48 protein-coding genes, 3 tRNA genes and 1 rRNA gene (1 of these 52 only partly in view) are annotated in these 49581 nt (G+C 69.2%); 19 read left to right on the top strand and 33 right to left on the bottom strand.

Features of this window, described 5'->3' with window-relative positions; translation table 11 throughout:
- Both ACFVDI_RS09110 and ACFVDI_RS09115 read right to left on the bottom strand, forming a co-directional pair.
- Positions 1-950, bottom strand: partial view of a YhgE/Pip family protein gene (locus tag ACFVDI_RS09110; protein WP_378903220.1) — the start only. 1144 nt of this gene lie to the left of the window's left edge; only the first 950 of its 2094 coding nucleotides appear in the window; its start codon is at positions 948-950; its stop codon lies off the left edge, out of view.
- The gene (locus tag ACFVDI_RS09115; protein ID WP_378903222.1) at positions 947-3646 is read right to left on the bottom strand and encodes an MMPL family transporter; all 2700 of its coding nucleotides are present in this window, start codon (positions 3644-3646) and stop codon (positions 947-949) included. The genes ACFVDI_RS09110 and ACFVDI_RS09115 overlap by 4 nt, the downstream gene beginning before the upstream one ends.
- A 50-nt stretch (positions 3647-3696) precedes the next feature.
- Between ACFVDI_RS09115 and ACFVDI_RS09120 the strand changes: the two genes are divergently transcribed.
- Positions 3697-4317: a TetR/AcrR family transcriptional regulator gene (locus ACFVDI_RS09120; protein ID WP_378903225.1), complete on the top strand. Its 621-nt coding sequence runs from the start codon at positions 3697-3699 to the stop codon at positions 4315-4317.
- Between the two features lie 47 nt (positions 4318-4364).
- The gene (locus ACFVDI_RS09125; RefSeq protein ID WP_378903228.1) at positions 4365-5591 is read left to right on the top strand and encodes a TerC family protein; all 1227 of its coding nucleotides are present in this window, start codon (positions 4365-4367) and stop codon (positions 5589-5591) included.
- A 21-nt stretch (positions 5592-5612) separates the two neighbouring features.
- Here ACFVDI_RS09125 and ACFVDI_RS09130 read toward each other — a convergent pair whose 3' ends face one another.
- On the bottom strand, positions 5613-6524 hold the full coding sequence (locus ACFVDI_RS09130) for a cupin domain-containing protein (protein WP_378903231.1): 912 nt from the start codon (positions 6522-6524) through the stop codon (positions 5613-5615).
- Positions 6525-6597: 73 nt separating this feature from the next.
- Here ACFVDI_RS09130 and ACFVDI_RS09135 point away from each other — a divergent pair, with 73 nt between their 5' ends.
- Both ACFVDI_RS09135 and ACFVDI_RS09140 read left to right on the top strand, forming a co-directional pair.
- Positions 6598-7386: an NAD(P)H-binding protein gene (locus ACFVDI_RS09135; protein ID WP_378903234.1), complete on the top strand. Its 789-nt coding sequence runs from the start codon at positions 6598-6600 to the stop codon at positions 7384-7386.
- Positions 7383-7814, top strand: a complete 432-nt coding sequence (locus ACFVDI_RS09140) for an anthrone oxygenase family protein (protein WP_378903237.1) — start codon at positions 7383-7385, stop codon at positions 7812-7814. Before ACFVDI_RS09135 ends, ACFVDI_RS09140 begins: the two co-directional genes overlap by 4 nt.
- On the opposite strand, the gene ACFVDI_RS09145 is transcribed toward ACFVDI_RS09140, so the two are convergent.
- Positions 7811-9163, bottom strand: coding sequence for a serine/threonine-protein kinase (locus ACFVDI_RS09145; RefSeq protein WP_378903240.1), 1353 nt, complete (start codon positions 9161-9163; stop codon positions 7811-7813). The genes ACFVDI_RS09140 and ACFVDI_RS09145 overlap by 4 nt on opposite strands.
- Positions 9164-9180: 17 nt before the next feature.
- On the opposite strand from ACFVDI_RS09145, the gene ACFVDI_RS09150 reads away from it, so the two are divergent.
- Positions 9181-9999 (top strand): APH(3'') family aminoglycoside O-phosphotransferase, encoded by an 819-nt coding sequence (locus ACFVDI_RS09150; RefSeq protein WP_378903243.1) that lies wholly within the window; start codon positions 9181-9183, stop codon positions 9997-9999.
- A gap of 834 nt (positions 10000-10833) precedes the next feature.
- Here the strand turns inward: ACFVDI_RS09150 and ACFVDI_RS09155 are convergent.
- Both ACFVDI_RS09155 and ACFVDI_RS09160 read right to left on the bottom strand, forming a co-directional pair.
- Positions 10834-11604 (bottom strand): hypothetical protein, encoded by a 771-nt coding sequence (locus ACFVDI_RS09155; protein ID WP_378903246.1) that lies wholly within the window; start codon positions 11602-11604, stop codon positions 10834-10836.
- An 11-nt stretch (positions 11605-11615) separates the two neighbouring features.
- Entirely contained in the window at positions 11616-12287 is a 672-nt protein-coding gene (locus ACFVDI_RS09160) for a serine/threonine-protein kinase (protein ID WP_378903249.1), read from the bottom strand.
- A gap of 79 nt (positions 12288-12366) precedes the next feature.
- On the opposite strand from ACFVDI_RS09160, the gene ACFVDI_RS09165 reads away from it, so the two are divergent.
- The gene (locus ACFVDI_RS09165; protein ID WP_378903351.1) at positions 12367-13278 is read left to right on the top strand and encodes a tyrosine-type recombinase/integrase; all 912 of its coding nucleotides are present in this window, start codon (positions 12367-12369) and stop codon (positions 13276-13278) included.
- 114 nt (positions 13279-13392) lie between these two features.
- Here ACFVDI_RS09165 and ACFVDI_RS09170 read toward each other — a convergent pair.
- A tRNA-Arg gene (locus ACFVDI_RS09170) sits at positions 13393-13465 on the bottom strand.
- Between the two features lie 107 nt (positions 13466-13572).
- Here ACFVDI_RS09170 and ACFVDI_RS09175 point away from each other — a divergent pair.
- On the top strand, positions 13573-14646 hold the full coding sequence (locus tag ACFVDI_RS09175; RefSeq protein ID WP_378903252.1) for a LuxR family transcriptional regulator: 1074 nt from the start codon (positions 13573-13575) through the stop codon (positions 14644-14646).
- A 47-nt stretch (positions 14647-14693) separates the two neighbouring features.
- On the opposite strand, the gene ACFVDI_RS09180 is transcribed toward ACFVDI_RS09175, so the two are convergent.
- The 3 genes from ACFVDI_RS09180 to ACFVDI_RS09190 form a co-directional block, all read right to left on the bottom strand.
- Positions 14694-14849: a hypothetical protein gene (locus tag ACFVDI_RS09180; RefSeq protein WP_378903254.1), complete on the bottom strand. Its 156-nt coding sequence runs from the start codon at positions 14847-14849 to the stop codon at positions 14694-14696.
- A 180-nt stretch (positions 14850-15029) separates the two neighbouring features.
- Positions 15030-15123, bottom strand: a tRNA-Ser gene (locus tag ACFVDI_RS09185).
- 43 nt (positions 15124-15166) lie between these two features.
- Entirely contained in the window at positions 15167-15661 is a 495-nt protein-coding gene (locus ACFVDI_RS09190) for a hypothetical protein (RefSeq protein ID WP_378903257.1), read from the bottom strand.
- 90 nt (positions 15662-15751) lie between these two features.
- On the opposite strand from ACFVDI_RS09190, the gene ACFVDI_RS09195 reads away from it, so the two are divergent.
- A complete protein-coding gene (locus ACFVDI_RS09195) occupies positions 15752-16057 on the top strand; it encodes a hypothetical protein (protein WP_378903260.1) in 306 nt (101 codons plus the stop codon).
- 3 nt (positions 16058-16060) lie between these two features.
- Here the strand turns inward: ACFVDI_RS09195 and ACFVDI_RS09200 are convergent.
- The 4 genes from ACFVDI_RS09200 to ACFVDI_RS09215 form a co-directional block, all read right to left on the bottom strand.
- Positions 16061-16148: transfer RNA gene (locus ACFVDI_RS09200), tRNA-Ser, on the bottom strand.
- A gap of 42 nt (positions 16149-16190) precedes the next feature.
- The gene (locus ACFVDI_RS09205) at positions 16191-16421 is read right to left on the bottom strand and encodes a biotin/lipoyl-binding carrier protein (protein WP_355021828.1); all 231 of its coding nucleotides are present in this window, start codon (positions 16419-16421) and stop codon (positions 16191-16193) included.
- Between the two features lie 51 nt (positions 16422-16472).
- Positions 16473-18266 (bottom strand): hypothetical protein, encoded by a 1794-nt coding sequence (locus ACFVDI_RS09210; RefSeq protein ID WP_378903263.1) that lies wholly within the window; start codon positions 18264-18266, stop codon positions 16473-16475.
- Positions 18267-18351: 85 nt separating this feature from the next.
- The gene (locus ACFVDI_RS09215; RefSeq protein WP_378903266.1) at positions 18352-19128 is read right to left on the bottom strand and encodes a carbon-nitrogen hydrolase family protein; all 777 of its coding nucleotides are present in this window, start codon (positions 19126-19128) and stop codon (positions 18352-18354) included.
- Between the two features lie 23 nt (positions 19129-19151).
- On the opposite strand from ACFVDI_RS09215, the gene ACFVDI_RS09220 reads away from it, so the two are divergent.
- The 3 genes from ACFVDI_RS09220 to ACFVDI_RS09230 are packed head-to-tail and all read left to right on the top strand — an operon-like array spanning position 19152 to position 21353.
- Positions 19152-19721 carry a molybdenum cofactor guanylyltransferase gene (locus ACFVDI_RS09220; RefSeq protein ID WP_378903269.1) on the top strand — a complete coding sequence of 190 codons (570 nt, stop codon included), beginning with the start codon at positions 19152-19154 and terminating at the stop codon, positions 19719-19721.
- 52 nt (positions 19722-19773) lie between these two features.
- Positions 19774-20748 (top strand): NAD(P)H-quinone oxidoreductase, encoded by a 975-nt coding sequence (locus ACFVDI_RS09225; protein WP_378903271.1) that lies wholly within the window; start codon positions 19774-19776, stop codon positions 20746-20748.
- A gap of 14 nt (positions 20749-20762) precedes the next feature.
- Entirely contained in the window at positions 20763-21353 is a 591-nt protein-coding gene (locus ACFVDI_RS09230) for a bacterial proteasome activator family protein (RefSeq protein ID WP_378903273.1), read from the top strand.
- Here the strand turns inward: ACFVDI_RS09230 and chrA are convergent.
- Positions 21350-22483 carry a chromate efflux transporter gene (gene chrA, locus ACFVDI_RS09235; RefSeq protein WP_378903276.1) on the bottom strand — a complete coding sequence of 378 codons (1134 nt, stop codon included), beginning with the start codon at positions 22481-22483 and terminating at the stop codon, positions 21350-21352. The two genes, ACFVDI_RS09230 and chrA, sit on opposite strands and share 4 nt — an antisense overlap.
- A 165-nt stretch (positions 22484-22648) precedes the next feature.
- Here chrA and ACFVDI_RS09240 point away from each other — a divergent pair, with 165 nt between their 5' ends.
- Positions 22649-22864, top strand: coding sequence for a hypothetical protein (locus ACFVDI_RS09240; protein WP_378903279.1), 216 nt, complete (start codon positions 22649-22651; stop codon positions 22862-22864).
- A gap of 266 nt (positions 22865-23130) precedes the next feature.
- Here ACFVDI_RS09240 and ACFVDI_RS09245 read toward each other — a convergent pair whose 3' ends face one another.
- The 3 genes from ACFVDI_RS09245 to ACFVDI_RS09255 are packed head-to-tail and all read right to left on the bottom strand — an operon-like array spanning position 23131 to position 24681.
- Positions 23131-23709 (bottom strand): NUDIX hydrolase, encoded by a 579-nt coding sequence (locus ACFVDI_RS09245; RefSeq protein ID WP_378903282.1) that lies wholly within the window; start codon positions 23707-23709, stop codon positions 23131-23133.
- Between the two features lie 10 nt (positions 23710-23719).
- A complete protein-coding gene (locus ACFVDI_RS09250) occupies positions 23720-24049 on the bottom strand; it encodes a YnfA family protein (protein ID WP_008355251.1) in 330 nt (109 codons plus the stop codon).
- Positions 24046-24681 carry a histidine phosphatase family protein gene (locus ACFVDI_RS09255; protein ID WP_378903285.1) on the bottom strand — a complete coding sequence of 212 codons (636 nt, stop codon included), beginning with the start codon at positions 24679-24681 and terminating at the stop codon, positions 24046-24048. The genes ACFVDI_RS09250 and ACFVDI_RS09255 overlap by 4 nt, the downstream gene beginning before the upstream one ends.
- Before the next feature lie 127 nt (positions 24682-24808).
- On the opposite strand from ACFVDI_RS09255, the gene ACFVDI_RS09260 reads away from it, so the two are divergent.
- On the top strand, positions 24809-25762 hold the full coding sequence (locus ACFVDI_RS09260; RefSeq protein WP_378903288.1) for a helix-turn-helix transcriptional regulator: 954 nt from the start codon (positions 24809-24811) through the stop codon (positions 25760-25762).
- Between the two features lie 21 nt (positions 25763-25783).
- On the opposite strand, the gene ACFVDI_RS09265 is transcribed toward ACFVDI_RS09260, so the two are convergent.
- The 11 genes from ACFVDI_RS09265 to ACFVDI_RS09315 form a co-directional block, all read right to left on the bottom strand.
- Positions 25784-27154, bottom strand: coding sequence for a cytochrome P450 (locus ACFVDI_RS09265; protein ID WP_378903291.1), 1371 nt, complete (start codon positions 27152-27154; stop codon positions 25784-25786).
- Positions 27155-27271: 117 nt separating this feature from the next.
- On the bottom strand, positions 27272-28501 hold the full coding sequence (locus ACFVDI_RS09270) for a hypothetical protein (RefSeq protein ID WP_378903293.1): 1230 nt from the start codon (positions 28499-28501) through the stop codon (positions 27272-27274).
- Between the two features lie 152 nt (positions 28502-28653).
- The gene (locus ACFVDI_RS09275; protein ID WP_378903296.1) at positions 28654-29388 is read right to left on the bottom strand and encodes a TetR/AcrR family transcriptional regulator; all 735 of its coding nucleotides are present in this window, start codon (positions 29386-29388) and stop codon (positions 28654-28656) included.
- A gap of 263 nt (positions 29389-29651) precedes the next feature.
- A complete protein-coding gene (atzF, locus tag ACFVDI_RS09280) occupies positions 29652-31349 on the bottom strand; it encodes an allophanate hydrolase (RefSeq protein ID WP_378903298.1) in 1698 nt (565 codons plus the stop codon).
- Positions 31346-35038, bottom strand: coding sequence for an urea carboxylase (gene uca / locus ACFVDI_RS09285; RefSeq protein ID WP_378903301.1), 3693 nt, complete (start codon positions 35036-35038; stop codon positions 31346-31348). Before uca ends, atzF begins: the two co-directional genes overlap by 4 nt.
- Entirely contained in the window at positions 35035-35769 is a 735-nt protein-coding gene (locus ACFVDI_RS09290) for an urea amidolyase associated protein UAAP2 (RefSeq protein ID WP_378903304.1), read from the bottom strand. Before ACFVDI_RS09290 ends, uca begins: the two co-directional genes overlap by 4 nt.
- Before the next feature lie 53 nt (positions 35770-35822).
- Positions 35823-36677, bottom strand: a complete 855-nt coding sequence (locus ACFVDI_RS09295; protein ID WP_378903307.1) for an urea amidolyase associated protein UAAP1 — start codon at positions 36675-36677, stop codon at positions 35823-35825.
- Positions 36678-37146: 469 nt separating this feature from the next.
- Positions 37147-37950 (bottom strand): HAD family hydrolase, encoded by an 804-nt coding sequence (locus ACFVDI_RS09300; protein ID WP_378903310.1) that lies wholly within the window; start codon positions 37948-37950, stop codon positions 37147-37149.
- An 81-nt stretch (positions 37951-38031) separates the two neighbouring features.
- Entirely contained in the window at positions 38032-38730 is a 699-nt protein-coding gene (locus ACFVDI_RS09305; protein WP_378903313.1) for a cation transporter, read from the bottom strand.
- Positions 38727-39641, bottom strand: coding sequence for a cation diffusion facilitator family transporter (locus tag ACFVDI_RS09310; RefSeq protein WP_378903316.1), 915 nt, complete (start codon positions 39639-39641; stop codon positions 38727-38729). Before ACFVDI_RS09310 ends, ACFVDI_RS09305 begins: the two co-directional genes overlap by 4 nt.
- Positions 39641-39976: a metalloregulator ArsR/SmtB family transcription factor gene (locus tag ACFVDI_RS09315; RefSeq protein ID WP_328528210.1), complete on the bottom strand. Its 336-nt coding sequence runs from the start codon at positions 39974-39976 to the stop codon at positions 39641-39643. The genes ACFVDI_RS09310 and ACFVDI_RS09315 overlap by 1 nt, the downstream gene beginning before the upstream one ends.
- A gap of 297 nt (positions 39977-40273) precedes the next feature.
- On the opposite strand from ACFVDI_RS09315, the gene ACFVDI_RS09320 reads away from it, so the two are divergent.
- Positions 40274-40852, top strand: coding sequence for a TMEM165/GDT1 family protein (locus tag ACFVDI_RS09320; RefSeq protein ID WP_378903321.1), 579 nt, complete (start codon positions 40274-40276; stop codon positions 40850-40852).
- A gap of 45 nt (positions 40853-40897) precedes the next feature.
- Here ACFVDI_RS09320 and ACFVDI_RS09325 read toward each other — a convergent pair whose 3' ends face one another.
- Together ACFVDI_RS09325 and ACFVDI_RS09330 are read right to left on the bottom strand one after the other, a co-directional pair.
- On the bottom strand, positions 40898-42130 hold the full coding sequence (locus tag ACFVDI_RS09325; protein WP_378903324.1) for an RNA polymerase sigma factor: 1233 nt from the start codon (positions 42128-42130) through the stop codon (positions 40898-40900).
- 1 nt (position 42131) lies between these two features.
- Positions 42132-42509 carry a YciI family protein gene (locus tag ACFVDI_RS09330; protein WP_378903327.1) on the bottom strand — a complete coding sequence of 126 codons (378 nt, stop codon included), beginning with the start codon at positions 42507-42509 and terminating at the stop codon, positions 42132-42134.
- 178 nt (positions 42510-42687) lie between these two features.
- Between ACFVDI_RS09330 and ACFVDI_RS09335 the strand changes: the two genes are divergently transcribed.
- Positions 42688-43545, top strand: coding sequence for a nicotianamine synthase family protein (locus ACFVDI_RS09335; protein ID WP_378903330.1), 858 nt, complete (start codon positions 42688-42690; stop codon positions 43543-43545).
- Here ACFVDI_RS09335 and ACFVDI_RS09340 read toward each other — a convergent pair.
- A complete protein-coding gene (locus ACFVDI_RS09340) occupies positions 43514-44398 on the bottom strand; it encodes an LLM class flavin-dependent oxidoreductase (protein WP_378903332.1) in 885 nt (294 codons plus the stop codon). The two genes, ACFVDI_RS09335 and ACFVDI_RS09340, sit on opposite strands and share 32 nt — an antisense overlap.
- Positions 44399-44522: 124 nt before the next feature.
- On the opposite strand from ACFVDI_RS09340, the gene ACFVDI_RS09345 reads away from it, so the two are divergent.
- From ACFVDI_RS09345 to ACFVDI_RS09360, 4 genes are all read left to right on the top strand, one after another.
- The gene (locus ACFVDI_RS09345; protein ID WP_378903335.1) at positions 44523-44951 is read left to right on the top strand and encodes a YciI family protein; all 429 of its coding nucleotides are present in this window, start codon (positions 44523-44525) and stop codon (positions 44949-44951) included.
- Between the two features lie 24 nt (positions 44952-44975).
- Positions 44976-46205, top strand: a complete 1230-nt coding sequence (locus ACFVDI_RS09350; protein ID WP_378903338.1) for an RNA polymerase sigma factor — start codon at positions 44976-44978, stop codon at positions 46203-46205.
- Positions 46206-46226: 21 nt separating this feature from the next.
- Positions 46227-47492: an Nramp family divalent metal transporter gene (locus ACFVDI_RS09355; RefSeq protein WP_378903342.1), complete on the top strand. Its 1266-nt coding sequence runs from the start codon at positions 46227-46229 to the stop codon at positions 47490-47492.
- Between the two features lie 174 nt (positions 47493-47666).
- Entirely contained in the window at positions 47667-48959 is a 1293-nt protein-coding gene (locus ACFVDI_RS09360) for an MFS transporter (protein WP_378903345.1), read from the top strand.
- A 320-nt stretch (positions 48960-49279) separates the two neighbouring features.
- Here the strand turns inward: ACFVDI_RS09360 and rrf are convergent.
- A 5S ribosomal RNA gene (gene rrf, locus ACFVDI_RS09365) occupies positions 49280-49396 on the bottom strand.
- Positions 49397-49581 lie beyond the last annotated feature (185 nt).

Below are 49581 nucleotides of genomic sequence, written 5' to 3' on the forward strand. Positions count from 1 at the left end.
GCGCACGCCTGGGCCCAGCCCTTGGTGAGCTGGGTGTAGCCGTCCACGCCCTCCGACACCTGTGCGGCACCGGTCGCCAGCGCCGAGGTCTGCGACGGAAGCTCCGCGGTCGACCTCTCCAGCCGGTCGAGCCCGCCGCTGAGCTCGCGGGCACCGGCCGACAGCGAGGACGCCCCTTTCGACGCCTTGCCCGCACCGGTGGCCAGCGATCCGGCACCCGACTCGAGTCGCGCGGTCCCGCCGGCGAGCGAGTCGAGGCCACCGGCGACCTGCGAGGCGCCGTCGGCGGCGCCCGCAGCGCCGGACCTGAGCTCGCGGGCACCGTCGGCGACCTTCCCGGCACCCGAGTCGGCCGCAGCGGTGCCGTCGGCGAGCTCGTCGGCCCCGTCGGCGGCGTCGGTCAGGCTGGTCTTGAGCTTCCCGGTCTCGTCCCGGACCCCGTCGAGGTAGGTGGTCGTGACCGTACGCCCCAGGGTCGAGGCGGACTGCCGCGCGACCTGCCGGGCGATCTCGGCGGTGACCTCGCTGGAGGCGTCGGACGCCTCGACGCTCACATGGCCGGCGCTCGGGTCGCTGCCCTGCACGCCGGACAGCGTCTTGGACAGGTCCTCGGGGATCGTGATGACCGCGGCGTACGTCCCGTCCGCATAGCCCGAGCGCGCATCCTCCTCGTCGGTGAGCTCCCAGCCCAGGGTGGGGCCGGACGAACCGGAGCCCGAGGAGGAGACCAGGTCCGCGGCGAGCGCCCGCCCGGCGTAGATCGTCTTCTTGTCCTTGCCGCTGCCCGTCGTGACCGGCTCGTCGAGATTCACCACCGCGGCGGGGACCTTGTCGAGGTTCTCGGTGCGGTCGCTGAGCGCGACGAGCGCGACCGCCGTCACGACGACCGGCAGCAGGACCGCGGCGGCCACCAGGCGACGGCCGGACCACCATGATTTCGTACGTGTCATCGAACTGTCTCCAGATCAGCGGCCGAGGCCGCGGGGTCGGTGAGCGCGGGAAGAGCAGGCACGGCACACGCGACGGCGTCGGCGACCTGCGGTACGGCGGGCATCGACGGCATCCCGAGCAGCACCGTCGTGCCCCGCGAGGTCAGCGCGGACAGGGCCGCGAGCTGACCGGGGTCGAGAGAGGTGGGGCTGTCGATCGCGACCAGCGCCGGGATGCGGCGGGCGCCCACGAGCCGGAGGGCGGCCGTGACGTCGTCGACGAGCGCGGCCCGGGCGCGGACGGCTCCCGACTCCTCCGGCAGCAGCCGGTCGAGCACGACCAGCTGACCGGAGAAGCCGAGCCGCCCGGTGATCGCGGCGAACGCAGCAGATCGAGCGACCGGGTCGGCTCCGTGGACGATCCCGAGCCCGCCCGGCCGCAGCTCCATCGAGAACGGCGCGAGCGCCCCCGGCACCTCGACCTCGTGCACCCGCACCGCCACCTCACCGTGAGCAGCGACGTAGTCGGAGTGCTCGAGGTGGTGCACGAGCGCCTCACCCTCGATGTCGAGGACCGGCAGCCGCCGGTCCAGCCAGCGGGGCAGCCACCAGGCACCCCGCCCGAGCAGGGCGAGCACGGCCGGCACCAGCGTCATCCGCACCAGGAACGCGTCCACCAGCACACCCACGGTGAGCCCCAGAGCCATCGGCTTCACGATCGGGTCGCCGTTGGGCACGAAGGCCGCGAAGACAGCGATCATGATGACCGCTGCGGCGGTGACGACGCGGGCACTGGCGGCGAACCCGGTGTCCACCGAACGCCTGGCGTCGCCGGTGTGGACGTAGTCCTCCCGCATCCGGGAGACCAGGAAGACCTCGTAGTCCATCGCGAGCCCGAAGAGCACGCCCATCAAGATGATCGGGAAGAACGCGATCACCGGCCCGACCTTGGCGACGTTGAGGAGATCGGCACCCCAGCCCCACTCGAAGACCGCGGCGACCACCCCGAACGAGGCCGCCACCGACAGCACGTAGCCCAGCGTCGCCTTCAGCGGCACCGCGATCGAGCGGAACACGATCGTCAGCAGGATCAGCGACAGGCCGACGACGACGGCCCCGAACGGCAGGATCGCCCCGGAGAGACGCGCGCTGACGTCGATCGCGACCGCGGTCTGCCCGGTGACCCGGACGTCCTCGATCCCGAACCTCTTCTCCAGGTCACCCGCGTCCGCACGGATCGAGTTCACCAGCGCCGCTGTCGCCGGATCGCTCTTCTCGGTCGTCGGGTAGATCACCACGAGCCCGAGGTCGGCGGTCCGGTTCGGCGTGGCCAGCGCGACCTTCTGCACCCCGTCGTAGCCGCCCAGCGCCTTGCCCAGAGAGTCCATCACCCCGATCGGGTCGGTGGTGTCGATGATGTCCCCGGTCACGAACAGCGGCGCGTTGTAGCCCGGCCCGAAGTCGCGGCTGATCAGGTCGTACGTCTCCCGCTGAGCACTCCCCGGCTCGGCACTGCCGTTGTCGTTGAGCCCCAGCGCGAGGTCGCGTGCCGGGATCGCCAGGACGGCGATGATCAGGAGCGAGACCACGACGGTGAGGACCGGCACCTTGGTCACCAGCCGCACCCAGCGTGCTCCGAGGGTGGTGGCGTGAGGCCGCCCCTCCGCGACAGCCTCACGCCGGTGGGCCCGAGACCCAGGCTTCGGTCGGAGCCGCTCCCCCGCGATCGCGAGGAGCGCCGGCACCGCGGTGAGCGCGACGAGCACGGCGACCAGGACGGCCGAGGCCGCTGCGTACCCCATGACCGCGAGGAACGGGATGCCCGCGACCACCAGGCCGCACAGCGCGATGATGACCGTGACGCCGGCGAAGATGACCGCGCTTCCCGCGGTCGCGACCGCGCGGGCGATCGACTCCTCCACCTCCAGGCCGTGGGCGAGCTGGCTGCGGTGCCGGGCGATCACGAACAGTGCGTAGTCGATCCCGACCGCGAGCCCGATCATCAGCGCGAGAGTCGGGGTGGTGGCCGAGATCGTGGTGACCGCGGCGACCGAGAAGATCCCCGCCATCGCGATCGCCACCCCGAGCAGCGCGGTCAGGATCGGCAGGCCGGCGGCCAGCAGCGACCCGAACGTGATCGCCAGGACCAGCAGGGCGATGAGGATCCCGATCCCCTCGGTCGCGCTGACGTGCACCCCGGTGACGGAGTACGCATCCCCGCCGATGTGGAGCTCCAGCGAAGACCCCGCCGGCAGGTCCGCGGCCTCCTCCAGATCCTCGGTCACGCCCTCGGGGAGCTCGTCCAGCCCGAGGTCGAACTGCACCGTCGCCAGTGCGTCGCGGCCGTTGTCGCTGACCGTCCTGCTGTCCTTCGCCAGAGGATCCGTGACCGTCGCGACGTGGTCGACCTTCTCGACCGCCTCGAGCACCGCCCGGACCTCCTTGCGGTGGTCCTCGATCTTCTCGCCCGCAGGGGCGACGAAGACGAGCTGTGCCGAGGTCCCGGAGACCTCGGGGAAGCGCTGGGTGAGCGCGTCCAGGCCCTGCTGGGACTCGGTGCCCGGGATCGTGAAGTCGTTCTGCAGCTTGCCGCCGAGCGAGACGGTCAGCGCACCCAGCAGCACGGCGAGCAGCAGCCAGAGCGCGAGCACGGTCTTGGCACGGCGCGCGACCAGGCGGCCGAGCCGGTAGAGGTAGGAGGACACAGTTCGATACATTAACGCATCCAATACAGAAATGTATCGTTCGCGTATGTGAGGATGGATACATGACCGAGGTGAAGGCCCCCCGACGACGTACGAACACCCGCGCGCGACTGCTCGCCGCCGCTGTCGACGTCTTCGTCGAGCGCGGTGCGCGCCGGGTCACCGTCGACGACCTGGTCAGCGCCGCGGGCTACACACGAGGCGCCTTCTACTCCAACTTCAACACCGTCGACGAGGTCCTGCTCGAGGCGTTCAAGGAGGAGTCCGAGAGGCTGATCGAGGCCGTACGCACAGCCGTCGCCGAGCACGCCGACGCGGACTCGAGCGGATCGCTGATCGGAGCGGCCTTCGACGCGGTCCGCCCCATGCAGGACCGCTGGTTCGTCCTGCAGAGCGAGGTCGTGCTGCAGAGCCTGCGCGACCCCGACGCGAGAGACATCAGCTCGGCGACGTTCACGGCGCTCAGCGAGCAGCTCGTCGAGGTCGTCGGGCTCGCCCTGGACCGCCTCGACCGCACCTCCACGATGCCGACGGACCTTCTCGCCCAGACGCTGATGGGGGTGTTCCTGCACAGCCTCACGATGCGTACGATCCACCCCGACGACCCGCGGGCCGACCGGCTTCTCGAGGACGCGTTGCCGCAGATCATCGATGGGCTGTCCATCCCGAGGACCTCCGCCTAGGCTGAGGAAGATCCCAGTCTCGGGTCGACTCTCAGGGGGGTTGTCACATGGGCGCACCGACATGGGTGTGGCTGGTCACCGTCGTCGCGATCGTCGGTCTGCTCGGTTTCGACTACGTCTTCCACGTACGCAAGGCCCACACGCCCACGCTCAAGGAGGCGGCCGGGTGGTCGTCGGCCTACGTCGCGATCGCGCTGCTGTTCGGCATCGGCGTGCTGGTCTTCGGCGGCGGCGCGATGGGCGGGGAGTACTTCGCCGGCTACATCACCGAGAAGGCGCTCTCGGTCGACAACCTGTTCGTCTTCCTGATCATCATGACCAGCTTCCGGGTGCCCCGCGAGGACCAGCAGAAGGTGCTGCTCTTCGGGATCACGTTCTCGCTGATCGCGCGCACGGGGTTCATCTTCGTGGGCGCTGCGCTGATCAACACCTTCGCCTGGGTGTTCTACCTGTTCGGGCTGATCCTGTTGCTGACGGCCGGCAACATGCTCAAGCCCGACGATGACTCCCACGGCGAGAACATCGTCGTCCGGCTGGCCCGGCGGCTGTTCCACGTCAGCGAGCACTACGACGGCGACAAGCTCTTCACGGTGGAGAACGGCAAGCGCATCCTGACACCGATGCTGCTGGTCATGGTGGCCATCGGCGGCACCGACATCCTGTTCGCCCTCGACTCGATCCCGGCGATCTTCGGGCTCACCCAGAACGTCTATCTGGTCTTCACCGCAACCGCGTTCTCGCTGCTGGGTCTGCGTCAGCTCTACTTCCTGCTCGACGGTCTCCTCGACCGGCTCATCTTCCTGTCCTACGGCCTGGCTACGATCCTCGCCTTCATCGGCGTGAAGCTGATCCTGCACGCGCTCCACGAGAACAACGTCCCGTTCGTCAACGACGGCGATCCCGTGCACGTGGCAGAGATCAGCACCGGCCTCTCCCTGAGCGTCATCCTCGGCGTACTCGTCGTCACCGTCGTGGCCTCTCTCTTCAGCAAGCGCGGCCGCGCGAAGAACGCCATCGCCAACGCCCGCCGCCACGCCGCCGCCTACCTCGACTCGGAGTACACCGCCGACCCCGCCGAGCGCGAGCGCATCCACAACGCCCTCCTCGCCGAGCGCGACATCATCGTCGCCCTCGGCCCGAAGTACCTGCAGATCGCCCGCGAGGAGACCCCGCTCATGGAGCTTCTCGAACGCGCTCTCGCCAGTCATTCCGCCGCCGTGGAGCGCGGCGAGGCCACTCCCGCAGGACCGCCGAAGATCCTCCGCGAGGAGTAGCCGGGGTCCTCGGTCGACGCGTCAGGCGGCGTGGCGGCTCCGGAACGAGGTCGGCGAGGTGCCGTGGAGGCGCTTGAAGGCGGCGCTGAGGGCGAACGGACTGGCGTAGCCGACCCGCGCGGCGATCGCCGACAGGGTCAGATCGGTGCCGACCAGCAGGTCGGCGGCCAGGGCGAGCCGCCACCGGGTCAGGTACGCCAGCGGTGGCTCACCGACCTGCTCGGTGAAGCGCCGGGCCAGGGCGGCGCGGGACAGACCGACCTGTTCACCGAGGCCGGCCACCGTCCAGGGCAGCTCGGGGTGCTCCTCCATCGCACGCAGGACCGCGGCCACCGCCTCGTCGGCGGGAAGAGCCGGGGAGGCGGAGAGCACCTCACGCACCGCCTTCACCAGGAGTACGTCCAGCAGCCGGTCGAGCACGGCGGTCTGGCCGGCCTCGTCCCGCGCCAGCTCCATCGACAGCAGGTCCAGAACGGCCGTGTCGAAGCCGCGCAGCACCACACTCGTCGGCAGCCGGGACAGCAGCAGCGAGCCCACCGACGTCTCCCGCTCGTAGGTCCCGATGAGCATCACCGTCGAGTCCGGCGAGCGGCTGTTCCCCCAGGTGCGTACGCCCAGCGCCAGCTTCTCGTCCAGCAGCGCCCCGTTCGGGTCGACGCAGACCTGGCCGGGAAGGATCCGGATGTCGGCGGGGCGGTCGGCCGAGTCGGCGATGACGTAGCTCGCCGGACCGCGGCACACGATCACGTCACCGGCGCTCACCTGCTGCGGCCCTTCGCAGCCGGTGAAGACCGCCTCGCCGCGCGCGATCGCGACGACTGTGAGCGGCGCCTCGTCCTCGGCCGTGATCGACCACTCCCCGGCGAAGACCGCCTTCAGCAGGAAGGCCCGCTGGGCCCGCGGGCCGTCCAGCAGCAGATCCAGTGACGACATGGTGAGACGATAACGCATCCTACCTGGAGTCGTACGTATTCCATCGTCGCTCAAGGCCGAGCACATTAGAGGCATGACAACCCTCATCACCGGCGCCACCGGCAAGACCGGCCAGCGTGTCGTCCACCGCCTCCAAGCCCTCGACCACGACGTACGCGGCGTCACCCGTCACTCCACCCCTCGGTTCGACTGGCACGACCGGACCACCTGGTTCGAGGCCGTCGCCGGCTGCGAGTCGGCCTACCTGACCTTCCAGCCCGACCTCGGCCTGCCGGGCGCGGACGAGATCATCGGCGCGTTCGCCGCCGAAGCGGTCGCCGCGGGCTGCCGGAGGCTCGTGCTGCTCTCCGGTCGCGGAGAGGAGGGTGCCGAGCGCGCCGAGAAGGCCCTGATCGCCTCGGGCGCCGACTGGACGATCCTTCGCTCGGCCTTCTTCCTGCAGAACTTCACCGAGGGTGCGTTCGCGGACGAGCTGGCCGCCGGGTCGCTCACCATGGTCGAGCACACCGTCGCCGAGCCGTTCGTCGACGTCGACGACATCGCCGCGGTCGCCGTCGCGACCCTCCTCGACCCCGGATATGCCGGCCGGGTGCTGGAGCTCACCGGGCCGGAGCTGCTCACCTTCGAGGAGGCTGCGCGCGCCGTCGGCGGGCCGACCGTCGCCTACCGCCCCGTGCCGACCGAGGACTACATCGCGACGCTGACCGAGGCCGGGCTTCCGGCCGCGGACGCGGCTGGGCTGGCGTACCTCTTCGAAGAGGTTCTCGACGGACGCAACGCCTACGTGACCGGCGACGTCGAGGCGGTCCTGGGCCGTGCCGCCCGCAGCATCGACGGTCTCGACAGGCGTGAGCGGCGATGAGCGAGGTCGTACTGACCAGCGCACGGCTGCTCAACGGCGTCACCGCCGGCATCTACATCGCCTTCCTGGTCGCGTTCATGCCCGCGTTGCACGGTCAGCCCGACGAGGTCTATGCACGGGTCATGAACCGGCTCAACGTGGTCATCGTCAACCCGGTGTTCCTGGCCTTCTTCCTCGGTGCCCCGCTGCTGGCCCTGGTCCTCCTCGGCTGGCACCGGACGCCGCTCTCCGTCACCGCCGCCTGCCTGGCCGTCGCCGCCGTCGTCATCACCTTCGCAGCGAACCTGCCACTGAACGACGCCCTGGCGAACGGCGGCAGCGTGGCCGCGTTCGAGAGGCCGTGGCTGATCTTCCACACCCTGCGGACCCTCACCGCGGCCGGCGCCTTCGTCCTGCTCAGCCTGCCCGGGACGCTCGCTCGGGTCTAGCAGCAGACGACCTGCTGCACCTTGAACAGGGTGTCCTCCTGGCGCTGCATGTTGACGTAGCCCTGGTCGACCCAGACCACCCGGAAGAGCCCGTCCCCGAGGTCCTCGACCCGCCTCTCGCCGCCGGCGTCCAGGTCCTCGAGGATGTGGAAGTAGAAGCCGTCGCCACCGTTGGCGTCATCGGTGCAGTCCCAGGCGGCCGGGTCGTCGAGGTCGGGCATGTAGAGACCCGCGGCCTCGCAGTCACCCGCCTGGAGCGCGTCGACGAACCGTACGGCCGCGGTCTCCGCGCCGCTGACCGGCTGCCCCTCGCCGTTCTCCACTCCGCCGGCCGGCTCCTCGGTCGGGCCACCGCGCACCACGAACCAGGTCGCGGCCCCGCCCAGCACCAGCGCCGCGCAGACGGCGGCCGCGGCGAGAGCGACGTTGCGTCGGCGGCGCACCGGCTGCGGCTGCGGCGCGGTCGGGAACGTCGGCTGCGGGGTCGGGCCCGGCGCCCGAAGCACGGTCCGAGCCTCCGAAGAAGGAGGTACGTCGACCGCCCGTCCCTCAGCCGCGGCGGAGAGTGCGGCAGCGAAGCTGCCCGCGTCCGGCCAGCGGTCCTCGGCCCGCGGCTCGAGGGCGCGCATGATCACCGCCGCCACCGTTGCCGGTACGGGCGCGACCGAGCCGAGCTCGGGCACTCGGGAGACGACCGTCAACGCCGGCGCCGGCGAGCGGCCCGCGAACATCGCCCAGGCGACAGCCCCCAGGCTGCGTACGTCGGCACGATGGTCGATCGGCAGCGTCTCGTCGAACTGCTCGGGCGCCATGTAGGCGGGCGTCCCGATCTGCCTGGTCACCTCCGTGTGCTGGTCGAGGGCACGCGCCACGCCGAGATCGGCGACCATCGCACGCAGCCTGCCGTCGGACCCACCGGCGAGCAGGATGTTGGCCGGCTTCACGTCGCGATGGATGACCGAGCGCACGTGCAGCGCATCGAGGCCGGCCGCGGCCTGTGCCACCAGATCGGCCACGAGCTGCGGCGGCATGCCCTGCGGGTGCTGGGCGATCAGCTCCGCGACGCTGCCCGCGTCGGCGTACGCCATCACGAAGTAGGGCGCACCCGCCGGAGTCTCGCCGATGTCGTGGACGGAGACGACGTGGGACGAGTCGACCGACCGGAGGAACCGGGCCTCCTGCAGGAACCGCTCCCGGATGTCGGCCGCCTGCGTCCACTGCGCACTGAGCACCTTCACGGCAACGGGCGAGTCGAGGTCCGGGTCGTGGTAGAGCCACACCTCGGCGAAACCGCCGGAACCGAGGGGCTTGACCTGGCGGAGGCGCCCGAGGGTCTGGGGAAGGGTCACCGGGACATTATGGAGCCATGTGGGCCGACGTCTCCTGGGTACGGGCGGGGTTGCTGCCCGCCGACGGCGCGAGCTGGGAGGCGGTCACGACCGGCGAGTCCGGCGCCGTCGTGCTTCACGATCGTGGCCGTGGGCGCTTCGCGAAGCTCGTTCCTGTCGCGGACAGGGGTGACCTGGCTGCGGAGCGGGACCGGATCGCCTGGCTCGGCCAGAAGGGCGTCCCGACCGCTTCGGTGCTCGACTGGCGAACCACCGATGACGGCGCATGCTTGATCACCGATGCCGTACGCGGCGTTCCGGCCGATCAGCTCGATGCCGCCGCGCTCCGGCACGCCTGGCCGGCGATCGCAGCCACCGTACGTGACCTGCACGCCCTACCTGCGGCGGACTGCCCCTTCGGCGGAGGACTCGCGTCGATGATGCCCCTGGCGCGTACGACCGTGGCCGAGCACCGGGTCCAGACCGAGTTCCTGCCCATGGCCATGCAGCAGGTCCCGCCGGCACAGATCCTCGGCCGGCTCGAGGACGACCTGCCGCAGCGCCGGCGTCAGGAGGAGAGTGAGCACGTCGTCTGCCACGGCGACCTCTGCTTGCCGAACATCCTCATCGACCCCGACACGATGCGCGTCACGGGCCTGATCGACCTCGGCCGCCTCGGCGTCGCCGACCCGTACGCCGACATCGCCCTCCTGCTGGCCACCGCCCGCGAGACGTGGCCCGACGAGCCCACCGCCCGCCGGGCTGATGACGAGTTCGCCGCGCTCTATGGAGCCGACCTCGACGCGGAGCGACAGCACTTCTATCTCCTCCTCGACCCGCTGACCTGGCCGGCCTGACACTTCGGACCTGGGCCGGCCTGGCGGGGAGCGGGGATATCTGCACAAATGCCGAACCGCCTCTGAATCAGCATCGCGACTGATTCAGAGGCGGTTCCATGTTCTGCGCGCCTGTAGGGATTCGAACCCCAAACCTTCTGATCCGTAGATACCCCCGGGGCGTCCATGGGCGTACGTTCCACGCTCGGGCTCGGCTACCCCGGATCTTCCACCCTCGTCCATATCCGTCCGGCGCTCCTGAAAGCAGAACTGAAAGCAACATCCCCTTCATGCTGGGAGTCCGTATCGCGGGGGCGGAGCGTCACTCATTCCGGCACCCGGCCCCCTTGGCGGGGGTTCGGGGGCTTGCCCCTGACGTACGAAGGCCTGCGCCTGATCCACTCGTCGAGGGCTGGAGAGCGTGCGCCGCTACGGCTGCCCCCGCCCTCGTCAACGGCGAAAGAACCCGGTCGGTGCCATGGCTGAATCCGCGCTACATCGGTCGTTGCCTGACGAGGTACACGACAAGGGCCACGACGGCGATGATCACAGCGGCGGTCGCGGCGATGCCGCCGACGATGAGCAGGAGTGCGTCCATGGCGGAACGGTAGTGGCTCGGCGGGGTCGAGGTTGCGGTAACGGCTGATCGGGTCGGGCAGCTTGTCCGGCTGGAGAGTGAGCGCTTGGTCTACGGACTGGGCGCTCTTCTTCATTTGCGCGGCACGTAGGGGGACCGGCCGCCAGGCCGCACGCCCCCGGAGGCCGCGCTCGCGGCCGAAGGCCGCCTTGAGTCAGTAGAGAAAGTTCTCACGTGTCCAGGCCGCACACGGACCAGCTCGTCGACGTCCTATCGATTCAGCTTCCTCGGTTCGAGTCGCGCCACGAGCGTTTCACGGGTCGCTCCGGGAGCAGGCTGGGCTGTTGCCACTCGCCATTAGCAGCGTCTGCGAACCATCCGATCCAACGATCGATGAACGCATCGGGGTCGTCGCGGTCGAGCTGCTCGAGTGGCCATGCCAGCTGCACGGTCCCGATCACATTGCTGAAGGCGACACCAGCCTCGGCGGGGTCCAGGGAGAACGGCACCACCTTCGGCTGCTGCCCGAATGCGGATGCCATGAATGCAGTCTCGAACCACTGATAACTGCCGCGTTCCTGCGCGTCGCAGTACCACAACGAATGGGATCGGCCTGCCCGCGAGCCCCTCCCAAGTCCCTGAACAACGGAGATCACAGCAGAAGCGATCACATCGAATGGACCCTCGGTCCACGGCGCCTCTTGTAGCGGCATGCTCATCCCAATCTGAGCATTCTTGAGCTTGGCGATGAACGCCATCTCACTTCGAACGTCCACCGTCGCAAGTGGAGCGTCATCGACAATGGCTTGACGCATCGGCGCCCAGAAGGAGGAGAACGAGGAGACGGCAGCCTCATAGAGGTCCTCGCGGCGTTTCGCCTCCGCCGCAGAGGCAGTCTTAGCAAGGTCTTCGGCATGCCTTCGTGCCTGCTCGGCTCTGTTCGCTTCAGCCAATCTGCTTGCACCCGGCGATTGGGGTTCACCGAGCACCTTGCCGAGACGCTGGAGAGCGTTGCTCGCACTCGGCCGCGCTTGCGGCGCTTTCAGCATGCACTCTTCGATCAGAGCACGGAGTCGGGAAGTCCCCCGGAGATCGTGGGAACCGGACTGTGGAGGTGCTGCTCCCGAAAGTCGGGCAACTCGGGACCTTCGAATGGCAGCCTTCCCTCAATCACCTCGAAGGCGATGATTCCGAACGCGTACATGTCCGTGGCCGCCACGGCACGTTCACCGGTCCACTGTTCCGGGGCGCCATAGGCCGGGGTCAATCTGAACTTGTATGTCTCGGGCGCAGTCGTTGCCTCTGCGTAGCGGGATATGCCGAAGTCTGTCAGGCACCAACTGCCGTTGTACCGCAAGATGTTTGGTGGCTTGAGGTCTCGATGAACGATGTCACCGTCGAGGCTTGCGAGCGCAGTCGCGATGTCTCCTAGAACGGCGACCGCTTCCTCCAACTCCAGGGAACCACCATTTTCGGCGAGGTGGCGTGCGAGCGACCTCTCGGCCCTAGGCATGACGACGACCCAATCGTCGCCGACGCGACCGTAGTCCAGCATCGGCACGATGTTGGGTCGACCGTCAGCGGTCAGGCGGTCCGCTATCAGGAGCTCCCGGTCGGCACCCGGCACAACCTTGATGAACTTCGCCACGGCGTCTTCACCGGCTTCGTTTGTCGCCAGGTAGACCTGACCGAAACCCGCAGGGTCTGCGTCCGTCAACGGCTCGCCCGCCACGCTGTCCGGCTACCGCCAGATGATCGAAATGTACGTAATCCCGAACATCGGGCACATGCGGTTGCAGTCCGTCCGGCCGATGACGCTGACAAAGTTGTACGTCGACCTGCTCGACCACGGCGGCAAGAACGGCCGTGCGCTCTCTCGTCGGACCGTCGACTTCGTACACGCCACACTGCGGAAGGCGCTCAACGATGCGGTCCACGTCGAGGGTCTGCTTCCGAGCAACCCCGCCATTCGGGCCAAGCGACCGAAGGCCAAGCCGAAGCAGGTGCACGACGTGTGGGACGCTGCTCAACTCCGCGTCTTCCTCGGCCTGGTCGAGAATCACAAGTGGTTCGCGCTCTACCGTCTCGCGGCCTACTCGGGTGCTCGCCGGGGTGAGCTGCTCGCTCTCAAGTGGGCTGACCTCGACTACGCCGACAAGTCGATGCGCATCCGTGCCTCGGCTGGCATGGTCGAGAACCAGCGCTTGGAGGGCTCCACGAAGAGCGGGCGTGAACGGCGGGTATCGCTCGACGACGTGACCCTTGCCGCACTCAAGGCTCACCGTAAGCAGCAGATGAAGGACCAGGCGGTTGCCGGTGAGGCCTGGGAGGACACGGGCCTGGTCTTCGTCAACGGGCTCGGCAAGCCGATCTACCCGACCTCGGTCTACGCGCGTCTGGTTCAGGCCGTCGATGCGTACAACGAAGCGAACAACGCCAAGCCCGAGGACGAGCGTGGTCCCGTTCTCCCCTCGGCTCGCTTCCACGACCTCCGCCACGTTCACGCGACCCTGCTTCTCAAGGCTGGGGTTCCGGTGCACGTGGTGGCCGCTCGCCTCGGGCACGCTGACCCCTCGGTCACGCTCCGGGTCTACGCCCACGTCATCCCCCAGCAAGCCGCCGAGGTCGCTGACCGGTTCGCCCGGCTCCTAGACGACGGCGACGACGCTCCTGAAAGCAGCCCCGAGGACGACACCGACGACGACTCAGCAGAGGGCCGCTGACGTGCTGCTGAAAGCAAATGTGAAAGCAAGCGCCCTTATCTCGGGGCTCCTTGCGGATATGAAGAAGGCCCCTCACCGGGCTTATCGCCTGGTCAGGGGCCTCTTCGTGTGCTGCGCGCCTGTAGGGATTCGAACCCCAAACCTTCTGATCCGTAGTCAGATGCTCTATCCGTTGAGCTACAGGCGCAGTGTTACCGAAGCAACGTGTAGAAGATTAGCGGAAGATGGTCCGTGACCAGAAATCGCCACGTGTGAGAGGATCTGGCGCTAGCCACAGCATCGGGGAGGTGGAGCGTGAGCAAGCGTCAACCCACGCCGTCCGGCGAGGAGAAGAACGTGACCGACGAGGGACGCGCGCCCAGGACGCGTGCACTGCTCGAGGCCAAGGGCATCGAGCTCTTCGAACTCATCGCGAATCAGGGCGGCATCCCGGTATCGGACCCACGGGTCAGCGAGAACGGGGAGTACGCAGGCGCTTTGGCAGCGCTCGAGGAGCTGGGGCTCGTCCGCCATCCCGACGAGGCGCCGGACACCTGGTTGACCGTCGATCCCGCGACCGTGCAGGCCCAGGTCGTCACGCCCATGACCCAGGAGGGGATCAGGCTCCTCCAGGAGTCGGCTGAGTGGGCCAACGACTTCACCGCCCTCCACAGCGCGTGGCGCCGCTCGACTCCGGCCGATCAACGTGGCGGTGGGATCACCAATCTCCACCGGCCACAGATCCAGCCCTACATCGATTCTCTGGTTGCGGAATGCGAATTCGAGGCGCTCACCGCACAGCCACAGGCAACGCGTGATCCCAGCGTGCTCGCGGAAACCGCCCGCAAAGACGCCGCGCTCCTCAGGCGCGGCGTGAAGATGCGGACGCTCTACCAGCACGCGGCGCGTCGCCATTCCGCGACCCGGGACTACGTCGTCGCGGTCTCACAGGCGGGAGGCGAGGTCCGAACACTCGACGAGTTCTTCAACAAGATCCTCATCTTCGACCGGCGGGTTGCGATCATCCCGGGACCCGACGGGATCGACACGGCCATAGCAGTGCGGGAGCCTGCGATCGTGGCCTATTTGGTCGACGTCTATGAGCGATCGTGGGAACGAGCCCGTCCCTTCTCCGCAGCGGACACCTCGACGATGAAAGAAGTGGCCGGCGAGCAGCGGTCGATGACCCTGCGGATGCTGATCGAAGGGCATTCCGACCCTGCTGCATCGAAGCGCCTTGGCGTGAGCCCACGAACGTATGCCGGCTATGTCTCCGACCTCAAGGACGAGTTCGGCGCGGACACCCGGTTCCAGCTGGGCTACGAGATCGGCCGCAGCGATGCCGAGACCGACAGGTTGGGCAACGCTACGCCTCCACCGCGCGACTGATGCCGGTGAACATGTGAAAATTGATCACCGGCATCGGGTGCCGCACATCACCAGCTGGTGTCGGCCTTCCCAGCGACCCAGCTGGTGTCAGCCTTGGTGATCCAGCTGGTGTCGGCCTGAGCCGGGGCCGTAGCGAACATGCTGACGACGACCGTCGCGGCGGAGGCCAGCGCAAGAGCCGCCGCAGAGCGTACGAGCTTCATAGTTTTCCCTTCGTGGTCTCGAGGCCGCCGTTGTCGCCGAGAGGCCTACGCATCGAATTATGGTGCCAGCCGCAGAGCAAGAACAACCTTCGTTCCGCTGTACGAACCTCTGCAACGCACAAAACTGCAGGTCAGAACACGTTTGACCCCCAACGAATCGGGGGTCAAACTCAGTGAAACTGGCGGAGGCGGAGGGATTTGAACCCTCGATGGGGTTTAAGCCCCAAACTCGATTAGCAGTCGAGCGCCATAGACCGGACTAGGCGACGCCTCCATACTGCGCGAACAGGCTACAAGACCAGCGCGTCTGGGACCAATCAGGGTGCGTCAGTGGTCCCGGTCGCCTGGTCGAGCGGCTTGATGGTGGCCTTCAGATGGGCCTGCAGGTCGCGTACGAACTGCTCTCGGTCGATGCTGAGGATGGAGACCGGGATCGTGGTCGCGCCGCCCTTCTTGAGCCGCAGCTCAAGGCACGGCGTGCCGGCGGGCATGGTGGTCACGGCCTCTTGGATGTCGGCCCAGCGGGCCTCGCGCACGCCGGCACCCCGCACGAACGCGATCTTGTAGCCCTGGGCGCTGGCGCGCAGGACGTACGCCTTGTTCCGAAGCCACCAGCCGAACCCGACCACCGCGACGACGCCGACGACCAGCGGGACGAAGATCCACGCGAAGTCGATCCGAGTCGCGATCACGACGGCCGTGCCGGCGAAGACCAGGAGCGCCAGGCCGACCACCGCGGCGCCGAGGAGGCGGGCCTGCAGGGCGGGAGCGAGACGGTAGTAGGTGAGCTCTGCGGATGACACGCTCTCCATTGTGACCGACACGGGCGGCCGTAGCCGCATCGGCTTGCTCCTTTACGTGACCTAGGTCACAATCTGCTCATGACAGGTGTGCTTCCCAATATGTCGGATGCTCTTCGGGCCCTGGATACCGCAATCGCCGCTCCCCGTCCCGGGGCCAACGTCGGCCTCTGGCGCTGGTCGGTGCGCCAGCGCCTGGCCGGCGTACGTGAGGCGCTGCTGATCCTCGACAACGGTCAGGAGTGGCACGCCCTCAACGACGTCGGCGCGCTGCGTGACCGCGGCACGCTGCTGAGCCGGCTCGCGGTCCTCGCCGACGACGTGCTCGACCGCACGGATCTCGAGGATCTGCTCCTCGAGCTGCGCCGGTTGATGATCGACGTGGATCGGCACCTGCAAGAGGTCTGACTCTGGCAGAGGGAGCGGGATTCGAACCCGCGGTAGGTCTCCCTACGACCGCTTTCAAGGCGGTTCCGATCGGCCACTCCGGCATCCCTCCATGTGCCCGAAGGCACGTCGCCGAGTGTAGTGCGCCTGAGGCTCAGGCGCTCAACTCGACGAGAACGTCACCCTCCTGGACGACGTCCCCGCTGGCCACCTTGACCGCCACCACGGTGCCAGGCGCCTCGGCGAGGACCGGGATCTCCATCTTCATGGATTCCAGAAGCATGACGGTGTCCCCGACGGCGACCTTGTCTCCGGGCTGCACTCCGACGCTCATGACATTGGCGACCATCTCGGCAGCGATCGTCGTAGGGGTTCTGCGGCTCATAACCCCAGAACGTACGGGTTACCCGACGGTATCCCTAGTCAGAACGGGGCGTCAGAGCAGCGCGTGGGTGCGGCCCGGCTCGGGGCGTACGGCGCTGGCCTCATCGGCCTCACGCGCCGCCCTGCGGCCACCCCCGGCGGCCGTGGAACCGGTGAGCGCCAGGTCGATGCGGATGATCACGAACGCGATCACCAGGCCGATGAGGATGCTGTAGACGACCGAGAGGGCAGCCTCAGCGAGGCCGACATCGGGGTTGAGGAACGTGCTGGCGACCGGTGCGGTGAGCGCGACACCGAAAAGGGAGACCCACCAGCCCTGGCGGCGCCGGGAGCGCATGTGGGTGCCCCAGACCAGCGCCGGGACGCCGAAGAACGCCTGGATCGGGTGCGGGTAACCACCGATGTGGATGCGGCACCAGCGCTGCATCTCGTCGACCGAGTCCATCAGGCCGGTGCTCCCGTAGCGGCGCAGCATCTCGGCGTAGATCAGGGTGAGCGCGAGCATCAGACCGCCGATGCCGACGACGATCGCGCCCCGTCGGCCGAGTCCGTGCAGGCCGGCGCCGAGGCGGTAGACCGCGAAGAAGGCGATCGCGAGCGAGCAGGCAAGCGTGGCGTACTCGAATCGGGAGACCATCACGACCGGCTCGAACCCGAGCGCGGCGAAGCTTCCGAGCGCGGCGATACCGACAGCGATGAACGCCTCCCGGATCGACTTCGGGAAGCGACGCGCGGGGACGGTGCCCATCACGGCGAGGACCGCGGCCACCGACGCGACCAGGACCGCCGCACCCGTACGCAGCGCCTCGTTGTCCACGAGCACCACGACGAGACCGGAAACTGCCGCCAGGGAGCCGAAGATCAGCGGCCGACCACCGGTGCGGTGGGCCAGCGCGAAGGTGAAGGCGGTGCCGACGACAACGGCGCCGAGGCCTCCGAAGATCCGCGAACCCAGGTCGAAGGCGCTGACCGCGAGGCCGAGCAGACCGACGGCGAGTGCGACCAGCCAGATCGCCCGGACCGTGCCGGCGGTCAGGCTCTCGATGATCCCCAGCCCCGCGCGGGCCGCGCCGGCACCGGGCACCCGCGGCTGGGCGAGGAACGAGGTCACCTTGGCGGCGGGACCGGGACGGCCGGAGGACTCCGCCTCGTAGGGCACCGACGGCTCGTAGACCGGCTCGAGGTGGCCCGACTGGTAGGAGTCGGTCTGGTAAGAGTCGTAGGAGTCCGGCTGGTAGCGGTCCGGCTGGTGAGCCGGCTGCTGGATGTGGGCCGGTGTCTGCGGTGGTGTCTGCACCAGGCCGGGCATGACCGTGTAGGTGCCCGTCGTGGAGTAGGCAGGCGCTTGCCTGGCGCTCGGGGGCGGCGCGGTCGGACCGCTCAGCGCGGGCTCCGGCGTGGGCGCGGGCCGGACCGGCGCGTCCGGATAGGCACCGGTGAACCCGCCTGCGCCGTAGCCACCGCTGACGGGAGCCGGGGGCTCCGGTGAGGTCAGGCGGGCGCGCTTGCCCGTGTAGCCAGTCGGCTCGTCAGGCTGCTGCGACTCGGCGCGCCCGGCGATCCGGCGGCCACCGCCCGGGGTGGGCGGCGGCTCCGGCGGCGGCTGGCGGTCGTCGTACCACGTCTCGTCGGCCCAACCGGTCTGGTTCCAGTCCTGGCTGTTGCTCTGGCCGTCGAAGGGCTGGCCGGTGTCGTGGTAGCCCGACCAGTCGTCCTCCGCCCACTGGTCATACGCCAGCGCCTCGCTCGAGGTCGGCTCGACATATGCGGGTGTGGGCTCGCTGCGACCGGCTGCACGACGGCCACGCTTGCTCTTGTCAGCGCGACGGCGGGGGGCTCGGTCCATAACAGGCGAGGATACCGGGGAAGGGGTGAACCTAACGAGTCATCGATATCCGTTTACCGCCGTGACGAGGAGTTGTTGACCAGCGTCACATTCTGCGGTTGACCAGGGACGGGTTGGTGCGCCGCGCCTCCTCGAGCACGGCCCGATCGATCGTCGCGGAGACGACCTCGTCGCCGTCACCGGCCTCGGTCAGGACGTCCCCGAGCGGGTCGACGATCATCGAATGACCGCAGTAGCGAGGCGTCGACTGGGCGGCGGCCGCGACGAAGACGGTGTTCTCGATCGCGCGCGCACGCACGAGGGTGCGCCAGTGGTCGACCTTGCGCGGACCGGCCACCCACGCCGCCGGGAGCACGATCAGCTCGGCGCCTTGATCGACCAGGCTCCGCGCGAGCTCGGGGAAGCGCAGGTCGTAGCAGGTCATCAGCCCGGTGGGCACACCACCGATGTCGACCACCACCGGCTCGATCGCGCCCGCGACCAGTGCGTCGGACTCCTTGTAGCCGAAGGAGTCGTAGAGATGGATCTTCCGGTACGCCGCCTTCGCCCCGCCCCGTACGAGCAGCGTGTTGAACGGCCTGCCGCCAGGATCGCCGCTCGTCTCGAGCATGCCGGCCACCACCGTGGCCCCGCGCTCCTCGGCCACCCGGGCCACCTCGGTGCCGAACGGCCCGTCCTGGCTCTCGGCGAAGGCGCTCAGGTCGGAACCGGGCTTGCCGAAGTCGCGTGCGAAGACCTCCGGGAAGACGACCAGGTCGCTGTCGCCCGGGGTCAGCTCGGCCAGGAGGGACCGGTTGGCGTCGGGCTCGAGGCCGGAGGCATGCTGCACGAGGCTGATCCGGAGGCTGTTCCACGTGGTCACCTCTCCAGACTAGAGTCCGGGGCGTGACTGCCTGGGACGAATGGGAGCCGTACGCTGCCGTGCTGCTCGCCGGGGGACGCAGCTCCCGGCTCGACGGGATCGACAAGTCCGGGATCGAGCTCGGCGGCCGCACGATGCTGGCCTGGGCGCTGGACGCCGTCGTCGACGCGATGGAGGTCGTCGTGGTCGGCGACGCGGTGCACACCGAGCGACCGGTGACCTTCGTCCGCGAGGATCCCCGCTTCGGCGGCCCGGTAGCCGCCCTGCTGACCGGCGTCGACACGCTCCTGACCCCGCGTGCGTACGTCGGTGTGGTCGCCGTCGACATGCCCTTCCTGCGCCCGCGGACGCTGTCGCGGCTCCGCGAGGCGGCCTTCGGTCGCGACGGCGCCGTGCTCGTCGGGCCCGACGAGCGCCGCCAACTGGCGCTGGTGCTCTCCACCGCGCGGCTCGCCGAGGTCCGCCCGGACCACGAGGGACAGCACGGGATGCCGTTGCGCAAGCTGCTCGCCGACCTCGATCTCGTCGAGGTCCCCTCGGAGGGCGACGAGCACCGCGACATCGACACCTGGACGGACCTGAAGTCGCTCTGAGGAATCGCCGTGGCGCAACTCACCGCTGCCACAGACCCCTAGTGTTGGAGGCATGCGAGCCGTCGTAGCCGAGCAGCCCGGAGGACCCGAGGTCCTCACCGTCACAGACCGTCCCGACCCGGAGGCGGGCCCTGGCGAGGTCGTGATCGACGTCGCGGCCGCGGGGCTCAACCGGGCCGACCTGCTGCAGCGCCAGGGCTTCTACCCGCCGCCGAAGGGTGCCAGCGACATCATCGGGATGGAGTGCAGCGGTGTCGTCTCGGCGGTCGGCGAGGGCGTCGACGAGTGGCGGGTGGGTGACGAGGTGTGCGCGCTCCTGGCCGGGGGTGGCTACGCGACCAAGGTCGCCGTCCCGGCCGGGCAGGTGATGCCGGTGCCCGAGGGCGTCGACCTGGTCACCGCCGCGGCGCTCCCCGAGGTCGCCGCGACCGTGTGGTCCAACGTGTTCATGGTCGGCGGTCTGACCCCTGACGAGACGTTCCTGGTCCACGGCGGGGCCGGCGGGATCGGCACGATGGCGATCCAGCTCGCCAACCAGATCGGCGCCCGGGTGATCACCACGGTCGGCTCGGCGGAGAAGGCCGAGCTGGCCAAGTCGCTCGGCGCCGAGGTCGCCGTCAACTACAAGGACCAGGACTTCGTCGAGGTCGCCAAGGTCTACGGCGGCGCAGACGTCATCCTCGACAACATGGGCGCGAAGTACCTCGCCCGCAACATCGACGCCCTCAACCCCGAGGGCCGGCTCGTCATCATCGGGATGCAGGGCGGGACCAAGGCGGAGCTCGACATCAACGCCCTCCTCCGCAAGCGGGCCGCGGTCATCGCCACCAACCTCCGCGGACGCCCGGTCGAGCAGAAGGCGAGGATCTGCGCCGAGGTCGTCGAGCGCATCTGGCCGATGGTCGAGGCCGGTGAGGTGAAGGCGGTCGTGCAGGACGTACTTCCGCTGGCGGAGGCCGCCGAGGCGCACCGGCTCATGGAGTCGGGCACGCACACCGGCAAGATCCTGCTGACCACCGCGGGATAGGTAGGGTTGAGCGCATGACGCAGGAGCAGACCGGGGAAGTCGTGGTCATCGGACCCGACGGGCAGCCGATCGCGGTGCCCGCCGACGTACTCAAGGACGCCAGCGCGCCGGAGGCCGGCGAGGACGAAGAGCGCGACGTGACCGACCTCGTGGAGCAGCCCGCGAAGGTGATGCGGATCGGATCGATGATCCGCCAGCTCCTCGAGGAGGTGAAGGCCGCCCCGCTCGACGAGGCTTCCCGCAACCGGCTCCGCGAGATCCACCACGCCTCGATAAAGGAGCTCGAGTCCGGGCTCGCGCCCGAGCTGGTCGAGGAGCTGGAGCGGCTCTCGCTGCCCTTCGCCGAGCAGCAGACCCCGTCCGAGGGCGAGCTGCGGATCGCGCAGGCCCAGCTGGTCGGCTGGCTCGAGGGCCTCTTCCACGGCATCCAGACCGCCATCTATGCCCAGCAGGTCGCAGCACGGGCGCAGTTCGAGCAGATCCGCAAGGGCCTGCCGCCGGGCGTGAGCCTCTCCCCCGAGGGCCAGCCCGCCCCCGGCCAGGGTGGGCCCCAGCAGCAGGGTCAGCACGACCACGGTGACTCCTCCGGCGGGCTCTACCTCTAAGGCAGCGGCCCGCCGGCGAGAGCGACGACGACGCCGACCCCTGCCGCGAGCAGGAGCGTGAGAACGACCCCGCGCTTGAACAGCAGCAGGAGTACGCCGGCGGCGGCGAGCACGGCCCACTGCCACCACTCGCTCGTCGCCATCGCCAGCGGGACCGCGGAGCCGAGGATCGCGCCGATCGCGGCCGGCCCCGCACCGTCGAGGAAAGCGCGCGCGAGCGGCGAGGAGCGCAGCGCCTCGAAGTGCCGCCCACCGGCGATGATCATCAGGAACGACGGCCCGAAGGCGATCACCGCCGCGCCCAGCGCCCCGAGGAGCCCCGCGGCGGCGAACCCGACGACCGCGACGGTGTGGACGACCGGGCCCGGCGTGATCTGCCCGAGCGCGACCGCGTTGAGGAACTCCGCGTCGCTCATCCAGCCGTAGCGATCGACCGCGTCGGACTGCATCAGCGGGATGATCACGAACCCTCCGCCGTACGACAGCGCACCGACCTTGAAGGCCGTCCACGCCAGCGGCGCTGCGACCGCGGCGGTGAGTGCTCCCTGGGCCAGGATCGGCGCCGTGAGGACGGACTGGAAGGAGTTCGTACGCCACGGCCGCCGCATCGCGACCTCGACCAGCCCGGCACCGACGAGCACGAGGACCACCCACGCTCCGGTGGTCGCGGCGGCGACGGTGCCGACGACGGCGTAGAGGATCCAACGCGGACGCGACGGCGTCCGCTCGTAGGAGGACGGCACCAGCGCCCACCCGGCCTGGACCGCGACCGCGGCGACCGCCGCCCCTGCCCCGGCACCGGCGCCCAGGACCCAGGAGGGCGGGTCGCCCAGGAACAGCGCCGCCAGGGCGAGGATCAGCACCAGGCCGGGCAGGATGAACGCGAGACCGCCGACCAGCGCACCGAGCGCGCCGCGGACCCGCCAGGCGGTGAAGATCGCCAGCTGCGTCGAGGAGGGACCCGGCAGCAGGTTGCAGGTCGCGATCGCGTCCTCGAACTCCTCCGGCGCCACCCAGCCGCGGCGCTCGACGACGGTCTGGCGCAGCAGCCGGATGTGGGCGGGTGGACCGCCGAACCCGATGATGCCGATCCGGCCCCACTCTCGGGTGATCTCCGCCAAGGACGTCATGACGCGCAGCGTACGGGTCCAGGCGTCCGTTTCTCAGATGTGGATGTTCCGTAACTTCAAAGTGGACGAAAGCCGCGTCATGACCTTGCGCTGGTCCCGTTCCACTCACGTGAAGGCCGCCGGACAACGAACGGCCAGCGCCGCCCGCCGAGAAGAGGAAACACCATGGCTACCACCACGATCACCGCACGACACCGCAGTGACCTGACCGCCGTCGAGTCGATCCGCAACAACATCCTCGACGCCGTCCGCAGCATCCGTAAGAACGACCAGGCCGAGCACAAGCACCGCGGCGGGATGCCGTCCGCCGTCGGCACCACGATGTTCGGCGTCGCCGCCCTGGCCGCCACCGGCATCGTCGCTCTCGGCGTCGTCCGCTGACCATGCGCCTTCATCTTCGGTCCGTCGTCCACAGCCTGAGGCTGTGGGTGGACGCCCTGGGCCTGCTGAGGGGGAGGCCCAGAGCGCGGTCGGGGGGCCGCTTCACGGACTGAGTGTCGTCGCGCGCGCCATCGGGGGATCGGCGCGCGTGACGACACGCGCCAGAGATCTCGTCATACCGAGGGATATGGACGGATCTCGAAAGACCGCAGCCGGCCATCCGTGAGGATGGTCGGCTGCGGTGCTTCCGTGACCGGAACCGGCAGTCAGGCCGGGACCGTCGATTCCTCCACCCACCCGCCGTCGGCCGGATCAGCTGGGCCGGAGGCGGCCGACTCGCGGCGTACGTCGGCGTCCTTCCACAGGTCGAGGAGCACCGCCGGCCAGATCTCCTCGTCGGTCGTCGCGAGCTCCGCGCGGGTCCACCAGCGGTAGGCGGCCATGGTGAGCTGCTCCTCCTCGGTGTGGCCCGCGGTCGAGACCTCGAAGGCCGGCACCCAGCAGGCGAAGAAGAAGTCCTCCTGGTCGATGACCACGTCGCTGTAGCCGTGCACCACGGTCCGCCGCATCGTCGGCCCGACCAGATCGGCCTCGGTGACCCGCAGACCGGTCTCCTCCTCGACCTCGCGCACCGCCGCGGCCACCTCGCTCTCGCCGTCGTCGATGCCACCGCCGGGAGTGATCCACCACCGCAGGCCCGGTATCCCCGGGTCGGAGTCGGCGAAGAGCAGGAGCCGGTCGCGGTCGTCGATCAGGAGTACGCGAGCCGTGCTGCGACTCCGGCGCGGCCGCTCCTCGGGCGGGACGGGGACGAAGGTGCGGGGTGAGTCTTCCTCGGACGCCATGGCCCCATCCTCACCCACGTGGCGCGTACATGATCATGCCCATCCCGGCCAGGCACAGCGCGGCGCCGGCGATGTCCCACCGGTCGGGCCGGTAGCCGTCCATCGCCATCCCCCAGGCGATCGAGCCGACGACGAAGACACCGCCGTACGCCGCCAGGATCCGCCCGAAGTGGGCGTCGGGCTGCAGCGTGGCGACGACGCCGTAGAGGCCGAGCGCGATGAATCCGGCGCCCACCCAGAGCCAGCCGCGGTGCTCTCGCAGTCCCTGCCAGACGAGCCAGGCGCCGCCGATCTCGGCGACCGCGGCCAGGGCGAAGAGCAGGAGCGAGCGGAGGATCAAAAACCGTCGCCGATCAGGTGGGCGCCACCCAGCGGGTCGTTGTTCCACGAGATCGTCGTCCAGCCCTCGTCGGGACCGCCCTCGACGACCGCAAGCCCGGTGTTGCGGATCCGGTTGTCGTCGCCGAACGCGGGCGACTGCGTGGTGCGCAGGCCGGTCCACATCCGGATCGCCGCACCGTGCGAGACGATCGCGACCGTGTCGTCGGGCTCGTGCTGCTTGACCACGGCCTGGACGGCGGCGTCGAAGCGCGCCAGGAACTCATGACCCGCCTCGCCGCCCGGGACCGGGGTCTCGAGCGTGCCGGCGATCCAGTCGGCGAGCGCCTCGAGATAGGCCGTCACCGACTCCTTGTCGGTGGCCATCTCCAGGTGACCCGCGTTGATCTCCTCGAACCCCTCCTGCACCACGACCGGCAACCCGAGCCGGGCGGCGAGCGGCTGAGCGGTCAGCTGCGTACGCACCAGCCGGGAGGCGTACAGTCCCGCGATCCTCTCCCCCACCAGCGCATCCGGCACGGCCGCGGCCTGGGACAGTCCGAGCTCCGTCAATCCGGCGCCGGGGAAAGCAGTGTCGAGCGCCCCCGAGACATTGCTAGGGGTCTGGCCGTGTCTGATCAGCAGAAGTCTCATATGCCGGTAAGGGTACGGGACCACCCCCACCGAGAAGTCGGTTACGACGGACGATCAGTCGCTCACGTCGGCCGGGGAGTCACCGACTAGGCTGAATCCGGACGAACTACTTCCGGGAGCCGCCACGATGGGACATGACGAGAGCCCGACAGCACGGGCGCTGCTCACCCTCGAGCTGCTGCAGTCCTCCCCCGGCATCACCGCCGAGCGGCTGGGCGAGCGACTGCGGGTGACCGAGCGTGCCGCCCGTCGCTACGTCGCCATCCTGAGGGAGGCCGGGATCCCGGTCGAGTCCGAGCGCGGTCCCTATGGCGGCTACCGCCTGGGCCGCGGGATGCGTACGCCGCTCATCTTCACCACGGCCGAGGCGCTCGGTCTGGTGATGGCCCTGCTCGACGGCCACCACGACATCGCCGACGCCACCGGCCCGGTCGGCAGCGCCCTCGGCAAGATCGGCCGGGTACTGCCTCAGTCGCTGGCCGAGACCGTGGCCGCGGTGCGGCGTACGATCTCGGCCGTCCCGGACCAGAGCGCCGTCTCGCCCGACCCGGACATCACCACGAGCCTGGTCCAGGCCTGCGACTCCCGGCGGCGGACCACCATCGCCTACACGACCGAGAACGGCAACGAGCGCAAGATGGTCGTCGACCCGTGGGCGGTCGTGGTGCGCCACGCCCGCTGGTATCTGCTCTGCTGGTCGCACACCGCCGACGCCCGCCGCGTGCTCCGGGTCGACCGGATGGGCGCGGTCGACATCGAGGAGACCACGTTCGTACGTCCCGAGATCGACCCCGTCGCCGAGGTCGAGGAACACCTCGGTGAGGGCTGGGCCTATGCGGTCGAGGTCATCTTCGAGGCCCCGTTCGCGCAGGTCGACCGGTATCTTCCGCGCGTCCTGGGCCGACTCGAGCCCATCGACGACAGCCGCTGCCGTCTCGTCGGGAGCACCAACAGCCCGAGCTGGTACGCCCAGGAGCTCGCCCGCCAGGCCGTTCCGTTTCACGTCGTCGAAGGTGACGAGGTACGCCGCTGCGTCGCCGACCTGGGTCGGCGGCTGCTCGAGGCCGCGGAACCCCGCTGACCCGCGCTGACCAGCGGGGGCTCAGGTCAGGCGCGCGGGAAGGTGGGAGTAGCCGCGGAGGATGCGGGTGGGGTGACGCTCGCGGCCGTCGAGGAGCTTCAGGTCCGGGAAGCGCTCGAAGAGGAGCCGGAGGCCGATCTCGCCCTCCATCCTGGCCAGAGCGGCGCCGAGGCAGAAGTGGCGGCCGCTGGAGAAGGAGATGTGGTCGCGGGCGTTCTCCCGGGTCACGTCGAACACGTGCGGGTCGCTGAACACCGCCGGGTCGCGGTTGGCGGCCGCGAGGATGGTGTTGATGATGGTGCCGCGCGGGATCGGCTCCCCCGCGATCACCGAGTCCCGGCAGGCGACCCTGCCGGTCAGCAGCACCGGCGGGTCGAGCCGGAGCACCTCGTCGGCGGCGTTCGCCCACAACTCGGGGCGATCGCGCAGGATGTCGAGCTGATCAGGGTTGTCGTGGAGCAGCGCGATCCCGTTGCCGATCAGGTTCACCGTGGTCTCGAACCCGGCCGCGAAGACCAGGCCGGCGATCGCGCGCAGCTCGGGCTCGCTGAGCCGGTCGCCGTCCTCACGAACCGCCACGAGCTGGCTCAGCAGGTCGTCGCCGGGATGGGCCGCGATGTGGTCCAGGTGTCCGCGCAGCCAGGTGTCGAACTCCTCCAGCGACGCCTCCATCCCTCGGAAGGTGCCCCAGTCGAGACCGATGTCGAGGCTCAGCGCGGCGCCCTTCCCCATCTCGAGCATGCGCTCGCGCAGCTCGACCGGCACCCCCAGCACCTCCGAGATGACGGTGATCGGCAGCAGTCCGCAGTAGCGCGTGACCAGGTCGACCTCGGAGGCCCCTGACTTCTCCAGGTCGTCGAGAAGCTCGCGGGCGATCTCCTCGGTGCGCCCGCGCAGCCGCTCCACGGCCTTCACCGTGAACACCCGCGTGACGAGCTTGCGATAGCGGGTGTGGGCCGGCGGCTCGGTCGCAAGCAGCGACGGCGGCTGGATCGGGTTGAAGACGTCGCTGGCCGCCCAGGTGCCGGCCTTCGCCATCCACCCGCCGCCCGCGTCGGGCGCGAAGAACCCGGTCACGAAGTCGGGGCTGGTCAGCACCTCGCGGATCACCGCCTGATCGGTCGCGACCTGGCTGAATGCGCCCCGATAGAGCGGCCCCTGCGCACGCACCTCCTCGAAGAGGTCCACCAGGTCGAAGGTGTGCGACCCCGGTCCGCTGAGGATCAGGTCACCCTGGAGGTCGCCCTTCTTCGCGGATCGCGTGATGACCGTACGCGGCAACCCGTGCCCCAGCACCCAGCGCACACCCTGTTTGGCGGTGCGCTCCACCTTGTGGAGCGTCCGGCCGGCGATCCTGGACGTGCGGACCGGCGGCGTGATCTTGAGCGGCATGCGAAACCTCCGAGGCACAGGAACACGTTCCTGTGCAGCGTACGCCGGACCGGAGTCCCACACATCCGACCCTGGTAGCAATTCAGTCCTGTATCGAACCGCCTCGGTCCTGCAGGATCAACGCTTCACGAACTCGCGATCGCCCTTCGGCCAGGAGTGCGTGTAGCCGGTGACCTTCACGGCCCCGTCGACGCGGACGCTCCACTCCGCATGCCCGGACGCGACCGGCTTGATCACCACGAGCTGCTCGGGCTCGGTGATCGTGACCGTACGCGTGAACCGCTCCGGCGCACCCCACGGATCCATCGCGATCGTGGCGGTCACCGGCAGCCTGCTGGCATCGATCCGCAGCCCGATCGCCTCCGTCATCGCGATCGCCCTCACCGACAGCGTCCTGGTCGGCTCGGGCGCCGGCTTCTTGGTCGGTTTGGGCGTCGGCGTCGGCGTCGGCTCGACCCGGACGGAGGACGCCGTCGCGCTCGGCGAGGGCGACGCCGAGGGCGGCTCGATGACCTCGTCGCTGGCCCCGGCGGTCGGCTCCGACTGCTGGCTCTGCGGCTCCTTCTTGTCGGAGGAGTCGGCGTCGGAACCGGTCACGACGCCGCGTACGACCTCGTAGATCAGGATCAGCAGGAGCAGGCAGACCACGACCAGCACCACCCGGCCGCGACGCGTGATCCGCGAGCGGCGGTAGGGGCCCGGCTCCATGTGGTGCAACGGCACCAACGGTCCCGGCGCGCGCTCGGCGACGGGCTCGGCGACTGGCTCGGCGACTGGCTCGGCGACTGGCTCTGGGTTCGGCTCGGGCAGCGGGGCGGGCGCCGGAGGAGGCGCGGGTGCCGGTGCTGGCGGCGGGGCAGGTTCCGGCTCGGGCTCGGGATCGGGCTCTGGATCGGGCTCGGGCTCGGGCTCCGGCTCAGTCACGGGTTCGTCGACCACAGGCGCCGGCACGGCCAGGACCGGCGGGACGTACGGCTCGGGCTCGGGCTCGGGTTCGGGCTCGGGCTCGGGAAACGGCTCGACCTCGGCCTGGATGACCAGCGGCGCGATCGCGGTAGGAAGCCACGCGGCGCCTGGAACCTCGTCGGGCGAGCCGTAGCTCCCGAAGACCTCGAGAGTCTCGAAGTCGGTGACGTGCCCGTCGGGATGGACGACCATCCGGACCCGGGCCTCGTCGTCGGTGGCGACGACCTGGACGGGCTTGCGGCTCGGGCCGGCGAGCTGCTCGCGTACGGCCCGGATGCCGGCTTGGTGCGGATCCTCTCCCCACGGACGATCCACCACGAGGCCGTTGAGCGTCGTGACCCCGCGGGTGACGGAGAGGATGGCTGTCTGCTTCCGGGCCATCAGCGGCCTCCGGAAGGGTCAATGCACACGTGTGGGGGTCCTCGCGGTGGGGAGCGGGCAACGGGCTCGGAAAGTGTGTCGTTCAAGCCTCAACTGGGCAACTCACACGCGCAAGCCCTACCCACCAGTTACCGTCTTGTCAGCCTGCCTTGTCAGGCGACTTCGCGAACCCTGTCCTCGAGGAAGTCGTCGAGCATGTCCACGGCGACCGCGTTCGCGGCCTCGATCTTCTCCTGGCTGACCCCGCACATCCGCAGGCACGAGGACGCGATCGCCCATGCCTCAGGGCACGAGATCCTGCGGACCGTGTTCTCGGTGATCATCTCGGCGCGCATGTTGATGACGCCTTCGACCTGCTGGATGAGCATGTTGCCCAGCTGCTTCAGGCTGACACCTTCCAGCACCTTCTCCGAGGCCACCTTGCTGGCGAGATCGGCATAGGCGGCGGCCAGCTCCTGGTGCTCCTTGCGGAACTCGGTGTAGACCTCGCCGTTGGTCACATCCGGCAGCATGTAGAGCATGCCGACGTTGTGGTCGACATCGGCAAGGGTGCGTACGTCGACGAGAACCAGCAGATAAAGAGCGGTCTCGTAATCGAGCGGCGGCACCTGGCTGAGGATCTTCTCGACCTTGTCCGTGGTCGGGCGGACCGACTTACGGAGCAGCTCGACGAGGATCTCGTCCTTGCCTGCGAAGTGGTAGTAGAGAGAGGCCTGACGGATGCCGACCTGGTCGGCGATCTCGCGGGTGGACGTCGCCGCGAAGCCCTGGGACACGAAGAGTCGCGCCGCAGCATCGAGGATCTGGTCACGTGGTGAGGCAGTACCCGAATCGGGCACATGCCTGGGGCGGCCGGGCCGAGAACGCCTAGTTGTCATGTACGCCATCTAAGCGGCCTCCCGAGTTTCGGGGAAGATTCGAAAGAGTCTTCTTCCCCTAAAGAACAGAGTCGAAAGTCCTACGGGAGGGTTGAATTCTCTGTCAACAAAGTGTATGACGCGACCAACCGATAGACACAGCACAGCATCCTCCCCGGGAAATAATGCTGGCGGCATTCTGCCCAGTGTGACGGGGTTTCCGGCGGCTGAACAGGGTCGTGTGCCATCAGGAGGAATGACCCCGGTCCCATAACCGATATCCACACCACACGTTAAAGGCCCTGCTCAGACCGGTAACGTCGCCAGCCACCGTGCGATGAGATATCAGCGGCCCTTTCGACCGCAATCGGCTCCACGAGAAATCCCGAGACGGAGGAGCCGTCCTCCAACGTCACCTTTCCGATCGCCATCGGAGCAGGTACGCCACCCACGAACGTCCCGAAGCCCGCGGCCGGGACGCGCCAGAGCTCGCCCGCGATCCGCACTCCGGTCGCGGGACCACCGACGCGGACCAGTCCGGGCTTCGGCGGCGCCGTCTCCAGGGCGAACAGCCGGTAGTCCGCCGAGGTCGACACCGGGCGCAGCAGGGTCGCCCCGGCCTCGACCAGCTGGTGGTTGAGCGGCATCCCCGACAGGTGCGCGCCCACCACGAACAGATCGACGCTCGAGCTGAGCAGGGCGTGGCCCAGCGCGGCCAGGGTGCGGTCGCTTCCAGCCGCCCCGGTCAGCATCACCCCGAAGGGCAGACCGCCTACCTGGCCGGCCGGGATCGCGAGCGAGGCCATGTCGAGGAGGTTCGCGAAGTTCGTGTAGCGGCCCAGGCGCGCGTTCGCGCCCACCGGATCCGCGGCCACCTCGGCCAGCGTCGGATGCCACGTCGTCGTCGGCGTCAGCAGCGCCGAGCAGCCCGCGAGGGCCTCTCTGCCCGCCGCCCCGAGGCGCGCCAGGCGGGAGACGTCGCGTGCCCAGTCGGCCGCTCGGGCCGATGCCCCGGCGAGGACGATGTCGGCGACCGTCGGGTCGAGGTCCGTCCCGATGAGGTCGCGGTTGGCTTCGAGGTGGGAGCCGACGGCGGCGTACCTCTCGGCGACGAAGGCGCCCTCGTAGAGCAGCCTGGCCGCCTCGAGCAGTGCCGAGATGTCGGTCTCGACGACCTCGATCCCGGCAGAGGCCAAGCGTGCGACCACGGCCCCGAAGGCGTCGGACCATCCCGGCGCGAGCCCGTCGAGATGCTCGCCGGTGGGCACCGCCACCCGCGGCACCGGCGGCAGACCGGCATCCGCCGGCGACGTACGCGACAACGGGTCCGAGGGATCGGGTCCGGCCATCAGCTCCGCGGCTGCCCGCGCGGACGCGAGATCCCGGGCGAAGACGGTGACGCAGTCGAGCGTGTAGCAGGCGGGCACGACACCGGTGACCGGCACCAGCCCGCGCGTCGGCTTCACCCCGACGATGCCGTTGAGCGCCGCCGGCACCCGTCCGGAGCCCGCGGTGTCGGTCCCCAGAGCGAGATCGACCAGGCCGAGGGCGACCGCGACCGCCGAGCCCGACGAGGACCCGCCCGAGATCCGGGTCGGGTCCCAGGCGTTGCGGACCGCGCCGTACGGGCTGCGGGTGCCGACCAGCCCGGTCGCGAACTGGTCCAGGTTCGTCTTTCCCACGACCAGGGCCCCGGCCGCGCGCAGCCGGGCGACGGCGGTGGCGTCGACCGACGGCGTGTAGGCGTAGGACGGCGCTCCGGCCGTGGTCGGCAGGCCGCGGACGTCGATGTTGTCCTTGACCGCCAGCAGACGGCCGGCCAGGGGAAGGACCTCCCCGCCGGCCACGTTCGTGTCGATCGCGGCGGCCTCCTCGAGCAGGTCCTCCCGCGTACGCAGCGAGATCCAGATCTCCGGCCGGTCCGACGCCTCGATCCGGTCGAGCGCGTCGACGGCGCGGTCGACCGCGCCGCCGGGAAGCGAGTGGATCAAGATCCGGGCCCGTCGAGCGGCCGCACCGCGGCGATGACCTGTCCCGGGACGATCTGCTCGCCCGGCTTCACGTAGACCTCGGCCACCTCGCCGGCGACCGGGACGGGGACGCTCGCCTCCATCTTCATCGCCTCGACGACCATCAGCGGGTCGTCCTGTGCCAGCCTCGACCCGCGGCTCGCCACGACCTTCCAGACGGTCGAGGTGAACGGCGCGGTCACCTGCACGCACCCCTCCGGCACCTCGACCTCCGAGGGGTCGCCCCGCCCGTCGATGCGGTCGCAGATGTCGAACTCACCTGCCGCCTTCCAGCGCTCGCGCTCCTCGTCGAAGGCCGCGGACTGCTGGTCACGGAAGTCCGCGATCGAGTCCGCGTTGGCGGTGAGGAAACGGTCGTAGTCCTTGATCGAGAAGGTGCCCTCCTCGGTCTCGAACTCACCGCGCCCGGCGTCGACCTCAGCCCGGAGCTCGAGGAGCTCGTCGGCGGAGACGGGGTACCACTCGATCCGGTCGAAGAACCGCAGCGCCCATGGGTCGTCGTGGAAGAGTCCGCCGGCCGACGTGGAGCGCCGAAATCGGTTGAACACCTGGGTCGTCCGCCCGACCAGCTGATACCCGCCCGGCCCCTCCATGCCGTAGATGCACATGTAGGCACCACCGATGCCGACGGAGTTCTCCGCAGTCCAGGTGCGCGCCGGGTTGTACTTCGTGGTCACCAGCCGGTGTCGCGGGTCCAGCGGGGTCGCGACCGGCGCCCCGAGATAGACGTCCCCCAGCCCGAGGACCAGGTACGACGCGTCGAAGACCGTCCGGTGGACATCCTCGACCGAGGCGAGCCCGTTGATCCGGCGGATGAACTCGATGTTCCACGGCGCCCACGGCGCGTCGTCACGTACGCCGGCGGTGTAGCGCTCGATCGCCTCCCGGGTCGCCGGGTCGTCCCAGGACAGCGGCAGCCGCACCCGCCGTGAGGGCACGGTCAGCTCGGAGCTGGCCGGCAGGTCCTCCTCCAGCTCGCGGAGCAGTCCCGCGACCTGGCCGGCCCGCAGGACCGAGGAGTCGGTGTGGACCTGCAGCGACCGGATCCCGGGCGTGACGTCGATGATGCCCGCGGGCGCGTGCTCGGCCAGCGCCGACTGCAGTGCGTGCACCCGCATGCGGAGGCCCAGGTCGAGCGTCATCGGCCCGTACTCGACCAGCACGGAGTTGTCGCCGCTGCGCCGGTAGGTGACCTCCGGCCTCGCCGGTGTCCGGGGCAGGCGGCCCAGGACCCCGTCGTCGCCGTCGCCGCCCGACCCGTGGGCCACGGTCAGCGAGGAGCGGTGGTTGACCAGGCTGGCCGCCTTGCTCTCCCGCACCGGGACGAACCGAACTGCGTCCCCCGGACGCAGTTGCCCGATCTTCCACAGCTCGCCGCTGGCGACGACCGCCGGGCAGACGAAGCCGCCCAGCGACGGCCCGTCGGGGCCGAGGATGATCGGGGTGTCCCCGGTGAAGTCGAGCGACCCCACCGTGTAGGGCGTGTCGTGGATGTTCGACGGGTGCAGCCCCGCCTCGCCACCGTCGGCACGAGCCCAGGTCGGCTTCGGCCCGATCAGGCGTACGCCGGTGCGAGCCGAGTTGTGGTGCACCCGATAGCTCGCCGAGTAGAGCTGGTCCAGGTCCGCGCGCGTGAAGAACTCCGGAGCCCCGTGCGGCCCTTCGGTGACGCCGATCTCCCAGGTGTTGGTCAGCGCCGGTCGCCGTGACACCGGCGTCGCCGCCGGCTGCGCCTGCGGGTCGACCGCGGAGCCCGGGCGGAGCACGTCACCGCGCTGCAGCGTACGCCCGGCGTGACCGCCGAACCCGCCCAACGTGAACGTCGAGGCACTGCCCAGGTAGTCCGGCACGTCCAGGCCACCACGGACCGCGATGTAGGTCCGCAGACCCGGCCCGTCGGTGCGGCCCAGCGTCAAGGTCGCCCCAGCGGGGAGCTCGATCGGCTCCCACTGCGGGGCGGGGACGCCGTCGACGCTGACCGGCATGGGGGCACCGGTCACGCAGACGACGGCGGGATCGGAGAAGACCAGCGTCGGCCCCCCGGCCGTCGTCCGGCCCGTTGCCAGCGGCACCGTGACCTCGAGGCCCGGTGCACCACGGTGGTTGCCGACCGCCAGGTTGGCCTCGGCGAAGGAGACCGGGTCGAACGGACCCGAAGGAGGCACCCCGACCTGCCAGTACCCCACCCGGCCCGGAAGGTCCTGGACGGTGGTGAGCACGCCCGGGTCGAGGACGTCGATGCGCCGGTCCGGGTCACCCCCGCTGCCCTCCTTGGCGCGTTCGGCGAGGGTCGAGGTCGAGTGCGTGGCCGAGCGGAGCTCGGGATAGGTCGTCATCGCGCGCAGCGCGGAGACGTTGGTGACGATGCCGTCGATCCGGGTCTGGGCGAGCGCGGAGCCCAGTGTGTCCAGCGCCTCGTCGCGGGTCGCCCCGGTGGCGATCACCTTGGCGAGCAGCGGGTCGTAGTGAGGCGAGACCTCGAGCCCGGTCTCGATCCAGGAGTCGACCCTGACGGTGTCGGTCGGCTCCGGCAGGATCGCACGCGTGACCAGGCCGGAGGACGGCATCGAGTCCTTGGCCGGGTCCTCGGCGTAGACACGGGCCTCGACGGCGTACGCCCGGGGTGGAGGGCACGTGCGGAAGAGCTCGTCCGGAAGGGCATTGACGCCGTCGCGGGCCAGTCGCAGCATCAGCGCAACGATGTCGATGCCCATCACCTGCTCGGTGACGGCGTGCTCGACCTGGAGGCGGGTGTTCATCTCCAGGAAGGAGATCTGCTCACGGCCCGGGTCGTAGACGAACTCGACGGTGCCCGCCGAGCGGTAGGAGGCCGACTTGGCGAGCTGACGCGCGGAGTCGTGCAGGACGGTGCGTACGTGCTCGGGAAGAGCAGGCGCGGGCGCCTCTTCGATGACCTTCTGGTTGCGGCGCTGCAGCGAGCAGTCGCGGTCGCCGAGCACGGCGACCTGACCCTCTCCGTCGCCGAAGATCTGCACCTCGACGTGACGGGCGGGACGCACCAGGTGCTCCAGAAACACCCCGGCGGTCCCGAAGCTGGTCTGGGCGAGCCGCGCGACCCGCTCGAAGGCAACCCTCACGTCGGACTCCGAGCTGCACGCGGTCATCCCGATGCCACCACCGCCGCCGGTCGCCTTGACCATGACCGGCAGCCCGATCCGCGCGGCCTCCTCGGCCGCCTCGTCGGGACCGGAGAGCAGGCCCGTGCCGGCCAGCATCGGCACCCCGGCGCTCTCGGCGAGCCGGCGCGCCGAGTGCTTCTCCCCGAAGGCGCTGATCTGGTCGGGGGTCGGACCGACGAACCGAAGGCCTGCCGCCTCGACCTCCCGGGCGAAGGCGGCGCTCTCGGACAGGAAGCCGTACCCGGGGTGGAGCAGCCCCGCGCCGGTGCGCAGGGCTGCTGCGATGATCAGATCGCCTCGCAGATAGGAGTTCCGCGCGGGCGCGGATCCGAGGCAGACGGCCTCGTCGGCCTCCCGCACGTGTGGCGCCGCCCGGTCGGCCTCGGAGAAGACCGCGACCGTACGCATCCCGAGCTCGCGCGCCGTGCGCATCACCCGGCGGGCGATCTCCCCTCGGTTGGCGACCAGGACGGTGTCGACGGACAGTCCGGTATCTGGGCCAAACGTCATGCGTCGGCCTCGTAGTCCACGTCCGGCTCGGACACGATCATCCGCAGCGGCGTCGGGTTGAAGTCGTTGCAGGGGTTGTTCATCTGCGGGCAGTTGGAGATGAGCACGAGCGTGTCGATCTCCGCCCGCAGCGCGACCCGCTTCCCCGGTGCCGACATGCCGTCGACGATGCCGAGGGCGCCGTCCTCCTCGACGGGCACGTTCATGAACCAGTTGATGTTGGAGACGATGTCGCGCATGCCGAGACCGTGCTTGGCACCCTCGGTGAGGAAGTTCTCCCGGCAGCCGTGGTGATACATCACGTGGTGCCCGTAGCGCAGCGTGTTGGACTCCCGCGAGCAGGCGCCGCCGATGGTGTCCTGGCGGTCGATCTCGTTGTCGACGACGGTCATCAGGGCACGACCGAGGTTGCTGCGCAGCACGGTCCCGGTGCGGATGTAGGCGTTGTCCTGCCACGCGAGCGTGTCCGGCGCGCTGTAGCGCTCGTCCGTCTCGTGAGCGTTGTAGAGCAGGCAGTCACCCGACTGGTTGCCCCCGACATCGACGATCGTCAGCACCTGCCCGGCACGTACGACACCCGACCACGACGCCCGCGGAGCGACCTGCTCGTCCAGCACGACGGCACCCGGCACCAGCGGGTCACCCCACTCCAGGTGAGTGCCGTCGGCGTACGACGCACCGACCGGGACGCTGGAGATCAGCTGGCCGTCGGGCGTCAGGTAAGTGGCCACGGGAACAGGAACAGTCGTCACAGGCCTCATCACCGGGTTGTCGATCGTGGTAGTCACAGGCCCCGAGCCTCCGCATAGTCGAGTGTGTTCAGATATGCCCGCCGCACCTCGGGAGAGGCATCGAAACGCTCGTCCGCCGGGGTGGTCGGGGTGGTCTCCGGCGTACGCCAGGCGTGCACGCGCAGCGGCCCGACGATGTACTCCGGACGTGGGTCCCGCGGATGCGGGACGTTGGCGATCAGCACGATCAGGGGCAGCTCGGCCACGAGCTCGACCGAGGTCCCGGCGCCTGAGGAACCGACCCAGTCGAAGGCGCCGTCCGAGGCGACGCGTACTCCCTGGAAGAACGAGACCGAGGGAGGTACGTCGGCCGGCCCGAGCCCGTGCTTGGCAGCCGCCTTCACGAAGAGGTCACGGCCGGCGGGCGCTGGCCCCTCGGGCAGCGCGGTGCCGTAGCGCAGCGCGTTCCAGGCGGCGGTGCTCGTCCCGCAGAACGCGTCGTGACGACCCGAGGTGTCGGTGAGGACGGTGGCGAGGACCCGGCCGTCGCCGGAGAGCAGCGGATGACCCGCACCGAGGTAGGCCTGCCACGGGATCTTCTGGGTGTCGGCGACGTTGAGGCGCTCGGTCGGCTGGAGAGCGTTGTAGACGATCGTGTGCGCACAGGCCTCGCCGGTCGGGTCCTCGAGCCGCAACCGCGTGCCCCGGGCGAGCACCTTGTGGGTGTAGCCGCCCGGCGCTACCGTCTCGGCCCAGGTCAGACTCGCCGGGTCGACGTCGTCCGGACAGAACGGGCTCGACGAGGCCGGTAGGTACGGCATCCAGTCGCTGACCTGCCCCCCTTGCGCGCGAGCATCCGCCCGTGCGTTCAGCACCGTGTCCGTGCTGTGGTCTGCAGCTAGCGCCACCCGGGTCCTCCTTGAAGCATGATTAACCTGTCGACTGACAGGTAAGCATGTAGGTCAAGGGCGTCGGGGGCAAACCAAGACTGTTGGGAACCTGAGTCCGAAATGTGGGGTCGGAGACGGCGAAACTCTTCCCTGTCGGTCGATCGATTCTTACCGTTTTCAGCGGGAACTCGCTAGGGGGCGCGGACCTTTTCCTGCCGAATTCACGCGTGCGGTGCCGCATGATGAAGCGTTGTCGCCAGAGAGATGCACGCCAACCGAGAAGATAAACTGTCAAAAGACAGGTAACAGGGTCGGTGTGATCTCGGACACCGATCCGATAGTGATCCGGAACCGTGCCGAGGAGCGGGAAGAAACGACGGCGGATTCCGGATTCGGCTGACATCGGCCCTCGGGAGTGGGACCCTGACCCACGCAGGACGGGCACCTCGAGATGCCGGCGGGTCACCGGTCGGTCTTCATGCCGAGATCAGCGGGATGATCTCTTCGAGCCCCACGGCACCACATTTCCGGAGACGAACGTCCGCGATTCGGACCCGTCGCGCGGCATCGGGACTGCGATCATGCCGACGAGCTCGGACAGGTCGCTGATCGTCGGCCCGCTCCACTCGGGATCCGGGTCGAACGCGTCGCCGTCCTCGTCCTTCACGCCAACCACGAGCTCGTCGTGCCTCCGGGCGCGGAATCGCACCGATCGCATTCCCACCGCCTCGGCGCCGCTCAGCTCGTGATCGGCGCCGTCGCCGACATACACGCACTCACCGGTCCGCACCTCCAGTGCCGCCGCAGCGACCAGGTAGGCGCCCGAGTCGGGTTTGCGTACGCCTGTCTGGCAGGAGAACGAGACCGCGTCGAGGTGGTCCGCGAGCGGGCTCTGCGGCCAGATCGCGACCGTCTCCGCCGCGCAGTCGGCGACGAGGCCCAGCTTGAACCCGCGTTTGCGCAGCGACTTCAGCGCCGGCAGCGCCCAGGTCGCGGCATGCAGGGAGAGCGAGTAGTTCAGCTGCCGCGTGATCGCGCTCTCCACCTGAGACTCGGTCGGCGACCCGCCGACCCGCCTGGCCAGGTAGCGCACCGTGTGGTGCACATCGGCCATCAGGCCGCGTACGCGTTCGTCGAACGTCTCCGTGACCGCAGCCGCGAACGCGGCGGGGTCGACGCCGAGGTCCGCACCCATCGCCCGGGACACCGCGCCGTGCTCGGCAGGGTGGCCGCTCGGGACGAGCGTGTCCTGCAGGTCGAAGAGGACCGCACGCACCTCGGCCTCATCCATGACGTCAGCGTAACCAGGATCGAATCTTTGCTGAGGAAGTTCGACGAATCCGTAAAGGTTACGTCGATCAGCGGTTTCCGGTCAGCAGCAGTCACAGTCGTCGCCCGGCCGGCCGTCGTCGATGAGCGCCTCCGCCGGCGAGCAGCAGACCTCGCCTCGCCAGGCGTTCATGCCCTCCCGGACGGCGACGGCGGCGATCGTGAGCGCGGCGAGGGAATCCGCCCACCACCAGCCGAGCAGGCTGTTCAGCCCCAGACCGAGCAGGAGCGCGGCCGACATGTAGGTGCACAGCAGGGTCTGCTTGGAGTCGGCGACGGCCGAGCGTGACCCGAGCTCGGTGCCCGTACGCCGCTGCACCCAGGAGGCCAGCGGCATGACCACCAGGCTCAGCACGGCCATGCCGATCCCGACGCTCGAGTGCTCCGCCGCCTGGCGGGTGACCAACGCGCTGACGGCGTCGAAGCCGACGAAGGCGGCGAGCGCGAAGAACGAGCAGGCGATCACACGCAACGCGGTCCGCTCGCGACTCTCGTGGTGCTCACCCCCGAACTGCCAGGCGACGGCGACCGCGGAGGCGACCTCGATCACCGAGTCGAGACCGAACCCGACGAGCGCGGCCGAGCCTGCCCCCACGCCCACGACGAGCGCGACGATCGCCTCGGCCACGTTGTAGACGATGGTGAAGGCCACCAGCAGCCGCACCCTGCGTACGAGCACGGCCCTTCTCCGCTCGGCGGTCGATCGGGCGAGGACGACCTTCGCGGAGCGGACTGCGCTCACCACGTCACCTCGAGGCACTGCGGCGTCGGAGCGGTCTCGGTCTGAAGCGTCGCGTGCTCGATCCGATGTGCGGTCGCGAGCATCCGCTGCGCTTGCGCGAGGACGTCCTGCGAGTCGGCGTCCTCGGCGAGCGCGAGGTGCGCGGTCGCGACGTTCATCCCCGAGGTCAGCGTCCAGACGTGCAGGTCGTGGACGTCCTCGACGCCCGGGATTGCCTCCAGGTCGGCGACGACGGCATCCATCTGGAGGCCGTCGGGGATCTCCTGTCCGAGCACGGCCAGGACCTCACGACCCAGCACGATCGCGCGGAACGCGACGAAGAGCCCGATGGCCACCGCGACGCCGGTGTCCCACAACGGCTCGCCGGTGAGCGCAACGATCACACCGGCCACGATCACCCCGACGCTGCCCGCGGCGTCGGCGATCACCTCGAAGTAGGCGCCCTTGACGTTGAGCGACTCGGCGGCGCCGGCACGCAGCAACAGCATCGAGACGACGTTGATCACCAGACCGACCGCACCGACCACGAGCATCACCCCGGTCTGCACCTCCGTCTCGGCACCGATCCGCCCGACAGCCTCCACGACCACGTACGCCGCGACCCCGAGCATGATCAGCACCGTCAGCCCCGAGGCGAAGACCTCTGCGCGATAGGAGCCATAGGTGCGCCGACCGGTGGTGTCGGGCCTCGCCGCGATCCTGGTCGCGAGCAGCGCCGCCCCGAGTGCGACGGCGTCAGCACCCATGTGTCCGGCGTCGGAGACGAGCGCGAGCGATCCCGACCACACCCCGGCGACCAACTCGACGGTCAGGAACCCCGCGACCAGGACGAAGGTGACCGCCAGCCGCGACCGATACCTGCCACCGGCGTGGCCGACGGCGCCGTGTCCGTGTCCGTGTCCGTGCCCCATCAGCAGCACCCCAGCTCGTCGGCATCGGCGCAGGCGGCCTTGTCGGTGACCAGAACCAGTCCGTGGAGATCGGCCAGAGCATGGGCCACGCGCTGGTCGACCAGCTCATAGCGCGTACGCCGCCCCTCGGGCACGGCCACGACCAGACCGCAGCCACGCAGGCAGGCCAGGTGGTTCGAGACCGCCTGCCGGGTCGCTCCGAGCGAGTCCGCCAGGTCGGCCGGGTACGCAGGTCCCTCGCGCAGTCGCATGAGGATCCGGGCACGGGTGGCGTCGGAGAGCGCGTGGCCGAAGCGCGCGAGCGCGTCCAGGGAAGCCGTCGTCGTCGTGACCATGGGCCTGACGGTACATTCTTTTCTGGATTCAGAAAAACGTGTACTAAACCCAGAGCGTGACCCAGAGCACGCCCGTACCGACTGGGAAGCAGCTCGACCGGTGGCCTAGACTCGAGACCACGAAGGGGAGTAGTCCTCAACAGTCGCGTCGACACACTGGCCTCTGCGCCCGGCGCGATCGGCCACGAAGTGGCGGACGAGACCTTCGACCAAGCACCCGTATCAACATGACGGTGCTGGTCGAAGGACGCTGCACCCTCATGGGATTCCTCCGGCCGGCGCCGGAGAGGAACCCCTGTGTACGCCTTCCTGCTGTCGACCGCGGTCATCTTCGTCGCCGAGCTCGGCGACAAGAGCCAGCTCATGGCGATGACCTTCGCCACCCGCTACCGCGCTCGAGACGTGATCCTCGGGATCACCGCTGCCACCGCCATCGTCCATCTCGCCTCGGTCGGGATCGGTGCGCTCATCGGGGACGCCTTCGCCGAGCACCAGCACTACATCACCATCGTGGCCGGGCTCGCCTTCCTGGTCTTCGCGGCGTGGACCCTGCGAGGCGACGAGCTCACCGAGGACGAGGCCAAGAAGGCACGCAACAGCCGGGGCATGGCGATCATCGCCGTCTGCATCGCGTTCTTCCTGGCCGAGCTCGGTGACAAGACGATGCTGGCGACGATCACCCTGGCCACCCAGGAGGGCTGGCTCGGCACCTGGATCGGCTCGACCGTCGGGATGGTGGCTGCGGACGCGCTCGCCATCGGCGTCGGCGCACTCCTCGGCCGCAACCTCCCCGAGAAGGTGATCAAGTACGGCGCCGCGGCACTCTTCGCGCTCTTCGGGATCATCCTCGTCCTGGACGGCGTGGTGCAGCTCTGATCCGTCAGCTCTGATCCATCAGCTCTGATCCTCGGCGACGGGACGTCACGACTGGTCGAGCGCCTCGACCCGGCGGTTCAGGTAGCGCTGCTCCGGCACGCTCTGGGTCAGGCGCGCCGCCAGCACGTAGTGCTCCCGGGCCGCGGCGAGGTCGCCGGACTGCTCGAGCAGGTGCGCCAGCACGGCATGGGCCCGGTGGTGCCGCTGCATCGCCGGGTGCTCCAGCAGGTCGCGTACGATCTCGATCCCGTGCTCCGGGCCGAGGCTCATCGCCACCGCGACGGCCCGGTTGAGCGTGACCGCCGGCGAGGGGGCGACCTGGGCGAGCATCCCGTAGAGCAGGTTGATCTGGAGCCAGTCGGTGGCTTCGTACGACTCGGCCTCGGCGTGGACCGCGGCGATCGCCGCCTGCAGCTGGTAGCGACCCACCGGCCCCTCGGGGAGCACCTCCTCGAGCAGCGCGACGCCTTCGCGGATCAGCTCGCGATCCCACTGCGAGCGGTCCTGGTCCTTGAGCGGGATCAGGTCGCCGAGGTGGTCGACGCGCCCGCAGGAGCGGGCCTGGGTCAGCAGCATGAGCGCGAGCAGACCGGTGGCCTCGTCGTGCTCCGGCAGGATGCCGCGCACCATCCGAGTCAGCCGGATCGCCTCGTCGGTGAGCTCGATGCCCTGCAGGTCCGGGCCGCTGGTGCGGGTGTGGCCCTCGTTGAAGATCAGGTGGCAGACGTCGAGCACGCACGCGATCCGCTCGGGCAGCTCGTCGGGCGCCGGCGAGCAGAACTCCTCGTCCTTCAGCGTCGCCCGGGCCCGGCTGAGCCGCTGGCCCATGGTCGCCTCCGGGACCAGGTACGCAGCCGCGATCTCCGCCGTCGTCAGGCCGCCCACGCACCTCAGCGTGATCGCGACCTGGGACGGTCGGCGCAGCGCGGGATGGGCGCACATCATCATCAGCCGCAGCGAGTCGTCGTAGGCCGAGCCGATCTCGGGAGCCGCCGGGTCGTGGTCGTCGAGCCGCCGCGCCCTCCCGTCGGCGAGCTCACGCCGGGTGCGCGCCGAGTCCGCCCGCAGCTGGTCGATCAACCGCCGATGGGCCACCCGGATCAGCCAGGCCCGCGGGTCGGTGGGCAGCCCGTCGCTGGCCCACCGCTGGCTGGCCGCGATGAGCGCCTCCTGGGCGGCGTCCTCACAGTCGGGGAGGTCGGGATGGACGCGCAGCAGGGCGCCGAGGACGTGGGCGGACTCCTGCCGCCACACGTCCTCGACTCCCGTTACCGTCATGTCAGTAGGTTGCCACCGGCCGTAGCTCGACGGTCTCACCGGGGCCACTGAAGCTGCGTACGACCTCTTCGGCTCTCTCCTGCGACTCGACGTCGATCAGGAAGAAACCGGCCAGATGCTCCTTCGCCTCCGAGTAGGGACCGTCGGTGGCGATCGGCTCGCCGGCGTCCCAGCGATAGAGCCTGGCCGAGGCCGGATCGGCGAGGGCCTGCCCGCCGAGGAGCTCCCCGTTGGCCGAGAGCTCCTCCATGATCCCCTCGAAGGCAGCGTTGAGCTTCTCCCTCGTCTCCTGCGGCAAGGACTGGAACTCGGGGATGAAGTCACCCGTCGGGTGGCCCCAGGGCTGCGGGTTGGAGTGGATGAGGATGACGTACTTCATGACTCTTCCCTTTCGACGGCGCCTGTCGCAGGCGCCTTCCGTAGGCGTGCTTACGGGGGATACGTCGTAGCCGGCCGGCGTGGTTCTACATCGTCCCAGAAACTTCCGTGCCGCGGAGTGGGTCTCCTCGGCGGAACACTCTGCAGCGGCCGTCGCCGATATGGAAGGGTGGCCGCTTGTGAATCCGGGAGCGTTCGAAGCAGTCGACGAACGTCTGGTCTCCACCCTCGACGACCTCCTCGCCCAGCAGTCGCTGGCGCCCGGCATCGTCGTCAACGCTCTCTTCAACCGGTTGGTCACCGAGGTGCTGAGCGTGCCCGAGTCGGCCGCTGACTCCGTGCTGGCCGCGTTGCCGCCGTCTCGCTCACCCGCGGTCTTCCGGTCGGTGGCCTCCGCCGGCGAGCATGAGCTCGAGCGGGTCTGGGCCGACCGGATCGCTCGCTCCCCCGATCCCGAGGAGGCGTTCTCACGCTTCCCCTACCGCGAGAACTACCGGCTTCTCGTGGAGATGGAGCTGCAGGCCGTACGCCGCCAGGGCACCGATCCGCGACACGTCCTGCTCCTCGGCTCGGGGCCGCTGCCCCTGACCGCGCTCTGTCTGGCCGTGCAGGGCATCGCGGTGCACTGCGTCGATCACGACCCGGAGGCCATCCAGCTCTCCGCGGCCGCCTTCGGACGCCTGGGCGCCACCGGCGTGACGTTCGAGCACGCCGAGGCAGCGGCCGCCACACCACCGGACCCCGTCGACGTCGTGCTTCTCGCCGGCCTGGTCGGATCCGACGACGCCGCGAAGGCCGACGTGCTCGGCAAGGCGGTCACCCACCTCGCCCCGGGCGGACTCGTCCTGGCGCGGAGCGCCCGGGGGCTGCGTACGCTGCTCTATCCGCGGGTCGGCCCCGCGGCGCTGGCCGGCCTGACCGTGGTGGCCGAGGCCAACCCCGAGGTCGACGCCCCCGGGACCGACGTGATCAACAGCGCCATCCTCGCCCGGCCCGGCGCGTGCTCTAGAGAGCCGGGTCGAGCACCTCGGCCTTGAGCTGCGCGGCCCGCTCGATCCGCTCGGCACCGGTCTTCCCGAGGTTCCACGTCGGCAGGATGAACTCGTCGAAGCCGGCCTCGACGTAGCGCCCGACGAAGTCCTGCAGCTCACCGGCCGAGCCGGTCTGCGTCCTGGCGAAGCCCGGGTTCGCGCCGTCGAGATCGAGCATGAGGTTCGTGGTCGTCCTGATCGTGGACGGGTCGCGGCCGACCTGCTCGCAGGCCTCCAGGAGCTTGGCCCGCACCGCACCGGCGCTCTCGGGGGTGCCCCAGGTGTTCCACTCGTCGGCGTGCCGGGCGACGACCCGCAGCATCCGCGGGCCCTTGGCCCCGACCAGGATCGGCAGCGGCGAGGCCACGGGCTTCGGCTCGCACGGTGCGTCGGTGAGCTGGAAGTGAGTCCCGTCGAACGTGGTCCGCGGCTTGTCGAGCAGCGATCGGGTGACCTCGATCGCCTCCTCGAACCGGTCGACGAGCACCTTCGCGCCCGGCAGATCGAAGCCGTAGGCCTTGTGCTCGTTGATCTGCCAGCCCGCGCCCATGCCGAGCACGAACCGCCCATTGGCGATGTGGTCGATCGTCGCGGACCGGTTCGCGAGCAACGCCGGGTGGTGGATCGTCGTCGGCGAGACGAGCGGCCCGATGCGTACGTTCTGGGTGGTCGCGGCGAGCGCCGGCAGAATTCCCCAGACCTCGTGCATCGGCCCGTCGTCGATCTCCTCGGTGCCGGTGTTGGGCATGTAATGGTCGGCGACCCAGACGCCGTACCATCCGGCCTGGTCAGCCGCTTGCGCCTCGGCGAGGATGTCGGCGGCGGGGAAGACGAGATTGGGCCACAGCGAGATCTTCACGTCACCAACTTACCGAGGCCCCCAGAAAATATTCTTGGCAGAGTTGTCGATTCCGCGTAGACCTCGTTCGACCAAGGGGTGAACGGGCCGGCAAGACGGCCCGACCGACACAGGAGATACCGAGATGCCGAAGTACATGCTGATCTGGCGGACCATCGACGAGGACAAGCAGAACGCCGCGATGGCCGAGATCCCCTTCGAGCAGATGCTCGAGAAGATGGGTCAGCTCAACGACGAGCTCATCAAGTCGGGTGTGCTGCTCGCGATGGAGGGTCTGGACCCGGAGGAGCACACCGTCGTCACCTACGCCGACGCCGAGGAGGCGCCGGTGGTCACCGACGGTCCCTACGGCGAGACCAAGGAGCTCTTCGGGGGCTTCTACCTGATCTCGGTCGGCTCGAAGGAGGAGGCGATCGAGTGGGCCAAGCGGGTCGGCGGCTTCCCCGGCTCCGCCGTCGAGATCCGCCGCGTGCCGACGATCGACGAGTTCCCCCAGGACAACCCCTGGATCCAGAAGGAGCTCGACTGGCGGACCAAGAACGGGCAGCTCTGAGGGTCGAGATCGTAGGAGAAGCCGATGAGTGACGCGACGCGCGCCGTCGAGGCGATCTGGCGAATCGAGTCCGCCCGTATCGTCGGCGCGCTCGCGCGCTACACCGGCGACTTCGCCCTCGCCGAGGACGCGGCCCAGGAGGCCCTCGCGGAGGCGCTGGTCTCCTGGCCACGCGACGGTCAGCCTGCCAACCCGGTCGGTTGGTTGATGACCACCGCGAAGCGGCGGGCCATCGACACGATCCGCCGCGCCGGCGTCCAGCGCGAGAAGTACGAAGCCATCGCCCACGACCAGGACGAGGCGTACGCCGATGACCTGGATGTCGAGCGGATCGATGACGACGTCCTGGCGCTGATGTTCGTCTCCTGCCACCCGGTGCTGTCCAAGGAGGCCCGGGTGGCGCTCACCCTCCGGGTGGTCGGCGGTCTCAGCAGCGAGGAGATCGCCCGTGCCTTCCTGGTGCCGGTGCCGACGATCCAGGCCCGGATCACCCGCGCCAAGAAGACGATCGCGGCCGCGAAGGTGCCCTTCGAGGTGCCCGCGCCCGACGAGCGCCGGCAGCGGCTCGCCGGCGTGCTCAACGTCCTCTACCTGATCTTCACCGAGGGCTCCACCGCCACGTCCGGCGAGGATCTGATCCGCACCGACCTCGCGCGCGAGGCACGCAGACTGACCCGGGTGCTGATCGGCGTGCTGCCCGACGAGCCCGAGACGTACGGGCTGCTCGCGCTCATGGAGCTGACCGCCTCCCGCTTCCCTGCTCGTATCGACGCCGCCGGTGACCCGGTCCTCCTCGAGGAGCAGGACCGCACCCGATGGGACCAGGGCGCCATCCGCCGGGGTCGGGCCGCCCTCGAGCAGGCGACCCCGCGAGGTCTCGGCCCGTACGGCCTCCAGGCCGCGATCGCTGCCACCCACGCCGTCGCCGACTCGGTGGAGACCACTGACTGGGAGCGGATCATCGTCCTCTACGAGGCACTGGGCCGCGTCGCACCCAACCCGATCGTCGACCTCAACCGTGCCGTGGCCGTCGCGATGGCCCACGGACCGATGCGCGCCCTGGAGATCGTCGACCGAATCGCCGCGGACAGGCGGCTCGACAACACCCATCTCCTCCCGACCGTACGCGGCGAGCTGCTGCGCCGGCTCGGCCGGACCGTCGAGGCGCGCGAGGAGCTGGAGCGGGCAGAATCGATGTGCGCGAACGAGCGCGAGCGTGTCGTACTTCGGCAAAAACTCGCTGATCTTCCCTAAAACGGGGTATATCTGTCGCTCATGTCACAAGCAGCAAGGACCGAGACGACCGAAACCCCACGCTGGCGGATCCTGGGTCCTGGCCTCGTCGTGGCCGCAACCGGTGTCGGCGCCGCCGACCTGGTCGCCACCCTGATCGCCGGCAGCAAGTACGGCTACGCGCTGCTGTGGGCTGTCGTGATCGGCTGCGTGCTCAAGGTGGTGCTCGTCGAGGGCGCGGGGCGCTACAGCCTGGCCACCGGCGAGACGATCTTCCAGGGCTGGCGGCGGCTGGGCATCTGGACGACGATCTACTTCGCCCCCTACATCGTGATCTGGGGCTTCATCTACGGAGCCGCGGCAATGGCCGGCACCGGCCTCGCCCTGGCCGCGCTGCTCTCGTTCGCCTCCGTGAAGGTCTGGGGCATCGTCTCCGGCCTGATCGGCCTCGCCATCGTGTGGGCCGGGCGCTACGGGCTCTTCGAGAAGTTCCTCGCGGTCCTGGTCGGCATCATGTTCGTCACCATGATCGCCGCCGCGATCATCACCGTGCCGAACCTCCCCGACCTCCTCAAGGGTCTGGCCCCGACCATCCCGGACGGCGCCTTGGTCAACGTCCTCTCGGTGGCCGGCGGCGTCGGCGGCACGATCACGCTGGCCGCCTACGGCTACTGGCTGCGTGAGAAGGGCTGGCACACGCCGAAGTTCATGCGCGTGATGCGGATCGACAACACCACCGCGTACGTCGTCACCGGCATCTTCGTGGTCGCCACCCTCATCGTCGGCGCCGAGCTGCTCTACTCGGCCAAGATCGCCGTCGGCACCGGCGACCAGGGCATGCTCGACCTGTCCAAGGTGCTCGCCGACCGTTACGGCACCTGGTTCGGCAAGCTGTTCCTGATCGGCTTCTGGGCGGCCGCGATGTCATCCCTCGTCGGCGTCTGGAACGGCGTCAGCCTGATGTTCGCCGACTTCATGGGCACGGTCCGCGGCAAGGCGGACGAGCCCGAGGCCAAGAGCGGCGGCATCTGGTACCGCTCCTACATCCTCTGGCTCACCTTCCCCCCGATGATCTGGCTCCTGCTGGCCGACCAGCCCGCCTGGCTGATTCTCATCTACGGAGTCCTGGGCGCGTTCTTCATGCCGTTCCTGGCGATCACGCTGCTCTGGCTCCTCAACACCAGCCACACTCCCGCGGAGTGGCGCAACAAGTGGGCCTCCAACATCGGCCTCGTCATCTGCGCCCTGCTCTTCGCCTGGCTCGCCTTCGACCAGGTACGCACCTCCATCACCGACCTCCTCGGCTGACGCCGAGCCGGCTCGAACTGACCGAAGACCACGCCGAGTCGGCTCGTCATGACGAGCCGACTCGGCGTTGTCCAGGCGTGCAAGTAGGCGTCGCGGCCACCGCTGATCCCTGAGCGACGAGCGTGAGACGAAAGTCGGTTGACGCCTCCCGGGTCCGGGTAAAGGCTGGACGCCATGCCCGCCGACGAGCTTTACGGCTGGAGGCGCAACGCAGCGATCTTCCTCGCCGGCCAGACGGTCTCCCTGCTCGGCTCGATGCTGGTGATGTACGCCGTGATGTGGCACCTCACCATCGAGACCCGTTCCGGGTCCGTGCTGATGCTCAGCCTCGTGTTCGGAATGCTCCCGCAGGCGTTCATGTCGATCTTCGGCGGCGTCTGGGCAGACCGGCATCACCGCAAGTTCCTCATCATGGGCTCGGACGCCACGATCGCGGTCGCAACCCTGATCCTGGCCGGCCTGATGGCGAGCGGGATCGACGACCTCTGGATCATCTATCTCGCCCTGGCCATCCGATCGGTCTTCGCCGGGATCCAGATGCCCGCGGTCACCGCAATGATCCCGCAGATCGCACCGGAGTCCCAGCTGCTCCGGATCAACGGAGCCTTCCAGACCATCCAGTCCGCGATGACGCTCCTGGCCCCGGCGCTCGCAGCGGTCATCTACGCCAGCATGGACATCGTCGCCGTCTTCTTCATCGACGCGGTCACGGCGCTGATCGGCGTAGGCCTGCTCGCCCTCGTCCCTGTCGCCCGTCTCGTACGCTCCGACCAGAGGAACGTCTCCTACTTCGGTGATCTGCGTGCCGGCCTGAAGTACGTCTCCACCCACGCGCACGTACGTTGGATCCTCATCCTCTTCACGTTGGTCATGCTCATCGTCGGAGCGCCGTCCTACCTGACCCCGCTGATGGTCACCCGTACCTTCGGCGACGAGGTCTGGAAGCTGACCGCGAACGAGCTGTTCTGGGGTTTCGGAATGCTCGCCGGCGGTGCTGCGATGGCCGCGCTCGGACCCAAGATCGTGCACCGCATGCGCCTGATGGTCGGGTCCGTCATCCTCATCGGGTTGCTGGTCGTCGGCCTGGGCGTCTCGACGAACATGTGGGTCTTCTTCGTCTTCGGCATGCTGATCGGAGTGTTCTTCTCGGCGCTCAGCACGCCGGCGATCACGATCCTGCAGGAGCGGGTGGTCCCGGAGATGCAGGGACGTGTCTTCGGCATCCTCGGGATCGTCATGTCGGTCGCGATGCCGCTGTCCATGGTCGTCTTCGGCCCGCTTGCGGACCAGTTCTCGGTCGAGTCCCTGCTCGTGCTCGCCGGCCTGCTCCTCTTCCTGGTGGTGGCCGGGATCCTCGCGATCCCCGGTGCGCGCCGTTCTCTCGCCGAGGTCGACGTCCCGAAGGACGAGCCGGCCGTCACCTCTCTGATCACGCCGGACGAGGAAGCATCGCAGGGCTCCAAATGACAGTTGCCCGGCACCTCGAGGGTACCGGGCAACTGTGGAAGCTCTGGGTCAGCGGCTGGTGACCAGCTTGATGGCCACACCGAGACCCGCGGCAACTACGGCAGCGATGAGCAGCTTCTTGACCATGGGAACTCCTAGTTCGAGATGTTGAAACGTACGGACTGCAACTATGACATTGGACCCCGTGACGCAGGCCACGTCAACCTGGCGTGGCGTGAAGAGACCGTCACCAGCATCTCGACAAGCTCGATCCAGGCATCGCACATAGGCACAAATGGCAGCAGGGCCACCTCCGAAGAGGTGGCCCTGCGCAAAGTTATGTCCGGCGGCGTCCTACTCTCCCACAGCCTCTCGGTTGCAGTACCATCGGCGCTGAAGGGCTTGACTTCCGGGTTCGGGATGGGACCGGGTATTTCCCCTTCGCTATGGCCGCCGTAACTCTTGAGATCACTCTCCCGCTCTCTGGGGGGGTGACCAAACCTGTGTTACAACAGTTGGTTGTGGACGCGAGACTTGACGGTCTTCGTTTGTTGTTTTTGTTGAGGGTTTATGAAAGATAAGCCCTCGGCCTATTAGTACCGGTCGGCTGGGCATCACTGCTGTACACCTCCGGCCTATCAAC

It is taken from the genome of Nocardioides sp. NPDC057767 (genome assembly GCF_042798275.1).
In the GTDB taxonomy this organism is placed as follows: domain Bacteria; phylum Actinomycetota; class Actinomycetes; order Propionibacteriales; family Nocardioidaceae; genus Nocardioides.

What these genes read in the sequence shown, in the direction of transcription:
- ACFVDI_RS09115 (WP_378903222.1), bottom strand. Translation starts at nt 3,646, where the DNA reads ATGTATCGAACTGTGTCCTCCTACCTCTACCGGCTCGGCCGCCTGGTC.
- ACFVDI_RS09120 (WP_378903225.1), top strand. Translation starts at nt 3,697, where the DNA reads ATGACCGAGGTGAAGGCCCCCCGACGACGTACGAACACCCGCGCGCGA.
- ACFVDI_RS09125 (WP_378903228.1), top strand. Translation starts at nt 4,365, where the DNA reads ATGGGCGCACCGACATGGGTGTGGCTGGTCACCGTCGTCGCGATCGTC.
- ACFVDI_RS09130 (WP_378903231.1), bottom strand. Translation starts at nt 6,524, where the DNA reads ATGTCGTCACTGGATCTGCTGCTGGACGGCCCGCGGGCCCAGCGGGCC.
- ACFVDI_RS09135 (WP_378903234.1), top strand. Translation starts at nt 6,598, where the DNA reads ATGACAACCCTCATCACCGGCGCCACCGGCAAGACCGGCCAGCGTGTC.
- ACFVDI_RS09140 (WP_378903237.1), top strand. Translation starts at nt 7,383, where the DNA reads ATGAGCGAGGTCGTACTGACCAGCGCACGGCTGCTCAACGGCGTCACC.
- ACFVDI_RS09150 (WP_378903243.1), top strand. Translation starts at nt 9,181, where the DNA reads ATGTGGGCCGACGTCTCCTGGGTACGGGCGGGGTTGCTGCCCGCCGAC.
- ACFVDI_RS09155 (WP_378903246.1), bottom strand. Translation starts at nt 11,604, where the DNA reads ATGCTGAAAGCGCCGCAAGCGCGGCCGAGTGCGAGCAACGCTCTCCAG.
- ACFVDI_RS09165 (WP_378903351.1), top strand. Translation starts at nt 12,367, where the DNA reads ATGACGCTGACAAAGTTGTACGTCGACCTGCTCGACCACGGCGGCAAG.
- ACFVDI_RS09180 (WP_378903254.1), bottom strand. Translation starts at nt 14,849, where the DNA reads ATGAAGCTCGTACGCTCTGCGGCGGCTCTTGCGCTGGCCTCCGCCGCG.
- ACFVDI_RS09190 (WP_378903257.1), bottom strand. Translation starts at nt 15,661, where the DNA reads ATGGAGAGCGTGTCATCCGCAGAGCTCACCTACTACCGTCTCGCTCCC.
- ACFVDI_RS09195 (WP_378903260.1), top strand. Translation starts at nt 15,752, where the DNA reads ATGTCGGATGCTCTTCGGGCCCTGGATACCGCAATCGCCGCTCCCCGT.
- ACFVDI_RS09205 (WP_355021828.1), bottom strand. Translation starts at nt 16,421, where the DNA reads ATGAGCCGCAGAACCCCTACGACGATCGCTGCCGAGATGGTCGCCAAT.
- ACFVDI_RS09210 (WP_378903263.1), bottom strand. Translation starts at nt 18,266, where the DNA reads ATGGACCGAGCCCCCCGCCGTCGCGCTGACAAGAGCAAGCGTGGCCGT.
- ACFVDI_RS09225 (WP_378903271.1), top strand. Translation starts at nt 19,774, where the DNA reads ATGCGAGCCGTCGTAGCCGAGCAGCCCGGAGGACCCGAGGTCCTCACC.
- ACFVDI_RS09230 (WP_378903273.1), top strand. Translation starts at nt 20,763, where the DNA reads ATGACGCAGGAGCAGACCGGGGAAGTCGTGGTCATCGGACCCGACGGG.
- chrA (WP_378903276.1), bottom strand. Translation starts at nt 22,483, where the DNA reads ATGACGTCCTTGGCGGAGATCACCCGAGAGTGGGGCCGGATCGGCATC.
- ACFVDI_RS09240 (WP_378903279.1), top strand. Translation starts at nt 22,649, where the DNA reads ATGGCTACCACCACGATCACCGCACGACACCGCAGTGACCTGACCGCC.
- ACFVDI_RS09245 (WP_378903282.1), bottom strand. Translation starts at nt 23,709, where the DNA reads ATGGCGTCCGAGGAAGACTCACCCCGCACCTTCGTCCCCGTCCCGCCC.
- ACFVDI_RS09255 (WP_378903285.1), bottom strand. Translation starts at nt 24,681, where the DNA reads ATGAGACTTCTGCTGATCAGACACGGCCAGACCCCTAGCAATGTCTCG.
- ACFVDI_RS09260 (WP_378903288.1), top strand. Translation starts at nt 24,809, where the DNA reads ATGGGACATGACGAGAGCCCGACAGCACGGGCGCTGCTCACCCTCGAG.
- ACFVDI_RS09265 (WP_378903291.1), bottom strand. Translation starts at nt 27,154, where the DNA reads ATGCCGCTCAAGATCACGCCGCCGGTCCGCACGTCCAGGATCGCCGGC.
- ACFVDI_RS09270 (WP_378903293.1), bottom strand. Translation starts at nt 28,501, where the DNA reads ATGGCCCGGAAGCAGACAGCCATCCTCTCCGTCACCCGCGGGGTCACG.
- ACFVDI_RS09275 (WP_378903296.1), bottom strand. Translation starts at nt 29,388, where the DNA reads ATGGCGTACATGACAACTAGGCGTTCTCGGCCCGGCCGCCCCAGGCAT.
- uca (WP_378903301.1), bottom strand. Translation starts at nt 35,038, where the DNA reads ATGACGTTTGGCCCAGATACCGGACTGTCCGTCGACACCGTCCTGGTC.
- ACFVDI_RS09300 (WP_378903310.1), bottom strand. Translation starts at nt 37,950, where the DNA reads ATGGATGAGGCCGAGGTGCGTGCGGTCCTCTTCGACCTGCAGGACACG.
- ACFVDI_RS09310 (WP_378903316.1), bottom strand. Translation starts at nt 39,641, where the DNA reads ATGGGGCACGGACACGGACACGGACACGGCGCCGTCGGCCACGCCGGT.
- ACFVDI_RS09315 (WP_328528210.1), bottom strand. Translation starts at nt 39,976, where the DNA reads ATGGTCACGACGACGACGGCTTCCCTGGACGCGCTCGCGCGCTTCGGC.
- ACFVDI_RS09325 (WP_378903324.1), bottom strand. Translation starts at nt 42,130, where the DNA reads ATGACGGTAACGGGAGTCGAGGACGTGTGGCGGCAGGAGTCCGCCCAC.
- ACFVDI_RS09330 (WP_378903327.1), bottom strand. Translation starts at nt 42,509, where the DNA reads ATGAAGTACGTCATCCTCATCCACTCCAACCCGCAGCCCTGGGGCCAC.
- ACFVDI_RS09345 (WP_378903335.1), top strand. Translation starts at nt 44,523, where the DNA reads ATGCCGAAGTACATGCTGATCTGGCGGACCATCGACGAGGACAAGCAG.
- ACFVDI_RS09350 (WP_378903338.1), top strand. Translation starts at nt 44,976, where the DNA reads ATGAGTGACGCGACGCGCGCCGTCGAGGCGATCTGGCGAATCGAGTCC.
- ACFVDI_RS09355 (WP_378903342.1), top strand. Translation starts at nt 46,227, where the DNA reads ATGTCACAAGCAGCAAGGACCGAGACGACCGAAACCCCACGCTGGCGG.
- ACFVDI_RS09360 (WP_378903345.1), top strand. Translation starts at nt 47,667, where the DNA reads ATGCCCGCCGACGAGCTTTACGGCTGGAGGCGCAACGCAGCGATCTTC.